Genomic DNA, 52,624 nt, shown 5'->3' on the forward strand with positions numbered 1-52,624 from the left:
AGCCAGCCTGCCGCGAGCTTCATTTGTCCGTTCGGTTGCGCGTAGGCGACCACATCCGGATGCTGTTCTTTGATCTGCGCGACGACGGCCGCCGACACCAGGGGATTCTTGAAGAAGCTGCCGGCATTGCCGAGCACTGCCGGGTCCGGCAGTTTTTCACTGCGGATGCTGCAAATCGCGCGACTGACATCGGTCGGCGTCGGCTGCTCGATGCCCTGCTCGGTCAGGCGCTGGCGCACCGGGCCGTATTCCAGATGCAGATGAGCGACGCGGTCGAGTGCAAAGCGCACGCGCAAAATCAGCCAACGCCCCGGCTGCTGCTTGAACAGGCTATCGCGGTAGGCGAAGTTACATTCTTCGAGACTGAAATCGCGCAGATCGCCGGTCTGACGGTCCAGCGCGGTGAGGCCGGCGAACACATCCTTGATCTCAATGCCGTAAGCGCCAATGTTCTGCATCGGCGCAGCGCCGACCGTGCCGGGAATCAGGCTGAGGTTTTCCAGTCCGGAAAAACCCTGCGCCAGGGTGTATTGCACAAAGGGGTGCCACGGCTCGCCGGCCTCAGCTTCGATCACCACGCGGCTGCCGTCATCGCTGATCACACGAATCCCTCGCGTCGCCATGCGCAAGACCAGCGCCGGGATATCCGCAGTCAGCAGCAAGTTGCTGCCCCCGCCGATCACCAGCAACGGCACGTCGTGCGCGGTGGCATACGCCAGCGCTTCACGAACATCGGCATCGCTATGGGCTTCGGCGAACAGTTGCGCGCGCACATCCACGCCAAAACTGTTGAACGGTTTCAGGGAAACCTGCGGTTGCACCTGCAAACTCATAACCGGCCCTTCACTTCGATAAGCAGTTGGTCGCAAGCCGCTTCGATCAGATCCAGCACCTGCTCGAAACCCTGATCGCCGTCGTAATACGGATCCGGCACTTCATCAACCACCCCGGCATAACGACGCAGGAACAAATCCAGCTCGGCTTTGCCGGTGGACGGCTGCAACGCCTTGAGGTTGCGCAGGTTACTGTTGTCCATCGCCAGAATCAGATCATAACTGGCGAAATCGGCACGGCTGACCTGCTGCGCGCGTTGCGCCGACAGGTCATAGCCGCGCATTTTGGCCGCGGCCTGGCTGCGTTTGTCCGGCGGGTTGCCGACGTGCCAGTCACCGGTGCCGGCGGAAGCCACTTCGACCTGATCCGCCAGCCCCGCTTCACGCAGTTTGTGCCGCAATACGCCTTCGGCCGTGGGCGAACGGCAAATGTTGCCCAGGCACACAAACAGAACGCGCATCAGGCCCCCAGCAGGCGACGAACGCGCTCAAGGTCTTCGGCAGTGTCGACGCCGGTTGGCGGCGCGATCAGCGCATCGGCGACATGAATGCGTACGCCGTGCCACAGGGCACGCAGTTGTTCGAGCGATTCAGTGTTTTCCAGCCAGCACGGGCCCCAGCTCACAAAATCGTGAAGGAAACCGGCGCGGTAGGCATAAATGCCGATGTGACGACGGTACGGCACGCCTTCAGGCAATTGCTCGCGGCTCTTGGCAAAGGCATCGCGCGCCCACGGCAAGGTCGCACGGCTGAAGGTCAGCGCCAAACCGTTAAGGTCGCTGACGACCTTGACCACGTTCGGGTTGAACAGGGTTTCCACGTCCTCAATCGGCTCGGCCAGCGTGGCCATGCGCGCTTCGGTGTGGGCGGCCAGATTGGCGGCAACCTGATCGATCACGCTCGGTGGGATCAGTGGCTCGTCGCCCTGTACGTTGACCACAATCGCGTCGGGCTCAAGGCCCAGTTTCGCCGCGACTTCGGCCAGACGGTCGGTGCCGGAGTTATGATCTTCACGGGTCAGCACGACTTCGGCGCCAAAGGCCTGGCAGGCCTCGACGATGCGCGCATCGTCAGTGGCAACCACCACACGAGTGGCGCTGCTTTTGCTCGCCTGTTCCCAGACGTGCTGGATCATCGGCTTGCCGGCGATATCCAGCAGCGGTTTGCCCGGCAAACGGGTCGAGGCGAAACGCGACGGGATGACAACGGTGAAGGCAGTGGTCATTTATCCAGACGCTCGTCGGTGGTCAGGGTGCGGGCTTCGCTTTCGAGCATCACCGGGATGCCGTCGCGGATCGGGTACGCCAGACCGGCGCCCTTGCTGATCAGTTCGGTCTTGTCGGCGCTGAGCTTGAGCGGGCCTTTGCAGATCGGGCACGCGAGGATGTCGAGCAATTTGGTGTCCATGAACATTCCCTGAGTAAAGAGTTAAGGCAAAAGCCGATCGGGTAACAGGCGCATCAGCTGTGTGTCGAACCAGGTCACGAAGGCCGGCGACGGCACGGCATCGACCGCCAGATACCACCAGTCGGCAGCAGCGAAGGCACGGCACTTCACCGCGTCCTTTTCGGTCATCACCAATGGCAATGACGGTGTGAAATTCAAGGCCTGCACGCTGTATTCAGCGTGGTCGGCAAACCCATGGGGAACTGCGCGCCAGTCTAGCGCTTCGAGGGTATTGAAGAAACGTTGCGGATTGCCGATCCCGGCGACGGCGTGGACGCTCTGACCCGGCGGAAAATGCCCGAGCGATTTGCGCTCGCCACTGCGCAGATTGACCAGCGCGGTAGGTTGCAGACGAAAAGCGAAACCGTCGTCGCGATCTTCGGTGGCACCGTTGAACAGCACGCCGTCGACGCTTTGCAGGCGTTCGATCGGCTCGCGCAAAGGCCCGGCGGGCAGGCAACGCTTGTTGCCGAAGCCGCGAGCGGCGTCGATCAACACCAGCTCCAGATCCCGCGCCAGACGATAATGCTGCATGCCGTCATCGGAGAGGATCAGATCCAGCGGTTCGCTGGCGAGCAAGGCTTTGACGGCGGCACTGCGATCGGGGTCGATCATCAGCGGCACGCCGGTGCGCTGGACGATCAGCAGCGGTTCGTCGCCGGCGATATCGGCGGTTTGATCGGCTTCAACACGCCACGGCAGCTGTGGTGGTTTGGCACCGTAGCCACGGCTGACCACGCCGACACGCAAACCGCTGCGTCGGCAATGTTCGATCAACCAGAGAATCATCGGCGTCTTGCCGGTGCCTCCCACAGTGATATTGCCAACCACGATCAACGGCACCGGCGACTGATAAATCTCGCCTTCACCGTCGAGAAAGCGCTGGCGTTTACCCACCACCACGCGACGATAGAGCATTTCCAGCGGCCGCAGCAGCGTCAGGGCCGGGTGCCCCTGATACCACGCGGCGAGCAAACGATCGGACAGGCTCATCAGGATTTGGGCGCCGCCTCGACCGTGGTCATGCGCAGATGGCTGAAACCGAGCTTGCCGGCCGCGTCCATGGCGGTGATCACGGATTGATGCTGCGTCTTGCCGTCAGCACTGATCGACAACGGCATGTTGGTGTCACCGTTGGATTCTTTCTGCATGGCTTCCATCAGGGTCGCCAGGTCATTCTTCGGCAGAATCTTGTTGTTCACCGAAAACACGCCTTCAGCGCTGATAGCCACGTCAATCTGCTTGAGTTGCTGGTCTTCGGCCGGTGAGCCGCTGACCGCTTCCGGCAAATCGACACGCAACTGGGTTTCGCGGGTAAACGTGGTGGTCACGACGAAAAACAGCAGCAGAATAAACACCACGTCGATCAGCGACGCGAGGTTGATATCGATGGTTTCCCGAGGCTTGCGACGGAATTTCACGCGCGGCCCTCGGCCAGATCGACGTCACGGTCGCCCTGCACCACTTCAACCAGTTTGATCGCTTCCTGTTCCATGCCCACCACCAGCTCATCGATGCGGCGTTGCAGGAACCGGTGGAAGAACACCGCCGGAATACCGACCATCAGGCCTGCCGCAGTGGTGATCAACGCTTTGGAAATACCACCGGCCAATACCGAGGCGTTGGTGGTCATGCCTGAGCCAGTGAAGGCGCTGAAAATGTCGATCATGCCTAACACGGTGCCCAGCAGACCGAGCAACGGCGACATGGCGGCAATCGTGCCCAGCGCGTTAACGTAGCGCTCGAGTTCATGAATGACCCGGGCGGCGGCCTCTTCGATGCACTCTTTCATGATCTCGCGACCATGCTTGGAGTTGGCCAGACCGGCGGCGAGGATTTCCCCCAGCGGCGAATTGGCGCGCAATTCCTTGAGTTTTTCTTTATTGAGCTGCTTGTCCTTGATCCAGACCCAGACCTGACCCAACAGATGCTCGGGGGTGACGCGACTGGCGCGCAGGGTCCACAGGCGCTCGGCGACGATCGCCATGGCCGCGATGGAGCTCAGAATGATCGGCAACATCATCCAGCCGCCGGATTTGACCAATTCCCACACAGTGACAGTCCCCTCGAAAAAGTGCGCCACTTTACCATACCGATCCGCGATTAAGACCCGCCGCTCCGACGACCGTGATGTGGCATCCATGCTGGCACCGATCAACGGGCGAGTGCCGGCGGATCGCGCCAGAAACGCCGCTGTTGACGCATCGTCCACGGCGGTTTGAAGCGGCCCAGTTGCAGATGAATGGCGCCCTGCTCGGCGCTGTCGTAAATGCGCAGGCCCTGTTTCCGATAACGCGCGAGCACGGTTGGGTGGGGATGGCCAAATGAATTGCCATGACCTCGCGAAATCAGCACGGACTCTGGCTTCAAGACGTTAAGCAGCGCCATTGACGATGAACTGCGGCTGCCATGATGAGGCGCTTGCAGCCATTGCGTCGGCACGGCCAGTGGACTGTCGAGGAGGACGCGTTCGGCGTGGGTGTCGATGTCGCCGGTCAGCAGCAGGCGCTCGCCATTAGCCTCGATCTGCAACACGCAGGAACGCTGATTGCTGTCGTGAGCGTCCGCCCACTGCCAGAGTTGAAAACGCACGCCGTCCCATTGCCATTGCTGCCCACTAGCGCAGGCTTCGGCGCCCAATTGAGCGGGCAGTCCCGCCGGGTCGCCGCTTATCACTTGATCGACGGTCAAACCACGAGTGATCGCCAAAGCGCCGCCAGCGTGATCGGCGTCCGCATGGCTGAGCAGCATCAAATCGAGTTTTTCCACATTGAGTTTGCGCAACGCGGGCAGCACCACCCGCTCGCCGAGATCGAAATCGCCAAAACGCGGCCCGGCGTCATACAGCAGCGCGTAATGACGGGTGCGGATCAGAATGGCCAGGCCTTGACCAACATCGAGTTGCCAGATATCGGCCCCCCCTTCATCCAGGCGCTCGCGTGGCGGCACAACCAATAGCAACAGCAATGGCCAGCCCAGCGCACGCATCGGCACGCCGCGCGGCAACAGCAACAACACGGCACCGAGGCTGCCGAGCAACCAGACCCAGCCCGGCACGGCGGCGGCTGTCCATGCCGGCCACTGCCCGGCAATCACCGCCAAAGCGCGAAACAGCGCCTCGATCAAACCGCCGGCCAGCCACAAAAGACCTTCCCCGACATGCGGCACCGGCAACATCAGCGTGCCGAGCAGTGCCGGCGGCAACACCACGAGGCTGACCCAAGGCACCGCCAACAGATTTGCCAATGGCCCGCTCAGGCTGATCGGCAGATTCAGTGCCAGCAACACCGGGCACAGACCGATGGCTATCAACCATTGCGCCCGCGTCCAGGTTTGCCACCAACGCCACCCGCCCAAGCGGCCACCAAAGGTAAAAATCAACACTGCTACGGCCGTAAAGGACAACCAGAAGCCGGGGCGCAGGCTGGCCAAGGGATCGAGCAAGAGCACTGCATTGAATGCCAGCAGCAACGGCCACCACGCACCGAGATGGCGAAAGCGCAGGCGCCACAACAGTACCAGCCCGACCATCACGCAGGCGCGCTGTACCGGCACGTCGAAACCGGCAAGGAGGCCATAACCGAGCGCAGCCGCGAATGCCAGGCCGCAGGCCCACGGCAGCCAGGGCCAGCGCAGCGGCCACAGGCCAAAGCGGGCCAAGCCGGCGACCAGCATGTACATCACCGCCGCCAGCAAGCCAATGTGCTGACCGGAAATCACCAGCAAGTGCACGGTGCCGGTATCCTGCAAAATCTGCCAGTCCTCACGACTGAGTCCCGAGCCATCGCCCAGCACCAGCGCCGCCAATGCCCCGCCCCGCCCCTGTGCGTCCACCTCGAGCAAACGCTGCCGAATACTGTCGCGCCAGGCCCAACGTGCCTCGCTCAGGCGTTGGCCGTCCTTGATCGTGCCGGTCGCACCGATGCGTTGCGCCAGTAGCCACGCCTCGTAATCGAAAGCGTCCGGATTGAGCAAACCACCCGCAAGCTTGAGCTTGACCGCCAGACGCCAGCGCTCGCCGCTGTTGACCGGCGGCCCGCCGTACCAGGCCAGGCGCATCAGCGGTGGCAGTTTTTCGTGACGGGAGAGTGCATCAGCCAATTCGAAACGCACCACGCCGTCGCTGTTCTGCGGCAACCCGACCACCCGCCCTTCAACCCACCGGGTTTCGCCATCCAGCCCGGCCGGCAAGCGATCATTCAACGCCCACTGCGCACCGACACTGGCCCACGTGAAGCCAAACAGCAGAAACGCCAACGGATAGCTGCGAAACGGCAGCAACATCAAAGCCACGACCGGCAATAACAGCAGCAACCAGACCGGCGGTAATGCCGACATAAAAACCGGGGCCAGCAGACCGACTGCCAGCGCCATCATCCCTGTGCGCATAAGCCCGTCCTTGAGAGTTCCACACTTAGGCATAGCGGGTGTCGGGCACGGGCGTCGTCAACAATTGTCACAAAGTCTGAATGGGCGCTTCGTAGAATCCAGACATACTTGCCGCCTTAACCGACCGAGAAGCCTTATGCCCCGGCGCTTATTCAAACGTTACATGCCCGACCCGACGAGCATCAGGGAACACAAATCCTTACGCTTTCTCGGCAAGTTGCTGCATGACCCGAACCTCTGGCACCTCAATCGTCACTCGGTCGCACGGGCGATGGCGGTCGGCCTGTTCGCCGCATTCCTGCCGATTCCGGCGCAGATGCTGGTGGCCGCCGCCCTCGCCGTCATGGTGCGGGGGAACATGCCGATTGCTGTCAGCCTGGTGTGGCTGACCAATCCGATCACCATGCCGGCGGTGTTCTTCTGCACTTATCAGGCTGGGGCGTTTTTGATGGACGTGCCCGCCCGGCATCTTCCGGATGAACTGACCTGGGAGTGGATCAGCGGCGAGTTGTCGACATTGTGGCAGCCGTTCTTGCTCGGCTCGGTGGTGGTAGGGCTGGTGCTTGGCGCCCTCGCCTACTGTCTGGTGATGATGTATTGGCGCTGGTGGGTCGCGCGGCAATGGGCGCGGCGCAAGAAAAGCCGCATGCGCTGAATGCAAAACGGCCTCCGCAGTGGGAGGCCGTTTTGTTTTGTGGCGTTTGCATTCGCGAGCAGGCTCGCTCCTACATTGGAATGCGTTCCCCTGTAGGAGTGAGCCTGCTCGCGATGGCCACGACTCGGTCTGGAATCAGGTCCGCATCCCGCGCCCACTCACCAGCAACCGTGCGCAACCGAGATACAGCACCACCGTCGCCACCAGCATAAAGGTGATCGCGATACCGATCTTGATATCCGACACACCGAGAATGCCGTAACGGAAGGCATTGACCATGTGCAGCACCGGGTTGGCCAGCGACACGGTTTGCCAGAATGGCGGCAGCAGCGTGATGGAATAGAACACCCCACCCAGGTACGTCAGAGGCGTCAGCACAAAAGTCGGGATGATCGAAATATCATCGAAGTTGCGCGCAAACACCGCGTTGATGAAGCCTAGCAGCGAAAAGATCGTCGCCGTCAGCACCACCACCAGAATGGTCACACCGAGGTGATGCACCTGCAAATGGGTGAAGAACAGCGACAGAATCGTCACGATCACGCCGACCATCAGACCCCGCAACACACCGCCAATGGTGAAGCCGATCAGAATCGTGTGCGGCGACACCGGCGATACCATCAATTCCTCAATGGAACGCTGGAACTTGCTGCCGAAGAAACTCGACACCACGTTGCCGTAGGAGTTGGTGATCACCGACATCATGATCAGTCCCGGCACGATGTACTCCATGTAGGTGAAGCCACCCATGTCGCCGATCTGGCGACCGATCAGATTGCCGAAAATCACGAAGTACAGAACCATGGTGATCGCCGGCGGCAGCAGCGTTTGCGGCCAGATCCGCGTGAAGCGTTTGACCTCTCGATAAACAATGGTCTGCAGGGCGACGAGGTTGGGACGGAATTCGGAACTCATACCGCCACCTTCGACAGATTTTTCTCCACCAGGGACACGAACAGCTCCTCGAGGCGATTGGTTTTGTTACGCAGGCTCAGCACTTCGATGTTCTGCTGCGCCAACTGGGTGAACAACGCCGTGATGCCCATGGACTTGTCGACCTGGACTTCCAGGGTGTGAGCGTCGATCAACCGGGCTGGATAGCCGAGCAATTGCGGCGCGGTGTGCAAGTCGTTTTTCAGGTCGAGCAGGAAGGTTTCCACGTGCAACTGGCCCAGCAATTGTTTCATGCTGGTGTTCTCGACGATGGTGCCGTGGTCGATGATGCCGATGTTGCGGCACAACTGCTCAGCCTCTTCCAGATAGTGCGTGGTGAGGATGATGGTGATGCCTTTCTGGTTCAGCTCGGTGAGGAACGTCCACATCGAACGGCGCAACTCGATATCGACGCCTGCGGTCGGTTCATCGAGGATCAGCAGACGCGGTTCGTGCACCAGTGCGCGGGCAATCATCAAGCGCCGCTTCATGCCGCCGGACAGCGAACGCGACGGCACATCGCGCTTGTCCCACAAGCCCAGTTGGGTCAGGTACTGCTCGGCGCGTTCCTTGGCGATCTTCGCTGGAATGCCGTAGTAACCGGCCTGGGTCACGACGATGTCGAAGGTCTTTTCGAACTGGTTGAAGTTGAATTCCTGGGGCACTACGCCGATCGAGCGCTTGAGCTGCGCAGGATTCTTGTCCAGGTCATGGCCGAAGATATTCACCGTGCCGCTGGTCTTGTTGACCAGGGTCGAGAGAATGCCGATGGTCGTGGATTTGCCGGCACCGTTGGGGCCGAGCAAGGCGAAAAAGTCACCTTCGGCGACGTCCAGATCGATACCACTCAAGGCCTGGAACCCGTTGCCGTAGGTTTTGGTTAGCTGCCGGATGGACAGAGCGGAACTCATATCTGATTTACGCACCATTGAAGGGAAAAAGGAGACGGCGGCGAAGAGTCGAACCGCAGCGCAAGTGCGCAATGGTGCTTGCCGCCGCCGTACAAGTACAGTCAAGTGTGTCGATAGTAGGTATTAAGTCAACGCGGTCATGACGGCTTTCCGGTAGGCCGGACGCTGCTTCAGACGCTCGTACCAGGCTTGCAGATGCGGTTGCGGGGCGCGTTCGATGGGCATCTCGAACCAGGCATAAATGAAACTGCCGAGCGGGATGTCACCCATGCCGATGTCTTTTCCGGAAAGGTAAGGCTGACTGGCCAAGGCTCTGTCTGCCATGCTCAGCAACTCGCTGCATTCCTTGATCGCGGCATTGATCGCCGCCCAGTCCTGCTTGTCCGCAGGCGTGCGCAACACGCCCCAGAACACCGTGCGGAAAGGCCCGGCGAAACTCGAGGTGGTCCAGTCCATCCACTTGTCAGCGACGGCGCGGGTTTGCGGATTCGCCGAATACCAGTGGCTGTCGGGCGCATGTCTGGCCAGCAGATAGCGGACGATGGCGTTGGATTCCCACAACACAAAACCGTCGTCTTCGATCACCGGCACCCGGCCGTTCGGGTTCATCGCCCGGTACTCGGGCGTGTCGACCACGCCGAATGCGCCACCGGCATCAATCGCCTCGTAAGCCAGACCGAGTTCCTCGGCAGCCCACAACGGCTTCCTGACATTCGATGAGTTTTTCCGTCCCCAGATCTTCAGCATGACCGCCTCTTTTCAAATGCGTGGGCAGGCAGCATACGCCGGATCAGGTGCGGCTCAAATCACTCTGCATGTCGCCCAGCAGTTGCGGCTGCTGATCAGTGAACAGATGCGGATAACACTTTTGCAGATGCTCGAAGAAGAACGTTTCCGGGACATCGGCGAATTGCCCATGATCGACCAGATACTCCATCAGTTGCGCGCCGTCGCGGTTGAACGGGTGAAAAACGCTGTCGTTGATGCCATCGAATTCCAACGGAGCGACGTTGAACAACTCACACAGTTGCTGATTGAACGCCGGTGTTGCCTTGACCCAGCGATCATTGAGAAACAGCTCGGTGTAACCGTGCATGGCGAACATGTCGCTCTTCAGCAGTTCAAGCAGGCGCGGGGTCGACAGGTGATTGCGCACATCGGCCAGACCGATACGCGCCGGGATCCCGCAATGCCGTGCGCAGCCCGCCAGCAGCGTGGCTTTCGGTACGCAATAACTCTCCCCCGTCGCCAACGCATAGCTGCCGCGCAAGGTCTGCGGATCACGGCTGAAGGTGTAGGGGTTGTAACGCACCGCCTCACGCACGGCGTAATAAAGACTGATCGCCTGCTCGAGCGGATTGCGGCTGGCACCCCGATGTTGTTCGGCGAACTCCACCACCGCCGGGTGGTCACTATCGATGAAGCGGCCGGGACTCAGATACTCGTGCATGACGGCAATCTCCTGGGTGAGCCCCGAGTCTAGCGACAGCTTCAGCACAGAGATAACGACGTTTCGGCCAAACTTGGACGCAAAGACGCGGGATCGGCGAACGATTTCCCACACGTGTTGCCCACCGAACCTACGAAAACCATCCGGGGTTTCCCACGATTTCAATCACCTTGCTCTGACCACCCGCTTTTACAGATGCCGTCTAAGCTCTGGAGGGTCGATTTGCCTTGGTTCACGGAGGACTGAATATGCTGTTGTTGTGGATACTGGTTTTGATCGTTGGCGTGGCGTATCTCGCCCACCGACGTATTTCCCCTCTGCCGGCCTTGGGCATTGTTGCCGTCTACTTGCTGGCGATGGGTATTTTCAGTCACGCACCGGGCTGGCTGCTGCTGGTGTTCTGGGTCGTGCTGGCGGTGGTCGCCGCGCCTTTATTGCTGCCTGACCTGCGCCGCAAACATTTCACCGCGCCGCTGTTCAACTGGTTCCAGAAAACCCTGCCGCCGATGTCGCAGACCGAACGCGACGCGATCGACGCCGGCACCGTGTGGTGGGATGGCGAATTGTTCAGCGGTCGTCCGGACTGGGACAAACTGCTGTCGTATCCGAAAGTGCAGTTGACCGAAGAAGAACAGGCGTTCATCGACGGCCCGACCGAAGAGCTGTGCGCGATGGTCACTGACTGGCAGATCGGCCAGTCGATGGACCTGCCGGCCGAAGCTTGGACGCACATCAAGGAACATGGCTTTTTTGCCCTGATCATTCCGAAAGAATTTGGCGGTAAAGGCTTCTCGGCCTACGCCCACTCGCAAGTGGCAATGAAACTGGCGACCCGCAGCGGTGACCTCGCCTCCACCGTCATGGTGCCGAACTCACTCGGCCCGGCCGAACTGCTGCTGCATTACGGCACCGACGAACAACGCAATCACTACCTGCCGCGTCTGGCCCGGGGCGATGACATTCCGTGCTTTGCCCTCACCGGCCCGCTCGCGGGTTCCGATGCCGGGGCGATGCCCGACACCGGGATCATCTGCAAAGGTCAGTGGGAAGGTCAGGAAGTCATCGGCCTGCGCCTGAACTGGGAAAAACGCTACATCACCCTAGGCCCGGTCGCTACCCTCCTCGGCCTGGCTTTCAAGGCCTACGACCCGGAACATCTGCTGGGCGACAAGGAAGACCTTGGCATCAGCCTCGCGCTGATTCCGACCGACACCGCAGGCGTGGAAATCGGTCGTCGTCACCTGCCACTAGGCGCGGCGTTCATGAACGGCCCGAACTCGGGCAAAGATGTGTTTATCCCTCTGGATTTCCTCATCGGCGGTCAGGAGATGCTCGGCAAGGGCTGGATGATGCTGATGAACTGCCTGTCGGTCGGCCGTTCGATCTCGTTGCCGGCGGTCGGCACTGGTGCGGCCAAATTCACCAGCCTGGTCACCGGTCAGTACGCGCAGATTCGCGAGCAGTTCAATGTACCGCTGTCGGCTTTCGAAGGTATTCAGGAAGCCATGGCGCGCATCGGCGGCAACGCCTGGATGATGGACGCGGCGCGGATGCTCACTGCCAACGCAGTGGATCTGGGCGAGAAACCCTCGGTGCTGTCGGCGATCCTCAAGTATCACCTCACCGAGCGCGGCCGCGAATGCATCAGCCACGCCATGGATGTGCATGGTGGCAAGGCGATCATCATGGGCCCGAACAACTACCTCGGGCGTAGCTGGAACGGCGCGCCGATCTTCATCACCGTGGAAGGTGCAAACATCCTGTCGCGCAACCTGATGATCTTTGGTCAGGGCGCGATTCGTTGCCATCCATTCGTGCTGAAGGAGATGGCCCTTGCCGGTCGTGAGGACAAGGACCAGGCGCTGAAAGAGTTCGATGGCCTGCTGCTCAAACACATCGGTTTCGCCGTAAGCAACGCGGCCAGCACGCTGGTGCTGAACCTCGGTTTCGGTCACTTCGAACACGCGCCGGGCGACAAGATCAGCCAAGGCTACTTCCGCGCACTCAACCGCCAGGCCGCGGCGTTCGCCATGCTCGCCGACTTCAGCATGATGCTGCTGGGCGGCGAACTGAAACGTCGCGAGCGTCTGTCGGCACGTTTGGGTGATGTGTTGAGCAACCTGTATCTGGCCTCGGCCGCGCTCAAGCGTTATCACGATCTGGATTCGCCGGCGTACATGGAGCCGCTGTTCAGATGGGCGATGGAAGAAAGCCTCGGCCAATCGGAACGGGCGCTGGATGAATTGCTGCGCAACTTCCCGAACAAGGTATTCGGTTGCCTGCTGCGAGCCATCGTGTTCCCGTTCGGTCGTCGTCACAAAGGCCCGTCGGACAAACTCGGCGCCGAAGTGGCTGGCGTGATTGGTCGCGCCAAGGGCGATCCGGCGCTGGAAGAACTGCTTGCCGGTTGTTATCGCCCGCAGTCGGCAGACGATGCCGTCGGCGCGCTGCAACACGCCAGCGATCTGCTGAATGCCGCGCAGCCGTTGCACAAAAAACTGCACACCTCGCTGAAAAGCGGTCAGGTCAAACCGGTCGCAGGTGAGCACGCCATCGATGCGGCGCTGGAGGCCGGGGTGTTGCAACCGGGAGAAGCACAGAGCCTGCGCGATGCCGAAGCCGCACGACGCAAGGTGATCGACGTGGATGACTTCGACAAAGAGGAACTGAAACTGGCAGAGGGCAAAGTCCGCTGATCCTGACAACCATGTCCAAGAGGGCGCAGGAGCTTTATACTCCCGCGCCCGTTTTGCTCTTGAGGACTTATCTCGTGTCCAACGTCGTTGCCGATCATCTTGTATTACTCGACCACCTGCGCAGCATCCTGGTCGCCGTAGGTGAGGCCGAACAGGTTCCCGAAGAAAGCCATGCCCTGTTCCTGGAGCGCTTCGACGAACTGCTCGCATCGCTGCCGATCGATCCGATCGAAAGCCAATACCTGGGCCAGGACATCCTGACTCAAGTGATTAGCCGTTATCCGCAAATCGCCCACCTGATCCCGCGCGATCTGCTGTGGTTCTTCGCCGGTGACTGCCTGCACTACCTTTCCGATGAAGAGATCGACCTGTATCAGGCCCTGGAAGAGCGCCGTTACGAAGCTGAACAGAACGACGAACCGTTCGACTGGAATCAGGAAAAACAGCTGCTGGCGATGTCCGCTCAGGACAGCAAGCACTGATTTTCGCGCCGTTATGAAAACGCCCGCATGGTTGTCCATGCGGGCATTTTTTTGCATTGGCGTTAGAGCAGACCTTCGCTTTCCGGTAATTCATACGCCATGGCTGCGTTACTCGCACCACCTGACTTGCCCGGCTTGCTCAAGGTCGGCTCTTTCTGCAGACACTCCACCAGATAGTCGATAAACACGCGCAACTTGGGTGGCAGATAGCGCGTCGGCGAATGCAGCAACCACAGTCCGCCATGGTAGGACGCCAGAAAGGTCCAGTCCGGCAGCACCTGCACAATCAACTTCTGCTCAAGTGCGTAACGGGCAGTGAAATACGGCAGGCTGCCAATGCCGATGTGCTGCAACACCGCACCCAATCGCACACCGGTGTGATTGGCGGCATAGCGACCGCGCACACCCACCGTTACCGCTTTGCTGCCTTTCTTGAATTTCCAGCGTGCATCGCTGGGGGTTTCACCCAGATAAATACAGCTGTGATTGAGCAAATCATGAGGGTGAGTCGGGGTGCCGTGCTCGGCCAGGTACTGCGGCGTGGCACAGAGCAAATGATCGATGGTCAGCAATTGCCGCCCGACCAACCCGGCCGGTGGTCGATCCGTAATACGAATGGCCAGATCGACATGGTCGTCGATCAAATCGACCTGGCGATCTTCCAGTAGCAACTCGACATCAACCTTGGGATAACGCCGCAGAAACTCGGGCATGTGCGGATGAATCACAAACCGCCCGACTGCTTTTGGCACGCTGACCCGCACCAGCCCTTCCGCTTCATGGGTGAACTGGCCACTGATTTCCATCACTGACTTGGCCGCGCTTACCATCTCCTGACAACGCTTGAATACCTCTTCGCCGCCATCACTCAAACGCAGCTTGCGCGTAGTGCGCTGCAACAGTCGCGTGGCCAAGGCTTTTTCCAGCCGCGAAATACTGCGACTGACCGCCGACGGCGATGAACCCAGTTGCCGAGCCGCTTCAGAAAAGCTGCCGGTCTCCACGACCTTGACGAAGATTGCCATCTCACCGAGCAGCGGGAGCGGAAGATTTATGCTCACAGCGCACAAGTCCTTTGATGTTTTAACGGATTATCACGTTATTACACGATTCATATAATAAAAATAGAAATTTAAATAAGGGCATGGAATATGACGCTTCGCCTCTTTTTCCATAGTGATGACCTCAAGGCTAATGTAGAAGTCCTCGACTGCACGCCCCACGAGAACGAATTTGCGGTGGTGCTGCGCGCCACCCTGTTCCATCCGCAAGGGGGTGGCCAGCCCTGCGATACCGGCTGGATCGATGAGAGCCAGGTATTACGCGTCGTACAGGAACCGGACCGGATCGTTCATTACGTCGACCGCCCCGTAAAGCTTGGCATGACCTGTATCCATGTCGATGGAGAACGCCGCAGCTTCAACACCCGTATGCATTCGGCCGGCCATCTGATCGGACATTTCGTTCAGGCCATGGGCTGGATGCCGATCAAGGCACACCACTGGCCGGATGAAGGTCGAGTGCAATTCAAACCCGGCGATGCTGCGCAGGAAGTCGACACCGAGACCGTTCAAACCGGGATCGACCACTGGATCGAGCACGACCTGCCCCGCCTGACCTCGCTACGCGAAGGTGCGCGGGAAATCGGTTTTGGTGAACTGCCCGCCTATGGCTGCGGCGGCACCCATGTACGTAGCCTGAAGGATCTGGGCACAGTCACGATCGCGTCCCTTTCGCAGAAGAAAGGCACGTTGTCCGTCCACTACAGCGTGGATTGAGCATTTCGGGCGCTGCCTCACGCAGCGTCCGACGCCGGGGGAACCGCATTCGCCGGTTCCGTTGACTATCGATAGATGGACCTAAAAACAATGATGCTAGACGTCGAGCGTCTCGATGAGACGTGCATAAAAAAACTGGCCAACGAAGAAGTCCTCGCCATCCGCGTCAAAGGTTTTCTGCCTGAGCCGCTGGCCATTCAGATTGGCAACAAAATTCTTGCTCCAGGTTTTGAGGGTTACATCAACGCACCGAGCATCGGCCGCATCGGCATGGCTTTTTATGAGGCGGAAAACCAGCCGTTACTGATCGAAGACTACTTCGAACGCGCCACCAGCAACATCGCGGAACTGCGCAATCGCTGCGCCCCCTATTCCTCACCGATCGATACCTTGCGCTGCATGCTCGACGAATCCTGGCCGGCCGGCGCACACCTGGAAAATCTCTACGGCCGGAAAATGTATGTCGGCCTATCGCGAGTAGTGAAACCCGGCGTGTGCTTCCTGGCCCATCACGACATCTTCGCCAAGGACGCCCCGGACAGTTTCCAGGCCCGCAGCCTGGAGGCGCAGTTCGCCTGCAACGTCTATCTGAACATGCCGACCGAGGGCGGTGCGCTGCAGATGTGGGACGACGACATCACCCCGGATCAGTTCGACGAGATGCGTGGCGACAGTTACGGCATCGAACCGGCGCTGCTCGGCCCACCCGCGCTGGAAGTCCGACCGCAACCCGGCGATTTCATCATGTTCAATTCGCGTCGCATGCACTCGGTGACCCCGGGCGTGGCAGATCCGCGCTTGAGCCTTTCCTTTTTTGTCGGCTATCGCGGCAATGCTTCACCCCTGACCTACTGGAGCTGAGATGTATTCGAATTATCTGGGCGAGTTTCTGGCGCTGGCCACTATTCACTTCCTGGCTGTGGTTGCTCCCGGCCCGGACTTCGCGGTGACTATTCGCCAAAGCGTACGCTTCGGCCGACTGGTGGGGATCTGCACGGCGCTGGGTATTGGCGCGGGGATTTCCGTACACGTGCTGTACACGCTACTGGGCGTGGGGGCATTGATGCACACGACCCCTTGGTTGTTGACCGTCGCCAAAGTGATCGGCGGCGCTTACATCCTGTATTTGGGTATCAGTCTGCTGCGCAGTAAACCCAAATCGGCCCTTGAAGGTGAGAAAAACAGTGAGGAGGCGGTGGTTGCACAAACCTTGTTCAAAGCCTTCAGCACCGGTTTTCTGACCAACGCAACCAACCCCAAGGCCACGCTATTTTTCCTGGCCATCTTCACCACAATCATCAGCGCTGAAACACCTCTGCAAATCCAGGCGTTCTATGGTTTGTGGATGTGTTTTGTAAACGCGCTGTGGTTCGTGATCGTGGCGCTGTTTTTCTCGAGCAGCAAAGTACGCCTGCTGTTCATGCGCATGGGACATTGGTTCGAACGCACCATGGGCGTAGTGCTGATTCTGTTTGCCGGCCGCCTGATGCTGTCCTGGTAGACAGACGCAAAACGCAAAAAGGCCCGCCGAATCGCTTCGACGGGCCTTTTTCTGCATGACCTGATGGCACAACCACACATCACGCGCATACAAAAACGCCGCTCTATTGAGCGGCGTTTTTGTGAATATGGAGCGGGAAACGAGACTCGAACTCGCGACCCCGACCTTGGCAAGGTCGTGCTCTACCAACTGAGCTATTCCCGCAATGGCGTCCCCTAGGGGACTCGAACCCCTGTTACCGCCGTGAAAGGGCGGTGTCCTAGGCCACTAGACGAAGGGGACACAGGCTACAACTTTCACTAATAAAAACGCCGCTCACGGAGCGGCGTTTCTAGAATTTGGAGCGGGAAACGAGACTCGAACTCGCGACCCCGACCTTGGCAAGGTCGTGCTCTACCAACTGAGCTATTCCCGCAAATGGCGTCCCCTAGGGGACTCGAACCCCTGTTACCGCCGTGAAAGGGCGGTGTCCTAGGCCACTAGACGAAGGGGACACGCTACCCGGAACACATGGTGTGTGTTTCGGTGTCCAGATCCGTATCCGAAGACTTGGCTCTGGTTTCACTCAGCACCGCCCGAAAGCACTGCTGTTTAAAATTGGAGCGGGAAACGAGACTCGAACTCGCGACCCCGACCTTGGCAAGGTCGTGCTCTACCAACTGAGCTATTCCCGCATTGGCGTCCCCTAGGGGACTCGAACCCCTGTTACCGCCGTGAAAGGGCGGTGTCCTAGGCCACTAGACGAAGGGGACACACTACAACATTCACTCCCTGCCGCGCTTCGCTGTGTGCTTTACGCTGCAAGTGGCGCGCATTCTATGGATGGATTGAGAGGTCGTCAACCCCTTGATATAAATTTATTTAAATCAATGACTTCGACCTGCTTTACGGCAGCAACCGGGCTTTTCCGTCGCCCGACGATTGACGCCTATATTCCGCCACTCGCCAAGACGTTATAGTCCACCGCACAGTGATGGCAATCTGCACCCGCAGCGCCAGCATTCATATAAGCAGCGTGCGGCCGATACAGATTGAACCTGCCGATCCAACCAGTCGAGCGGCGCTAGGCGGTTAATTGCCCAGCCACTACACTCGCATGCGAACCCTATAAAGAGGTCTTACCGGTGACACCACTCATGATCACCCTGCTAGTCATAGCCGGGATCGCAATTCTGATCGCCATTGGCTACATGAACCATGTGGTGGAAAACAACAAACTGGAGAAGGCCCGTACCAAGGTCGAACTCAACGACCGCCTGCGCCGCTGCGGCGAACTGACCGAGACCTTCCCGGGCCAGTTCATGACCCCGGCACTCAAGCTGCTGCTCACCCGTCTGGAACTGAACGTCTGTCAACGTCTGTTGAACCTGGAAAAAACCAGCGCCACCACCAAAGCGCGCATCACCGAACTGAGCGCCCTGGTCGCGCAAGGTGAATCGATCCCGGTCAACAACCCACCGGCGCCGATCCTGACCGAAGCCAAAGCCAAAGACGTACGCTTCCTGCTCGAAGCCCTTCACGGCCAGATCACCCGCGCCGCCCACGACGGCTTCCTGCCACCGAACGAAGCCAAGCACTGGATCCGCGAAGTCCGCCACATTCTGGTGCTGCTGCACATCGAATTCTTCAACAACCTCGGCCAACAGTCCCTGCAACAAAACCAGCCCGGCCAGGCCCGCCTCGCCTTCGAACGCGGCGTGCAATACCTGCGCAAACAGCAAGATCCGCAGGTGTATGCAGAACAACTGCAATACCTGGAAAAACTGCTGGCCCGCGCCAACGCCCAGGTCATGGACAAGATTGCACCGGTTGAAGGCGAAGAGAACCAACTGACCGCCGGCCTCAAAGATGCCGAGGCAGATGCCGACTGGAAGAAGAAAGTGATTTACGACTGATTGCAGAGGTTGAGAGAGAAGCCACCGAGAGGTGGCTTTTTTGTGGGCTCGCGGGAGTGAACACGATAGACACCCGGTGGATGTGAGGCCGCTTTCGCGAGCAAGCTCGCTCCCACATGGTTTGAGTACATCCGGCAGAGATGGGTTGGCTGCCAGACCACGATCGCGAGCAGGCTCACTCCTACAATGGGATTGAGCACATCTGACAGAGATGGGTCGGCTGTCAGGCCGCTTTCGCGAGCAGGCTCGCTCCCACATGGTTTGAGTACATTCGGCAGAGATGGGTCGGCTGTCAGGCCGCCTTCGCGAGCAAGCTCACTCCCACAGAAAAGCAAAAGCAACGCCCACCTCGCAACCGCATCAGCTCCTCACCACTCAACAGGATGAGCGTTAGCTCGGCTGCAGCTCTTGATCTTGATCCACGGGCGACGTCGGAAGGCTGAGTGGAGGGATTGATCCGGGGGTGGGAGCGTAGCGACCGTTTGGCGCAGCCAAACACAGCGAGAGGAGGTGCAGCGAAGCAAACCGTAGGCGATGCCCCCGGAGCGATCCCGGAGCGAAGGAACCCCGAGCCCCAGCGAGCGGGCCGTACGTAGGAGCAAGCGTTTTTGGTTACTTTTGAGGCGTTTGTCAAAAGTGACCCGCCGTAAGGGCGGAACCGCCAGCCGCAACACCCGAAGCAACGGATATACCCCCTAACCACCCACAACATGGTCGGCCCAAAGGCCGCCAAGCCCAAAGCGTCAAAGCCGAAAATGCCCAACCATCCCACGCAACTCACTCCCCAACTGCGCCAGTTCAACACTCGAAGCCGCATTCCCGCGCATCGCGATCGACGACTGATCCGCACTCGCACGAATATTCGTCACACTGCGATTGATCTCCTCCGCCACCGAACTCTGCTCCTCGGCCGCCGCCGCAATCTGCTGATTCATCTGCTGAATCAACGACACCGCCACCGCAATACTCCCCAGCGCACTCTCGGTCTGCAACGCATCACTCACCGCCAGCTTCACCAACTCCCCGCTGCTCTGAATCTGCTGCACCGACGAATGCGCCGCCGAGCGCAATGCACTCACCAGCCGTTCAATTTCCTCAGTCGATTGCTGCGTGCGCCGAGCCAGTGCGCGCACCTCATCGGCCACCACCGCAAAGCCCCTGCCCTGCTCCCCGGCCCGGGCCGCCTCGATCGCGGCATTCAGCGCCAGTAGATTGGTCTGCTCAGCGACGCTTTTGATCACCCCCAGCACCGTCCCGATATTCTGGATTTCCGCACTGAGGCTTTCGATGCTGGAACTGGCCGACGTCGCCGAATCAGCCAATTGCTCAATGCGCGCCATGCTCTGGCGCACCACCTGCTGACCACTCTCGACCTTGTCATCCGCCGTCTGCGCAGCCAACGCCGCCTCTTCGGCATTGCGCGCAACGTCATGCACGGTGGCGGTCATCTGGTTCATTGCCGTGGCGACCTGCTCGGTTTCTTCCTTCTGGCTGCTGACCTCAAGGTTGGTCTGCTCGGTGACCGCCGACAGCGATTGCGCCGAACTGGCCAGTTGCTCGATACCTGCCTGCAACCCGCTGACAATCGCACTCAGTCCTGCACCCATCTGCTGCATCGCCAACATCAACTGGCCGATCTCGTCACGCCGGGTCACCTCCACGGTCGCACTCAAGTCACCGGCGGCAATCTGCTGGGCGACTTGAATCACACTGCGCAGTGGCGCGACGATAAGACGAGTAATCAACCACGCGGCCAGCAATCCGACCAACAACGCCAGCGCCGATGAACCAACGATCAGCAGCGAGTTTTTCTTCAGTTCCGCCTGCATCGCGCCGTCTTCAGCGACATAAGCCTGATTCACCCGCTCGACCACTTGGTCGGCACGCTGGTGCAATTGCTCGTAGACGGTTTTTTCCTGCGCGAGCAATCCGGTGTACTCGGCCAGTTTGTCGTTGAAACCGGCGATATGCCCGGACACTTCATTGAGCACGGTCAGGTAACCCTCGTCCTTGACCGTGGTTTTCAGTTCTTCGGCTTGCGCCTGAGCCTGCGCGGCCTGTTCGATATTGCCCTTGCCGGCACTGTCGGCATCGCCCTTGCGGCTTTGATCGAGGCGAATCCGCGCTTCGTTCATCGCTTGCAGCATCAACCGCGACACCTGACTGACCTGGTTGGCCTGCTCAATGAACTGCGCTCCGTCCTTGCCCTCGGTGTCCTTCAAGGTATACGCACCGTCGTCGGCAAGTCCGGCCTGCAACACATCGAGGTTATTGGCCACACTGGACACCGACCAACTGGCCATTTCCAGTGCGAGGTCCTTGGCCTGGGTCAACGAAACAAACTCATCGAACGCTTTGCGATAAGCGCCGAGCGACTGCTGCACATCATTCATGACCGGCACATTGGCCGCCGACTGTGCCTTGAGCTGATCAGCCAGAGCAACCAGTTCGTCGACGCCCTTACGCAAGGCATCGGCGGTTTTCGGATCGCCGCGCAAGGCATATTCCTGCTCGAGCAGGCGCACCTTGAGCAAGCCACTGTTGAGCGAGGACATCTGTTTCAGCCCGTCGAAACGCTGACTGATGGTTTGCAGGGACCAGACGCCAATGGCTGCCACCAGCGCGGTCAGCAGCAAAACCAGTACAAACCCGATACCCAGTTTTTTTGCCATACCGAGGTTGGCAAAACGTGCTTGCATGGCCGAAATCATTGCGCGTAGTCCCCTGCCATTGTCAGTAGAGCGAAGAGTCGCAACGGCCATCCACCCGCACAAGTCTCTGGTGTCGGAATAATGGCAAAAAGCTACGCCCGCGTCGTTTTCAGAACGCTTGAGGTCGATCCGAACCGGTGTTGCGAAAAAACTGCCGAGCGCGTGGATCGCAGGCGTATGCGACGTTGATGCGCAACCAGTCGCCCGATTCGCCACAGGGACTGAACGCATCAGGCGCTGACAGCAACACGCCGCAGTACTGCGCCTGCCGGCGTACCCGAACATGATCGGTCATGCGCGAGCGCGCCCAGATGAACAACCCACCCGCAGGCTTGCCGAAAACCTCCCAATCGGCGTCCTCCAGCGCCTGCAGCGCGGCGGCACGATCGGCATTCAAGCGTTGGCGCTGGCGCTGCACCAGTTTGCGGTAAGCGCCGCTGACCATCAGACTGGCCAGCACCGCCTCGGTAAACCTCGACGCCCCCAAGCCGCTGATCATTTTGACCTGAGCCAGTCGCCTGACCATTTCGGTTTCGGCGAAGACGAACCCGACCCGCAACGAACTGCTCAGCGTCTTGGAAAAACTGCCCACATAGATGACCCGCCCCTCATCATCCAGCGCCGCCAGTCGCGTACCGTTGCCCGTATGCAAATCCGCGTAGACATCGTCTTCGATCACGCGCAAATCATAGGCCTTGCTCAGTTGCAGGATGCGTTGGGCCACGCTCGCCGACAGGCAACTTCCGGTGGGATTGTGATGATGGCTGTTGATGAACAATGCGCCAGGCCGAAACTGTTGCAGCAAAGCCTCCAGCGCTTCGATATCCGGCCCGTTCGGGGTACGACGCACCTCGAGCATCCGCACGCCATGCAGGCGCAGGAGATCGAACAGCGGCGCATACCCTGGCGTCTCGACCACGACGCAGTCTCCGGCCTTGAACAAGCTGCGCACGATCAGATCCAGCGCGTGGCTGGCGCCGCAGGTACTCAGCAACTGCGAACTGCGAGCCTCGATACCGAACAGCTTCAGACGTTTGACGATCTGCTCGCGCAACACCGGAAGCCCCAAAGGCGTGCTGTAGTTGAACAGGCTGGCCATATCGGTGCGCGCCACCTCGCGCAGCGCATAGCAGAGGTCGTCAGGCTCGCGCCAGCTTTGCGGCAGACCACCGGCCCCCAGCTTCAACCCCCCGGCTGCCTCGCACACTGCATCACACCAGGCATAGCGGCCCTCGAATGGCGCCAATTCATCATCGGCGCCCAGTGTCGACCGCGAGGCGGCGACAATGAACCCGGTGCCTTGGCGGGCGCTCAGAACGCCCTGCGATACCAGCCGTTCACACGCCTCGACAACACACGACTGACTGAGCAGATTATCCCGGGCGATTTGCCGCACGGAGGGCAAACGGGTGGCCGGCTCTACGCCACTTTGCAGGATCCACTCGGTCAGTCCGTCAACAATCTGCTGCACGACCGGCACCATTGCCTGTCGATCAATTCTCAATTCCATGAGCAAGCAAACTCCTGTCCGTTTTGCTGGCGGCAGTAAATCACAGCCGCGCCGGACAGGCTGTGCGACAACGCCGCCAAAAGCGACCGTTCTAACCATTTGATACACATTGTTTAAGGGGCTTCACGGAACTGAGCGTGATCCATAAAAAAGCCCGCAACGAATGCGGGCAGTTTTTATTGCGCGTTGTTCAGAATGCGGTGACGCCGCCATCGACTGCCAGCGAGTGGCCGGTGGTGAAAGCGGCACCGTCGCTGCACAGATACAACACGGCACTGGCAATTTCCTCGACTTTACCGATGCGCCCGACCGGGTGCATGGCATTGGCGAATTCGCCCTTCTTCGGATCGGCCTCATAGGCGCGACGGAACATGTCGGTATCGATCACCGCCGGACACACAGCGTTGACGCGGATTTTCTTCTTGGCGTATTCGATGGCTGCCGATTTGGTCAAACCGATCACCGCATGCTTCGACGCCGCATAGATGCTCATCTTCGGTGCCGCGCCCAGCCCCGCGACTGAGGCGGTATTGACGATCGCCCCGCCGCCCTGAGCCAGCAATAGCGGCAGTTGATACTTCATGCACAGCCAGACGCCCTTGACGTTGACGCCCATGATCGCGTCGAACTCATCCATCGAGCCGTCGGCCAGTTTGCCTTTTTCGATTTCGATGCCGGCATTGTTGAAGGCATAGTCGAGACGGCCGTAGGTGTTGATCACCTCATCCATCAGATTTTTCACTTCGCTTTCGACGGTCACGTTGCAGCGCACGAAGGTCGCTTCGCCGCCGGCTGTACGAATAAGCGCTACCGTACCCTCGCCCCCTGCCGCATCCAGATCGGCCACCACCACTTTCAAACCTTCGGCGGCGAATGCCTGGGCGGTCGCCCGGCCGATGCCGTTGGCCGCGCCGGTGACTACGGCAACTTGACCGGAAAACGTCATGCTCATTGTTATGTCCTCAAAGGGATAGCTGCAGGTGATTTGCAGCATAGTCATTGAGGTATGCCGAGCGTCAGCACTATCCAATGGCTGTTTAGGTGCCCATGCATCGCAGTGATAAAACCGTCCCGGTGATCATCACTGCACTGGATCGGCGTGCATTCGCCGCATCAGCCAACCTTGCGCCAATGCAGCCAAGCGTCTATCAACAAGACTTCATTCCGTTCGAGTGCCTGCCATGACCAACCAGACCAATCGCCAGTTCCTGCTCGCCAAACGCCCGGTGGGTGCGGCCAACCGCGAGACCTTCACCTATCAGGAAGTACCGGTGGGCGAACCGGCAGCGAACCAGATTCTGGTCAAGAACGAATACCTGTCCCTCGACCCGGCCATGCGTGGCTGGATGAACGAAGGCAAGTCCTACATCCCGCCAGTGGGTATCGGTGAAGTCATGCGCGCGCTGGGCGTGGGAAAAGTCATCGCCTCGAACAACCCGGGCTTTGCGGTCGGGGACTACGTCAACGGCGCCATTGGCGTGCAGGATTACTTCCTCGGCGAGCCCAGAGGTTTCTACAAAGTCGACCCGAAACTGGCGCCGCTGCCGGTGTATTTGTCTGCGCTGGGCATGACCGGCATGACTGCGTATTTTGCCCTGCTGGATGTCGGTGCGCCGAAGGCCGGCGACACCGTGGTGTTGTCCGGCGCTGCGGGTGCAGTGGGCAGCATTGCCGGACAGATTGCCAAGATCAAAGGCTGCCGCGTGGTCGGCATTGCCGGCGGCGCCGACAAGTGCAAGTTCCTCATTGATGAACTGGGCTTCGACGGCGCCATCGACTACAAGTCCGAAGATGTCGTGGCCGGGCTTAAACGCGAATGCCCGAAAGGCGTCGACGTGTATTTCGACAACGTCGGCGGCGACATCCTCGATGCGGTATTGAGCCGCTTGAACATGAAGGCGCGGGTGGTGATCTGCGGCGCGATCAGCCAGTACAACAACAAGGAAGCGGTCAAAGGTCCGGCCAACTATCTGTCGCTGCTGGTCAATCGCGCGCGGATGGAAGGTTTTGTGGTGATGGATTACGCGGCGCAGTACGCCAGCGCCGCACAGGAAATGGCCGGGTGGATGGCCAAGGGGCAGCTCAAGAGCAAGGAAGATATCGTTGAAGGTCTGGAGACCTTTCCGGAGACGCTGATGAAATTGTTCAGCGGTGAGAACTTTGGCAAGTTGGTGCTGAAGGTTTAAGCCCACCACAAAACAAATGTAGGAGTGAGCCTGCTCGCGATAGCGGTGTGTCAGTCAACATTAACGTTGTTTGACATACCGCTATCGCGAGCAGGCTCACTCCTACAGGTTTTTGCAGTGTTTGCTTAGGCGATTTCAGCTACAACCGACGCCAGCGCCTGTGCCGGATCCGCCGCCTGGCTGATCGGACGGCCAATCACCAGATAATCGGAACCGGCATCCAGCGCCTGACGCGGGGTCAGAATGCGGCGCTGATCGTCCTGCGCGCTGCCGGCCGGACGAATCCCCGGAGTCACCAGTTGCAGCGACGGATGCGCTGTTTTCAGTGCCGAGGCTTCCAACGCCGAGCACACCAGACCGTCCATGCCAGCCTTCTCGGCCAGCGCAGCCAGTCGCAGCACTTGTTCCTGCGGTTCGATATCCAGACCGATACCGGCCAGGTCTTCACGCTCCATGCTGGTCAGCACGGTCACGCCGATCAGCAACGGCTGCGGACCGCTGCGCTTGTCCAGCTCTTCACGGCAAGCGGCCATCATGCGCATACCACCGGAGCAATGCACGTTGACCATCCACACGCCCATCTCGGCGGCGGCTTTCACGGCCATCGCGGTGGTGTTGGGAATGTCGTGAAATTTCAAATCGAGGAATACTTCAAAACCCTTGTCACGCAGGGTACCGACAATTTCTGCGGCGCAACTGGTGAACAGTTCCTTGCCCACTTTGACCCGGCACAGTTTCGGGTCCAACTGATCGGCCAGCTTCAGTGCGGCGTCACGGGTGGGGAAATCCAGGGCGACGATGATAGGAGTCTGGCAGGCGGACATGAATGGGCTCTCAGGCAGGTCGAAATCGGCGCGCATTGTAGCGGAACCGGCGGCGGCGCGGCACCCGATGATCGGTAAATCGTCGCGCCGACCGTGATCAGCATAGCGCTCGCTGCTATTGTGTCGACTCCGATACACAACCGACATGCCAGCAACAAGCACCCGCGCTAGCCTCGCCAGCCGCAATACGTCCTTACATCAGCACTTCCCGCCTCACGGCCGGACGCCTATGCTGAAACCACAACCTCGCAGCCCATCTTTTGTGGTTGGCGGCCTACTGGCAGATGAACAGCCTCATGCACAACACCCAAATGACCGCGACGGATGAGCCTAAAGACGACAAGCGCTGGAGCATTCGCGCGCTGATCGTCGACGATGACGTGCCGATCCGCGAGCTGATGATCGATTACCTCGCCCGTTTCAATATCCACGCCAGCGGCGTGACCGACGGTGCGGCGATGCGTCAGGCGCTGCTCGCCGAGCATTTTGACGTTGTCGTGCTGGACCTGATGCTGCCCGGCGAAGACGGCTTGTCGCTGTGCCGCTGGCTGCGCGCCGAATCGGACATCCCGATCCTGATGCTCACCGCACGGTGCGAACCGACTGACCGCATCATCGGCCTGGAACTCGGCGCTGATGACTACATGGCCAAACCGTTCGAACCGCGCGAACTGGTCGCGCGCATTCAGACCATCCTGCGCCGGGTGCGCGATGACCGTACCGAGCAACGGGCCAACATTCGTTTCGACAACTGGCGCCTGAACAGCGTCCTGCGTCAGTTGATCGCTGACGATGGCTTGGTGGTGCCGCTGTCCAACGCCGAATTCCGCCTGCTATGGGTTTTCATCGAGCGTCCGCGCCGGGTGCTCAGCCGCGAGCAATTGCTCGACGCGGCCCGGGGTCGTTCGATCGAAGCGTTCGACCGCAGCATTGATTTGCTGGTATCGCGCCTGCGGCAGAAACTCGGTGACGACCCGAAAGCGCCACAGTTGATCAAAACCGTGCGCGGTGAGGGTTACCTGTTCGACGCGCGGGACATCGGCTGATGCGGGCGCGCTTCGACACGCTGTTCGGCCGCCTGTTTGGCGTGCTGTTCGTGGCGATCGTCCTCGCGCACCTGCTGGCGTTCACCTGGTTCCGTCTCTACGGCCCGCCCCCGCCTCCGCCGCCGCCGGAATTCTCCCAAGGCGCCAACGGCCAACCAATGGCGCAAGACCCACGCTATCCGCCACGGCCACCGCGTCCGTGGTTCGGTGGCCCGGTGGTGCCGCTGACCTTTCAATTCATCACACTGATGATCGCGGCATGGTACGGCGCCAAACTGCTCAGTCGCCCGATCCAGCGCCTGAGCGACGCCGCCGAACGCCTCAGCGAAGACCTCGACAGCCCGCCACTTGATGAGTCTGGTCCGCGCGAAGCACGGCAAGCCGCGCACACCTTCAACCTGATGCAACGGCGCATTCGCGAACAGGTGCAACAGCGCGCGCGGATGCTCGGTGCCGTGTCCCATGATTTGCGCACACCGTTGTCACGCCTGAAACTGCGCCTGGAAAATATCAGCGACGAAAAGCTGCAAGGCCAGATGCGTCAGGACCTGGACGACATGATCGGCATGCTCGACGCCACCCTCACCTACCTGCACGAACAACGCACCAGCGAAGCGTTGCAATTGATGGATGTGCAGGCGCTGGTCGAGTCACTGTGCGAAAACGCTCAGGACCAGGGCGCCGACGTGCACGTCAGCGGCCATTGCGCACCGTTGCCGGTGCAGCCGATGGCGCTGCGTTCGTGCATCAACAACCTCATGGACAATGCTCTGCGTTATGCCGGGCAGGCACGCATCGAGTTGCACGATCAGCGCGAGCAACTGCTGATCCGCGTGATCGACCACGGCCCGGGGATTGCCGAGGACATGCGTGAAGCGGTGTTTGAACCGTTCTATCGCCTGGAAGGCTCGCGCAATCGCAACTCTGGCGGTGTGGGGTTGGGGATGACCATTGCCCGCGAGGCAGCGCAGCGTTTGGGTGGCCAGCTCAATCTTGAAGAAACCCCCGGCGGTGGCCTTACCGCCATCATTCGCCTGCCGCGCCCCTGAGAAACACACATCCCCTTGTAGGAGTGAGCCTGCTCGCGATAGCGGTTTATCTGTGAGAGTTGCATTGACTGACACACCGCTATCGCGAGCACGCTCACTCCTACAGGGGGTGGAGGTGAAATTTCAGTCTGTGTACCCACCGGTACAAATCCCACATACCCCCGACAACTTGCGCCCTGACGCTGCATAAGCCGGTACACCCGCCGGTTTTCCAATCCAGGGAGTGAGTCCGATGATCGGTAGCGTCAGCAATTACACGAGCTATACCAGCACCAGCAGCACCTCCACGCAAAACGCCCGCAGCCAGCAACTGCAAAAAGAACTGTTCGCCAAACTCGACAGCAACGACGACGGCGCGGTGGATCAGGACGAACTGAAAAGCGCCCTGTCGCAGAAGTCCGACGACGGACTGTTGGTCAACCTGAGCAAACAGTTCGGCGATCTGGACAGCGACGCCAGCGGCAGCCTCAGTGCCGAAGAAATGACCGCCATGGCGCCCCCTCCGCCACCGCCCCACGATCAAGCACCAGACACCGACCTCGCCGACGCTCTGATCAGCGCCCTCGACAGCGATGGCGACGGCGCCATCAGCAGCGACGAACTGAGCAGCGGCCTGACCAGCGCCGGCAATACCGCCGACAGCAACGAACTCTTTTCCGCCCTCGACAAGAACAAGGACGGCACCGTCAGCCAGGACGAACTCACCGCCAGCCTGACCCCACCGCCGCCTCCGCCACCAGCAATCAACAGCGACGAACTGTTCAGCCAGCTCGACGCCGATGGCGACGGCAGCGTGACCGCGACAGAACTGAGCAGTGCACTACAGACCAGCGACAGCGCGACTTCAACCACTGACACCAGTGCCGCGCTGCTAAAGGTTCTCGATAGCGACAGCAGTGGTGGCGTGAGCAGCGATGAGCTGAAAGCGGCGCTACAGGCTGCGAGAGAACGACCGGAGGAAGAGCAGACCGCTTCGACCCAGAGCACCACTGAAGCCCTGAACCGCATGATTGCCAATCTGAGCAAACAGTACTCGCTGGAGAAAACGGCGTCGGTGGGCAAGTATTTGAATGTGGCGACTTGAGTCGACGCCATTATTTGCCGCCGACAATCAAAAGCCCCTCACCCTAACCCTAACCCTCTCCCAGAGGGAGAGGGGACTGACCGAGGTGTTTGGACGAGTTACGCCGACGTGAAATACCGAGTCGAACTCAGATTCTGAAAAAGATCAAAAGCCCCTCACCCTAGCCCTTTCCCAGAGGGAGCGGGGACTGATCGAGGTGTTTGGACGAGTTACACCGACGTGAAATACCGAGTCGAACTCAGATTCTGAAACAGATCAAATGCCCCTCACCCTAGCCCTCTCCCAGAGGGAGAGGGGACTGACCGAGGTGTTTGGACGAGTTACGCCGACGTGAAATACCGAGTCGAACTCAGATTCTGAAAAAGATCAAAAGCCCCTCACCCTAGCCCTTTCCCAGAGGGAGCGGGGACTGATCGAGGTGTTTGGGAGAGGTACGCCGACGTGCAGACACCGCGTTGAACGCAAATCCAACGCCGAACACCTCACGCTCTTCACCACTCAATAGGCCGAGTGTCAGCTCGCCTGCTTTTGATCTTGATCCACCAGCGACGTCGGAAGGCTGAGTGGAGGGATTGATCCGGGCGTGGGAGCGCAGCGACCGTTTGGCGCAGCCAAACACAGCGAGAGGAGGTGCAGCGAAGCAAACCGTAGACGCTGCGCCCGGATCGATCCCGCAGCGAAGGAACCCCGAGCCCCAGCGAGCGGGCCGCACGTAGGAGCAAGCCTTTTTGGTTACTTTTTCGGCGTCTGGAAAAAGTGACCCGCCGTAAGGGCGGAACCCTAAGCCGCCGTTACCGCAGCAACGGATATACCCACAAAAATCAGCGTCGCTCCTCAACCCGCCCCTGACTCTTGCTCCAATCTGTCAACAAACTATAAGCCACCGCCAACAACGTAGGCCCGATAAACAACCCGATAAACCCAAACGCAATCAACCCGCCAAACACCCCAAGCAACACAATCACCAACGGCAAATTCCCCCCGCGACTGATCAGATACGGCTTGAGCACGTTGTCCACGCCACTGATGATGAACGTCCCCCAGATCCCGAGAAACACCGCCATCCCATACTCACCCTTCCACGCCAGCCAGGCCGTGGCCGGCACCCACACCAACGGCGGCCCCATCGGAATCAGACTCAACAGGAAGGTGACAATCCCGAGCACCAGCGCCCCCGGCACCCCGGCAATCAAAAACCCGATCAACGCCAGAACCGCCTGCGCCGCTGCCGTCCCGATCACCCCGTTGACCACGCGCTGCACAGTCCCGGCGACCAGCTCGATGTAATAGCCCGCGCGATCACCGATCAAGCGCTCCAGCAAACTGTGCACAAACGCCGCCAGCCGTGGCCCGTCACGATAGAAAAAGAACACAAAGACAATGCTCAACGTCAGCTCGAGAATCCCGCCGCCAATCTGCGCACTGCGCGCCAGCAGCCAGTTACCGACCTGCCCGAGATACGGTTTGACCGAGACCATCAGCGCCGCACCTTGCTGATCGATGCTGTCCCACAGTCCCACCAGCCGTTCACCAACAAACGGCACAGCCCCCAGCCAGGCCGGCGCTTCCGGCAGACCGTCGACCTGCACATCCTTGATAAACGCCGTGGCATCGCGCACATGATCCGCCAGGTTAAACCCCAGCCACACCAGCGGCGCCGCCACCAACAGCATCCAGCCCAGTGTCAGAATCGCCGCAGCCAGCGATTCCCGGCCATTGAGCCAGCGGGTCAACAGGCGCATCAGCGGCCAACTGGCAAACGCCAGCACCGCGCCCCAGAAAAGTGCCGACCAGAACGGCGCCATCACCCACAGGCTGGCCCCAAACAACACCAGCAGCAGGATCTGCACCAGCAGGCGATCGTTATTGAGCATGTAAGGTCTCGAAAAAGTCAGTCAGGCAAAGAGTAGGCGAACACGCGATTCGTGCTCGCCTGAAACAGCTTAACGCAACAGATCGATGCGCAGGCCAGAGCCTTCGACACTGCCGGTCTCCATGCGCGCCGCGCGCACGCCCTGATTGATCAGCGCCTCGCGCCAGGCTTCGGCCTTGGGCCCGGACACCGTGACCCGCAACGTCGTGTCGAGGTTCAGGCCACGGGAAATCAGCCGCAGCCAGGTATCATCCGGCTCATTCACGCGATCAGGGAAATCCAGCTCTCCGGTGCTTTTGAGCTGACGCAACAGCGTCGCCGAGGTCGGCAGCAGCTCACCCAACGGTGCCACTGCTTCGAACTGTTCGACATGCAGATAGGCTTTGCGATTGCCGCGAGTAATGCTGTAAAGCGCTACCAGCGTGTTGTCACGCGGTGCGGCCAGCCTCAACAGCAGATAGGCCTGTTGCTCGTCAGCGCCATACAGTTTGGCGTTACCGAACACTTCGTTGGCCCACAGACTGCTTTCGCCGCAATCACGCGCCTGACACCAGAACAGCAATTCAGCGTCCTGCTTTTGCAAGGCTTCGCGGGCGGCGGTGAAGGCTTCGGTGGCGGAATGTTCGGGTGGCAACTCGTAGGTCACCGAAGTGGTTTGGCCACGTGCGGTGACCTGGCCATCGAAACGCAGCTGGCCACTGATCTTGCGGATCGAACCCAGCGGATAGATCCGCTCAAGCTCCACGGGCGGGCGATAGTCGACGATTTGCGCGTCGGCCAGACGCGGCACGATCTGCAAGTCCTGACTGCCCGGCACATCGGCGGCGAACGAAACGGTACTGAAACAGCACAGTGCCAACAGACTGAGTGACCGCATAGTCAGCCTCATCGGATCGGCATGACTGGGTAATTCGAGGTCGCAGCGGTGTAGAAATCCATCGTGGTTGTCTCCCATTTCAACCCGACCAGCCTCGACAGTTGCCCGCAGCAAGTCAAGGAATGGCGAAGAACCGATTGAAACAGTCTGCGACAAGGTCGGCCCCGGCCTCATCGTTCAGGTGCAAATGGTGCCCGCCCGCCAACTGTTCCCGGCTAAAGGGTAGACTCTCCAGCAGTTCGGGATGTTTGGCCAGCATGCCGTCAGCCGCGACCACCAGATGCGCGGGGCAACTGACTCGAAGCGCGAAAGCCATTGCTTGTTCCTGAGTCAGGCGCAGCGGCGATGGCAAGGTCAGGCGATTGTCGGTGCGCCAGGTGTAGCCGCCGGGCACCGGCATCAGCCCGCGTTGAGCCAGCAATTCAGCGGCCTCACGGCTGACTGCGACCAGACCTTTCATGCGCGCCTCGATAGCACGGTCGAGGCTGTTGTAAACCGGTTTGCGCTTCTCGCGCAGATCCAGTTGCGCTTGCAGAGCCATGCCCATGCGCTCGGCGGCGTTTTCGCCTTTGTCTGTAGGAGGAATGACGCCGTCGATCAGCGCCAGATGGCTAATGCGTTCCGGCAACGACCCCGCCAGCACCATCGAGACAATGGCGCCCATCGAATGCCCGAGCAGGCCGAAACGCTTCCAGCCCAATTGCTCGGCGACTTGCAGTACGTCATGGGCGTAGTCCCACAGTGCATACCCGGCGCCGTTTGGCCGATGCCCGGAATGCCCGTGCCCGGCCATGTCCAATGCGATAATGCGCAAGCCTTTGAGCTTCGGCGCCAGACGGGCAAAGCTGTTGGCGTTGTCGAGCCAGCCATGCAGTGCGATCACTGGCAGACCGTCCTCGGGGCCGAACAAATGCGCGGCCAGCTCGATATGCGGCAGGCTCAGGCGCACTTCTTCGAAGGTCGGGCTCATGCGCAATCCTTGTCCTGACGGTTTTCCCAGCGGGTGAACAAATTCTTCAACAACCGCGCTGTATCCTGCGGACGCTCAAGCGGAAACATGTGGCCACCGGGCATGCTCAGTGCCTCACCCTGGGCCAGACGCGAAACGAAACGGGTGTGATGGCGCATGACCACGCGACTCTTGTGCCCGCGCACTACCGCCAGCGGCACCTGCAATTGCCGGGTACGGCCAGGGCTGGTGTGCGGCACGCCGCGATAGATGCTGATTTCGGTGGCGGGGTCGAAACGCAGGCGCAATTTGTCGCCAACCTGATGCAAACCGTGTTGCAGGTAGGCATCAAAGCATTCCGGATCGAAACCGCGAAATAGTGTTTTACCGGCAAAGTAGCTGCGCGCACTGTCGAGATCGGCGAATTCTTCACGCCGGCCAAGGGTGCGGCCGGCCGGGGTCAGCTTGTCGATAAAACCAAAACGCTTGGCCGCACGGATCACCCACTGATCGGTGCGGGTCAGCACGGGCGAATCAAGCATCACCACGCCGCGATACAGCTCCGGGCAACGCAGCGCCGCGTGCAAGTGCAACACCCCGCCAAAGGAGTGGCCAACGCCCCACACCGGTTGATCCTGCTGCTGCAAATGGTGGATCAACTCGTCGACGAGGTTGTACCAGTTGTCGTCCGCCGGAAAACGCGGGTCATGGGCGTGCTGCTCCAGATGCGCAACCCGGTACTCGGGCGCCAGCGCCGCGAACAACTTGCCATAGGTACCCGAAGGGAAGCCGTTGGCGTGGGCGAAAAAGATTGGTTGCGACATGCGGGCAAATCCATGAGCGGGAAACGTGGCGTTGATTGTCCGTAAGACCGCGCCTTACAGCAATGACCGTAACTGCCAGGAATGATGACAGTCCGGTCAGCGTGATGGTGTGTCAGGGAGATCGCTTCCCCCTCACCCCAGCCCTCTCCCCCAAGGGGGCGAGGGGGAAAGGAGCAGATCTGCATGAATTTCAAAACCTGAGTTCGACTCGATAACTCAGGTCGGCGCAACTCGAACATCCAGCCCGGTCAGTCCCCTCTCCCTCGGGGAGAGGGTTAGGGTGAGGGTGGCTGCTCACCCAACGGCACAACCGCCATGGTCAACCGCGATACACAACTGGCCTTGCCTTCATCGCTGGTCAAACGGATATCCCACACATGAGTGGTGCGACCAATATGAATCGGCTTGGCCACCGCCGTCACCCGCCCGCTGCGCAAGCCGCGCAAATGGTTGGCGTTGATTTCAAGCCCTACGCAATAAAACTTGCTGGCATCGATGCACAGGTAACTGGCCATCGAGCCGACGGTTTCCGCCAGCACCACCGACGCGCCGCCGTGCAGCAAACCGTAGGGCTGATGGGTGCGATGGTCGATGACCATGCTCGCGGTCAGCGATTCTTCGTCGAACGCTTCGAAGCGGATGTCCAACACTTCGCCGATGGTGTTCTTCTGGATTGCGTTCAACTGCTCGATGTTCGGAGTGGTACGCCACAAGCTCATCGCAGACTTCCTTTGTTGTTTTAGTCGTCGCTCAATCCTGCCACAGCACCGCCTCGCTGCGCTCGCTCCATTCTTCGAAACGCGCGCCATAGGTGTCTTCGATGACGTTGCGCTTGATCTTCAGGGTCGGCGTAAGGAAGCCGTTTTCCACCGCCCAACTGTCCTTGACCACCACCAACCGGCGCAGGCGCTCATGCTTGTCGAGCGCGGCGTTGACCTCCTCCAGGAGTTTTTCCAGGCTCGAATGCAGACTCGCCCGGCCCTCCTCCTGATTGACCGTCGACAGCACACACAACCCCAGCGGTGCACTCAAACCGTCCCCCACCACGCACACCTGTTCAATCCGTGAATGCACCGCCAGACGATTTTCGATCGGCGCCGGGGCGACGTATTTGCCTTTGCTGGTCTTGAAGATTTCCTTGAGTCGACCGGTCAGGCGCAGGCGCCCTTCAGCATCCTGCTCGCCCTTGTCGCCGGTGCGCAGAAAACCGTCCTCGGTCAGGGTCTCGGCGGTTTTCTGCGGTTCCTTGAAGTAACCGAGCATGTTCGCCTGACTGCGTACCTGCACCTCGCCCGACTCATCGATACGCACTTCGACATCGGGGCACGGTTTGCCGATCCAGCCCTGCTTGTATTGCCCCGGCAGGCAGATATGCGAGTAGCCGCAGCTCTCGGTCATGCCGTAGACCTCCAATACATCGAGGCCGAGTTTCTGATACCAGGCGAGCAAGGTCTGCGGCACCGGCGCTGCACCGGACAGCGCCACGCGCAAAGCATCCAGCCCCAAGCCTGCCAATACTTTGTACCCGACCCGCTTGCCAATGAATGGCAGACCGAGGAGAAAATCCAGACGCTGCGCCGGGATCTTGTTGTACACGCCCATCTGAAATTTCGTCCAGATGCGCGGCACGCCGAACATTGCGGTCGGCCGCGCTCGCTGCAAGTCAGTGATAAAGGTTTCCAGGCTCTCGGCGAAGAATACGGTCTGCCCGGTGTAGATCGACGCCAGTTCAACGAACATACGCTCGGCGACATGGCACAGCGGCAGGTACGACAGCAGACGATCGTTCTCGTTGAGGCCGAACAGTTGCGTGCCACGGGTCGTGGCGAAACCGAGATTGGCAAAACTGTGCATCACGCCTTTGGGCAGGCCGGTGGTGCCGGAGGTGTAGATGATCGTTGCCAGTTGTTCGGCGGCTGGACGCGGATCGTCCTGAATCGGTGAGCTGCGCTGCAGGTCGGCCCAACTGAAATCAAAATCCCCGGGCGGATGCAGTGGCAGGCTGATGGTCGGCAGCTCCGCCGGCACGCCTTTGGACATGTTCGGCCAGTCGTCGAGTTTGCCAATGAAAGCCAGAACGCTTTCCGAGTGATTGAGCACTTGGGCGACGGAGTCGGCGGTGAGGTTGGGATACAGCGGAACGGAAACGTGCCCGGCCATCCAGATCGCCAGGTCGGCGATGATCCAGTGCGCGCAGTTTTTCGAGATCAGGGCGATGTGGCTGCCTTGCGGTAACTCGCGGGCGCGCAACCAGTGCGCGGCGCAGCGAGCCTGATGGCCGACGTCGGCCCAGCTCAGCGTCTCGACCTGCCCGCCGCCAATGGGCTGCACGAGGAAGCGCTGGCGCGGGTGCCGGGCTTCACGTTCGTAAAACACGTCCAGCGGCAAACGGAATGCGGCAGACATGCGACTCGCTCCTGTTTTTCGGGTCTGGAGCAAGCGTAGTCAACCAAGCAAGTGCTTGGTTGGAAAATTCACACAAATAATTTCAGGGTGTACGCGGTACCTGTAGGAGTGAGCCTGCTCGCGATAGCGGGTTGTCAGTCGACATAAATAGCGACTGATATACCGCTATCGCGAGCAGGCTCACTCCTACAGGGTCGGTGTTTACAACTTCAGGGATGTTTGAGGCTGTTAAGGGTCATCGAGCCAATCAGCAACTCAGGGCTTTCCAGCTCGGCCAAGCCAGCAGTACTGACCTTCTCCGGCGGATACCCGGCGCCATGCTGCAGATAGCTAAGCAGATTGCCCACCAACGGATTGTGGCTGACCAAGAGCACATTGCTCACCGACACCAGTTGGTCGGTGACTTTGTCCGGATCAACCTCCGGCGTCAGCCACTCGACCGTGCGAATTTCCGGCTCGAACCCCAGCGCCTCGCGAACAATCTGCGCGGTTTGCTGCGCACGCAGATAAGGGCTGGCGTAGATTGCCGTCAGCGGCTGGCCGATCAACCGGGCGGCGCTGCTCAAGGCCTCTTTGCGACCGTGCTCGGTCAGTTCCCGTTCGGAGTCGGGGCACGAGCCATAAGGCACGGCTTCACCGTGACGCAATACCCAGAGTTTCATAGCTTGGGTTCCTCATCTCGAACCGGATGTGGCGCCGGTGCGACGGCGTGCGGCGCTTCACCTTCCGGGGTACGCGGCATTGGCCAGTCGGCGAACGGCCAGGGTTTCTGGTCGCTGTGGAAGCTGCCGAAGCGGCCGATCTGCGCCAGAAACTGGCTCAGGCTGTCGCCAAAATTCATCAGGCTGGCGCTCGGGGCGCCATAGATCAAACGATAGATCAATTGCACCAGCACCACCGCGCCGAGGATGAACTGCGCCACTTGCCAGACCAGCACATAGACGATCATCCACAACACGCGCAGGAGGATGGATTCGTACTTGGCTTCTGTTTTTGGATCGTTCATGGCTTGCTACTCCCGGCTCACTCAGTTGAAACCACTGGTGGAAATAAAATCGACGTCGGTTTTCGGCTCGGCTCGCATCAGTAGACCGATCACCTGCTCCAGCGTGCGTCCTTCAAAGAGGATCGCATGCAGCCCGGCGACCAGCGGCATATAGACGCCGACTTCCTGGGACTTGGCCTTGAGCACCTTCAAGGTGTTGACCCCTTCGGCGACTTCACCGAGGCGCGACACCGCTTCGTCGAGGCTCAAGCCCTGACCCAGCGCAAAACCGACTTGATAGTTGCGACTCTTCGGCGACGAGCAGGTCACGATCAGATCGCCGACACCGGCCAGACCGAGGAAGGTCATGGGATTAGCGCCCTGATTCACCGCAAAGCGGGTCATCTCGGCGAGGGCGCGGGTGATCAACATGCTCTTGGTGTTCTCGCCCATTTCCAGCGCCACCGCCATGCCGGCGATGATTGCGTAAACGTTTTTCAACGCCCCGCCCAACTCGACACCGAAACGGTCGGCGCTGGCGTAAACGCGGAAAGTGCGACCGTGAAGCGCAGCTTGCACGGCTTTACAGAGTTCTTCGTCTTCGCTAGCGACCACGGTGGCGGTCAGCGCGTGCTCGGCGATCTCGCGCGCCAGATTTGGCCCGGACAACACGCCGATGCGCGCCTGCGGGGCGATCTCTTCGAGAATCTGGCTCATCAGCTTGAAAGTCTGTGCTTCGATGCCCTTGGTCAGGCTGACCAGCATCTTGCCGCTCAGGCGCTCGGCGTGGGCGGCGAGCACCGTGCGCAATGCGCTGGACGGCAGTGCGACGAAGCACAAATCACAGGCGTCGAGGGTTTCCTGCAGGTCGGTGACGGCGGTCACACCCGGCAGAATCTTGATGCCTTTGAGGTAACGCGGGTTTTCGCGATTGACCCGGATGGCCTCGGCCTGCTCGGGGTCACGCATCCACTGCCGGACTTGATGGCCGTTCTCGGCCAGTAGATTGGCCACGGCGGTACCAAAACTTCCGCCTCCCAGGACCGCAATCGGGCGCTGTTCAGTCATATGCAATCCGTTAATCCATACCAGTGGCGATGGCGGCATTATACGGGGCGGCCAACGCGCGGCCAGCCCCAGCAACAATTACCGACACTTGTAGGAAGAAGACCAATAAAACCTAGGAAAATGCCTGCAACGTGACTGGAAAAGTCGCTGCCCTCGGTTAACATGCGCGCCAATTCTTCGCTATCAAGGTTGTGTCGTGTCTTTTGGCTCTGCGTCCCCGCGTTCGTCCATCTTACTGGCGCTGCTGTTCAGCCCGGTATTAATGGCGGACGACCTGTTCATGGACAACGAAGCACTGCCGCAGGTGCTGACGGCCACGCGCCTGAAGCAAACCCCGGCGGAAGTGCCAGGGAGCATGACCGTACTCGACAGCGAACTGATCAACGCCAGCGGTGCCCGCGACATCAGCGAACTGCTGCGCCTGGTGCCGGGGATGATGGTCGGCAACATCAGCGGCAATCAGGCGGCAGTCAATTACCACGGCACCAACGCCAGCGAAGCGCGGCGCATGCAAGTGCTGATCGACGGCCGTTCGGTGTACCGCGCCGGATTGTCCACGGTGGACTGGAGCGATATTCCGGTGGCCATGGAAGACATCGAACGCATCGAGGTTTTTCGCGGCCCGAACACCGTCAGTTATGGCGCCAACGCGCTGATGGCGGTGGTCAACATCATCACCCGCCACCCGGCGGACAGCCACGGCACGCGGTTGAAGTACACCCGTGGCCAGCGCGGCATCAATGATTTCTATGCCAGCCAGGGCACCGGCTGGAATGGCGGTGATTTGCGCCTGTCGTTATCCGGCCAGGAAGACGATGGCTTCGACAGCGATCGCAGCGGCGCCGATTACCGCGACAGCCGTCGCTTGAATCGCTTCAGTCTCGCGGTCAGCCACACCCTCAGCGATAACCAGAGCCTCGACTGGCAGGTCAACGCCAAGGATGGGACCAACCAGCGACCGTACACCTACCGCCCGGTGTTCTCCGGGATTACCGCCGCCGGAAACAATTCCGACGTGGTAGCCAAGGATTACGCCGGTTCGGTGCGCTGGAACCTCGACATCAATCCCGAACACAGCCTTTATATACAAGGTTCGGCGCAACACTGGGATCGCCAGCAAACCTGGCGCGCCTGCGATGCCGAGGTGTCATTCAGCCCCGAACTGACGCAACTGTGGCAACTCAACCCGAATTACACCGAACGCCTGGCGCGCAACATCACGCAGTTCACCGGCCCTGGCGCGGCGCCCGGCACGCCGCAGGAAATGGCCTTGGCCAATCAGGTGCTCGATCAGTGGCGCAACGGCGCCAGCCGAACCCTGTGCGGCGACATCGACCAGAGTGCCCGCGAATCGCGCTACGACCTCGAACTGCAGGACACCCTCAGCCTGTCCGACAGCCTGCGTCTGGTCAGCGGTATGAACTATCGTTACGACCGCGCCGACTCCGAGACCTTCTTCAATGGCACGCTGGACGACACCACGTGGCGCGCGTTCGGCCAACTGGAATGGCGTGCCACTGAACACTGGCTGTTGCAGGGCGGTGCGATGTTTGAAAACACGCAACTGATCGGCAGTTCGCTGACCCCGCGATTTGCCGTCAATTACCTGATCAACCCGCGTCACGGCTTGCGCGCGGTGTACTCGGAGGCGATCCGCTCGCCGGACATGTTCGAGAACAATGTCAACTGGAGCTATCAGGTCAGCAACCTGCACCCTTCCGCATACGGCCAGTCTTCGGCGCGCTACTTCGTCAAGACCCGCGGCCCGGGCGACCTCGACCAGGAACACATGCGCTCGCGCGAGCTGGGCTACAACGGCTATTTCGCCGAGCTCGGTCTGGCCCTCGACGTGAAGCTGTTCTACGACGAAATCACCGGGATGATCAGCGAGCCGCTGCGCAACAACCAATACATTGCGAGCAACGCCAACAGCTCACGCTTTCGTGGCACCGAAACCCAGCTCGACTGGCGCGTGAGCCTCGCCGACCGCTTGCGTTTCACCTACGCGTTCGTCGATGCCGAAGCGAGCAATCCGCTGGATCAGCAATTCACCTCGCGTAACAGCGGTTCGGCCGGCTGGCTGCGCGATTGGGGCCATGGCTGGAACAGCGCCCTCTTCTATTACGGCGACAACGCGCTCAATGGCTACCGTTTCGAACGGGTCGATACGCGTATCGCCAAACGCATTGCGCTGGGTAAAGCCCAGCTGCAACTGGCCGGCGTGCTGCAACAGCGTCTCGACCACGAGCCGACCACCTTCGTCGACAATAATTACGACGAGCGCCGAGTGATGTACTTCAGTGCCGAGCTGGAGTTCTAGGATGCGCTACGGGCCGTCACGGAAGCTGCCAACCTTTGGCCACTGGCTGGCCGGGGTGTGTCTATTTCTGACCGCATGGCTGCATGGCGTGGCGGTGCAGGCCGCCGATATTCTGTTGACCGGCGCCGAGGAAAGCCCCGGCGTGCAAGCGTTCGTCCAAGCGCTGAGCGAATTGCGCCCGACCGACAACGTGCGCTTCCAGCCACTGGCCAGTCTGCCGGCACCGGGCAAACTGCCCGCCAGTCTGCGGTTGATTCTGCTTGATCTACCGAGCCTCGACTGGCGTCTGCAAGAAACCCAGGGCCCGGCAACGCTGGTACTGCGCATCAGTCGTCTGCAGGCTCGCCAGCGCCTCGGCAACGCGCAACCAGCGCACCTGAGTCTGCTCTGGAGTGACCCGCCGCTGAGCCGCCAGTTACAGTTGATCCGGCGCATCCTGCCCCAAGCCCGAAGGATCGGCGTGCTGTTCGATGAGCACAGCGAATTCCTCCTCAAGGAGCTGAATCTCGCCGCCGCGCCGCTGAATCTGCAAATCGTCAGCGAGCGCTGGGAGAACACCCACGACAGCCGCCCTTTGCAAACCGTGCTGAAAAACAGCGACGTACTGCTGGGGCTCGACGATCCCGATCTGTACAACCCGAAAACCGCAAAAAACCTGCTGCTCAGCAGCTACTCACGGCAAGTCGCGCTGGTCGGCCCCAACGTTGCGTTCGTCCGCGCCGGCAGCCTGGCCAGCACGTACAGCGATCAGAACGACTGGCTGGCAATCCTCGATCAATTGCTCGATCAACCGCCGGCCAATTGGCCGCGGACGCTCTATCCCGCACGTTTTAAAGTCTCAAGTAATGCGCAGGTCGCTCGTTCACTCGGTATCGAACCGCTGAACGACGCATCTGTTGCCAGCGCACTGGCTGAAGGAGAACGCCGCCCATGAGTTTCCGTCGCCGTTGGGACATCAACACCCGCACCCAGCTGATCAGCCTCGGCCCGGCGCTGTTGCTGACCTTGCTGTTGATCAGCTTCTTCACCTTCGTGCGCATTCAGGATTTGCGTCAGGAGCTGAACCACACCGGCCAATTGATCGCCAACCAACTGGCGCCCGCCACCGAATACGGGGTGATTTCCGGCAATAACGAAGTGCTGGAAAGCCTGCTCAAAGCCACACTGGCCACGCCCAACGTGCGTTTTCTTGAAGTCCAGGACAGCGCCAACCGGATTCTGGTGTACGTCGAACAACCGGCGGCAGCCCACAGTCGTCCGCATCAGGTCGAAGTGTTTCAGGCACCGGTACGCCTGCAACGCATCGCCCTGCACAATGATTTCTTCCAGGACGGCAAGGTCAGCAATAGCGGAGCCGGCGAAGATTATCTGGGCCGGGTGATCGTCGGTCTGTCCAACGACGCGTTCAGCCAGCGCCAGCAGGAGATTCTGCTCAAGGCCGGGATTCTCGCGCTGTTCGCCCTGCTCTTCACCTTTGTCTTGGCACGACGCCTGGCCGGCAGTCTGTCGCAGCCGATTCGCGATATCGGCGATGCGGTCAAAGCGATTCAGGACGGCGACTACAAAACCCCGCTACCGATTGTTGATGACACCGAACTGGGCGCGCTGTCGCAGCACATCAACAACCTCGCCCAGGCGCTGGAACAGGCCAGCCGCGAGCAGCATCAAGCCATGGCGCAACTGATCCAGACCCGCGAAGAGGCGGAAAAGGCCAACAACGCCAAATCCGACTTTCTGGCGATGATGAGCCATGAACTGCGCACGCCCATGAATGGCGTGCTGGGCATGCTGCAATTGCTGGAAACCACCGAGATGACCGAGGAGCAGGTCGAGTACGCCGCCCTCGCCTCGGAGTCCACCGAGCACTTGCTGAAAGTCATCAACGATATTCTCGACTTCTCGCGCATCGAACGTTCGGAGCTGGAACTGGAGCACATCCCGTTCAACCTCGCCGAACTGATCGGCGCCTGCGCCCAGTCGTTCCAGCACAGCGCGGTGCAGCGAGGGCTGGCGCTGAATCTGCGCATCCCGGACGACATGCGCGGTTTGCAGGTGCAAGGCGATCCGACGCGGATCCGGCAGATTCTGGTCAATCTGGTCGGCAACGCGCTGAAGTTCACCGAACAGGGTCGGGTCAGCATCGAGGCGCAGTGGCAGTCGCTGGATCACGAACTGCTGTGGTTCACCTGTTCTGTGCGTGACAGCGGCATCGGTATTTCTTCTGAAAGTCTGGAGCTGATGTTCAACGCCTTCCAGCAGGCCGACAGTTCGATTTCACGGCGCTACGGCGGCACCGGCCTCGGTCTGCCGATTGCTCGTACATTGGCCGAGCGCATGGGCGGCACCTTGCGCGCGCAGAGCGAGGAAGGACGTGGTTCGGTGTTCACCCTGGAAATTCCGCTGGCCCTCTATAAGCAGGCGCTGCCGCCATTGGCCGCGCCGCGTGCACTGAACGGCAAAGAGCATGGTGAAGGGCGCAATGTCTTGCTGGTCGAAGACAATCCAGTGAACCAGACAGTTATCGAAGCGATGCTGCGCAGTCTGGGCTTTACTGTCAGTGTCGCCACCGATGGCGCACAAGCGGTACGCAGTGCCGAGGGCAGCGACTTTGAAGTGATTCTGATGGATTGCCGGTTGCCGGTCATCGATGGCTATGAGGCCACCCGGCAGATCCGTCGCCTGCCCGGACGCAGCGACGTGCCGATCATCGCGCTGACCGCCAACGCCTTGCAGGGTGACCGCGAAACCTGTCTGTCGGCGGGTATGAACGATTATCTGGCGAAGCCGTTCAAACGTAATGATCTGCAGCAGATTCTGCAGCGCTGGGTGTCGTAGTGTGGGCCTTTCGACCATCTGCGACTGGCGTGAAAAGCGAAAGTGCGGCAGTCTTAGGCACCCGAACGAGCCTCAAAAGGGGCTTGAATAAAAATTTCAGTGCACAAGTGTACATTCATGTCCTTGGTGCTGTGACTTTCACCACAACGCAATAGTCTATGAGTAGGCTGCCGGTTCGAGGCATGAACGCTTCGAACGGTCGGGAAGATTTGCCCCACCTGCCGCATGGGATTATTGAGGAGCTCGCATGACCAAACAAAACGCCTTTACTCGGGAAGATCTGCTGCGCTGCAGTCGCGGTGAGCTGTTCGGCCCAGGTAACGCGCAACTGCCCGCCCCGAACATGCTGATGGTCGATCGCATCACCCTGATCAGCGAAGAAGGTGGCAAGTACGGCAAAGGTGAATTGGTCGCCGAACTGGATATCAACCCTGACCTGTGGTTCTTCGCGTGCCACTTCGAAGGTGATCCGGTGATGCCGGGCTGCCTCGGTCTGGATGCCATGTGGCAACTGGTCGGTTTCTTCCTGGGCTGGCAAGGCCTGCCGGGCCGCGGCCGTGCGCTGGGTTCGGGCGAAGTGAAATTCTTCGGTCAGGTGCTGCCGACCGCCAAGAAAGTCACCTACAACATTCATATCAAACGCGTCCTCAAGGGCAAGCTGAACCTGGCCATTGCCGATGGTTCGGTGACTGTCGACGGTCGCGAAATCTACACCGCCGAAGGCCTTCGCGTCGGCGTGTTCACCTCCACTGACAACTTCTAAGGGTTATTCGCATGCGCCGCGTCGTTATCACTGGTCTGGGCATTGTTTCGTGCCTGGGCAATGACAAAGAGACCGTCTCCGCTAACCTGCGTGCAAGCCGCCCTGGCATCCGGTTCAACCCGGAATATGCCGAAATGGGTCTGCGTAGCCAGGTTTCCGGCTCCATCGACCTCAACCTTGAAGAGCTGATCGATCGCAAGATCTATCGCTTCGTCGGCCACGCAGCGGCTTACGCCTACCTGGCCATGAAAGACGCCATTGCTGACTCCGGCCTGACCGAAGAGCAAGTGTCCAACCCGCGTACCGGCCTGGTGGCTGGTTCCGGTGGTGCTTCCACACTGAACCAGATGGAAGCGCTGGACATCCTGCGCGAGAAAGGCGTGAAGCGCGTTGGCCCGTACCGCGTAACGCGGACCATGAGCAGCACCGTTTCCGCTTGCCTGGCCACGCCGTTCAAGATCAAGGGCCTGAACTACTCCATCGCTTCTGCCTGCGCTACCAGTGCTCACTGCATCGGTACCGCCATGGAACAGATCCAGATGGGCAAGCAGGACATCGTTTTCGCCGGTGGCGGTGAAGAAGAGCACTGGAGCCAATCGTTCCTGTTCGACGCGATGGGCGCGCTGTCCAGCAAGCGTAACGACACCCCGGAACAGGCTTCCCGTGCCTACGACGCCGACCGTGACGGTTTCGTCATCGCTGGCGGTGGCGGCATGGTCGTGGTTGAAGAGCTGGAACACGCTCTGGCCCGTGGTGCCAAGATCTACGCGGAAATCGTTGGCTACGGTGCGACCTCCGACGGCTACGACATGGTTGCCCCGAGTGGCGAAGGCGCGATCCGCTGCATGCAGATGGCGATGTCCACCGTTGATACTCCGATCGACTACCTGAACACCCACGGCACCTCGACTCCGGTCGGCGACGTTGCGGAAATGAAAGGTGTGCGTGAAGTGTTCGGCGACAAGGCACCGGCGATCAGCTCGACCAAGAGCCTGTCCGGTCACTCCCTGGGCGCTGCCGGCGTTCACGAAGCGATCTACTGCATGCTGATGATGGAAGGCAACTTCATTGCCGGTTCCGCCAACATCGACGAGCTGGACCCTGAAGTGGCCGATCTGCCGGTGCTGACCAAGACCCGCGAGAACGCCACCATCAACACCGTGATGAGCAACAGCTTCGGCTTCGGCGGCACCAACGCCACGCTGGTACTGAAGCGCTGGGAAGGCAAGTAATTCCCCGCTGCTGAGCCACACATGAAAACGCCCCGACTGGTTCGGGGCGTTTTTTTTCGCCTGCAGAAAACTCATGGCCGACAAAAATCCCCTGTGTAGGAGCTGCCGAAGGCTGCGATCTTTTGACTTTGATTTTTAAAAGACAAGATCAAAAGATCGCAGCCTTCGGCAGCTCCTACACAAAGGTTCGCATGGGTCTGGAGATGAAACTTCTGTCATGAAACTTACCGCCCTGCGACCGAATGTCGCGGATTACGCGGGCTGCAGAACTGTTGCAAAAAACGCAATAACACCTTGCACAAATCAGCCGTTTACTTAGCAGGCTAACAAATTCTATAACAGAGTCCTGCACACGCCTTGCTGCAGATAACTTGAGATTTGGAGCTAGCAGATGACTGTAAAAGTAACTGAACGCGACGATTCACACATGTCCCACGAAGGCGTAGCCGCCGGTATCCGCATCTGGGATGTGCATCAACAAGACTTGCTGGTCGGCATGTTCCACAACGAGATCGATGCCCACAACTACAAGGCCGAACTGGAAGTACAAGAACAGCAGCGGGATCTGAAATCCGCCTGATTCACCACAGCATTGAAAACGACAAACCCCGCCATGAGCGGGGTTTGTCGTTGTTACAGCTTTATCGATTTACCACATCAGGTCATCAGGGATCTGATATGCCGCGTACGGATCGTCCTCGGTGCTGACCTCTTCGGTCTGCACGTTGAGCTGGACGATGCGCTGCGGGTCGCGCTCCTGGATCTTCAGGGCCGCTTCACGCGGGATCACTTCGTAGCCGCCGCCATGGTGGACGATCGCCAGCGAACCGCTGCTGAGCTTGTTGCGCATCAGCGTGTTGACCGAGATGCGCTTGACCTTCTTGTCGTCGACGAAGTTGTAGTAGTCCTCGGTGGTCAGCTTCGGCAGACGCGAGACTTCAATCAGTTGCTTGACCTGCGCCGCACGCGCCTTGGCCTCGGCTTTCTCTTTCTGCTGACGGTTCAGTTCCTGGTCGCGTTTGACCTTTTCGGCCATGGCTTCCTGAGCTGCACGTTGCTGCGAGTCATCCAGCTCGATCTGGCCTTTGTGGGCCAGACGCTGCTGCTTCTGCTTGTCCTTGCTGACCTGCTTGGCCTGCTTTTGGTTGACCAGGCCTGCTTTGAGCAACTGGTCGCGAAGGGAAATACTCATGGGACTTACTCACTTGGGCAGTTGCTCAGCCGCAGCCGGGCACATTCTTTTCCTGACGTTTGGCTTCACCCCACAGGGCGTCCAACTCTTCGAGGGTGCAATCTTCTATGGGACGGTGGGTGTCGCGCAATGCCTGTTCGATAAATCGGAAACGTCTTTCGAACTTGCCGTTGGCGCCACGCAGCGCAGTTTCCGGGTCGACCTTCAGATGCCGGGCCAGATTGACCACGGAAAACAGCAGATCGCCGATCTCGTCAGCCACGGCGACGGGATCGTTTTCCGACATGGCTTCGAGGACTTCATCGAGTTCTTCGCGCACCTTGTCGAGCACCGGCAAGGCATCCGGCCAGTCGAAACCGACTTGCCCTGCGCGTTTCTGCAACTTTGCCGAACGCGACAAGGCCGGCAGCGTTGCCGGCACATCGTCGAGCAGTGACAGCTGCTCGGGCGCGGCGGATTTCTCGGCGCGCTCTTCGGCCTTGATCTCTTCCCAGCGCAGCTTGACCTGTTCTTCGCTCAAGCGCGGCACATCCAGCGGCGCGTAGAGATCACCGGTGGGGAACACGTGGGGATGACGACGGATCAGTTTGCGGGTGATGCTGTCGATCACGCCGGCGAATTCGAAGCGCCCTTCTTCCTTGGCCAACTGGCTGTAATACACCACCTGGAACAGCAGATCGCCCAACTCGCCCTGTAGATGATCGAAGTCGCCACGTTCGATGGCGTCGGCCACTTCGTAAGCTTCTTCGAGGGTGTGCGGAACGATGGTCGCGTAGGTTTGCTTGATGTCCCACGGGCAACCGTACTGCGGATCGCGCAGACGGCTCATGAGGTGGAGCAGGTCTTCAAGGCTGTACATCATATTTCTGTCTCACCACAAAACCCTGTAGGAGTGAGCCTGCTCGCGATCGCGGTGTATCAGTCACCATTGATGCTGACTGACACTCCCTCATCGCGAGCAGGCTCACTCCTACATTGGTCATCTTCACGGGGTGCGGTTACGCCGCGTTTCGATGATGTTCGGCAACTGCGAAATCCGCCCGAGCAACCGGCCCAGTGCATCCAGCCCCGGGATCTCGATGGTCAGCGACATCAACGCGGTGTTGTCCTCTTTGTTCGAGCGGGTGTTGACCGCCAGCACGTTGATGCGCTCGTTGAGCAGCACCTGCGAGACGTCGCGCAGCAAACCGGAACGGTCGTAGGCGCGGATGACGATGTCCACCGGATAGGTGAGCACCGGCACCGGGCCCCAGCTGACCTGGATGATCCGCTCTGGCTCGCGCCCGCCCAGTTGCAGCACCGAGGCACAGTCCTGACGGTGAATGCTTACGCCACGACCCTGAGTGATATAGCCAACGATCGCATCGCCCGGCAGCGGCTGGCAGCAGCCGGCCATCTGCGTCATCAGGTTGCCGACGCCCTGGATCTGAATATCGCCGCGCTTGCCCGGTTTGTAGCCGGTGGCTTTGCGCGGAATCAGCTCCAGTTGCTCGTTGCCACGTTCCGGCTCGACCAGTTGCTGCGCGAGGTTGACCAGTTGCGCCAGACGCAGGTCGCCAGCACCGAGGGCGGCGAACATGTCTTCGGCGGTTTTCATGTTGGCCTTGTCGGCCAGCTTGTCGAAATCCACCGCGGGCAGGCCGAGGCGCGTCAGTTCGCGTTCGATCAGGGTTTTACCGGCGGCAACGTTCTGGTCGCGCGCCTGCAATTTGAACCAGTGGACGATCTTCGCCCGCGCTCGCGAGGTGGTGACGTAACCGAGGTTGGAGTTCAGCCAGTCGCGGCTCGGTGTACCGTGCTTGCTGGTAATGATCTCGACCTGCTCACCGGTCTGCAGGCTGTAGTTGAGCGGCACGATGCGCCCGTTGATCTTCGCGCCACGGCAGTTGTGACCGATTTCGGTGTGCACGCGGTAAGCGAAGTCCAGCGGCGTCGCGCCTTTCGGCAAGTCGATGGCGTGACCGTCGGGAGTGAAGATGTAGACCCGATCCGGCTCGATATCGACGCGCAGCTGTTCCGCCAGACCACCGATGTCGCCCAGTTCTTCATGCCACTCGAGGACCTGACGCAGCCAGGAAATTTTCTCTTCGTAGTGGTTCGAACCGGATTTGACGTCAGTGCCCTTGTAGCGCCAGTGCGCGCAGACGCCGAGTTCGGCTTCTTCGTGCATCGAGTGCGTACGGATCTGCACCTCAAGCACTTTACCCTCAGGGCCGATCACCGCGGTGTGCAGCGAGCGGTAGCCGTTCTCTTTCGGGTTGGCGATGTAGTCGTCGAATTCTTTCGGGATGTGCCGCCACAAGGTGTGCACGATGCCCAGCGCGGTGTAGCAGTCGCGCATTTCCGGCACCAGCACGCGTACGGCGCGCACGTCGTAGATCTGGCTGAATTCCAGACCCTTGCGCTGCATTTTGCGCCAGATCGAATAGATGTGTTTGGCCCGGCCGCTGATGTCGGCGTCGACGCCGGTGGCCTGCAATTCGTCCTTGAGCTGGGTCATCACGTCGGCGATGAAACGCTCGCGATCAAGCCGTCGCTCGTGGAGCAACTTGGCAATCTGCTTGTATTGATCTGGCTCGAGATAACGGAAGGACAGATCCTCCAGCTCCCATTTGATATGACCGATGCCGAGACGGTGCGCGAGCGGCGCATAGATGTCGAACACTTCCCGAGCGACGCGGTTGCGTTTTTCGTCATCGGCGGTTTTCACCGCACGGATCGCGCAGGTACGTTCAGCCAGTTTGATCAGCGCGACGCGAACGTCGTCGACCATCGCCACGAGCATCTTGCGCAGGTTCTCCACCTGCCCTTGCGTGCCCATGACCATCGACTGACGCGGACTGAGACTGGCGCTGATGGCCGCCATGCGCTGCACGCCGTCGATCAGCTTGGCCACCACCGGGCCAAAGCGCTGGCCGATCGCCGCGAGTTCGATCTGGCCTTCGCGCACGCCGCGATACAGGACCGCCGCGACCAGCGAATCCTGATCGAGCTTGAGGTCGGCGAGAATCTCGGCGATTTCCAGGCCCGTACTGAAACTGCCGGAGCCTTCGGCCCACAGATTCTTCTTGGCATTGGACTGTTGTTCGGCCTCGCGAGCGAACTCGCAGGCTTCTTTCAAGGCTTCGCGATCCAGTGCCAGATCGACACTGACCGCGTGATCGAGCCAAGCCTCGAGATTGATACTGCCGTCAGTGTTGATCGGCTGGTGTGCTCTCACCTGTACCATCTTGCTTTACCTTCCCTACGACGCAGATTCAATGCGTCAAATCGCTGATCCTTGTTGCCCGTCTGCGCTCGCGGGGCTGATGCGAGCGCTGCGCGGACAGATCAGACGGATTCAGACGAGCCATCCTGGCTCGCTTCAAATAACGCCATGGCCTCGACATGTGCCGTCTGAGGAAACATATCGAGAATCCCGGCACGTTTTAACCGGTAGCCCTGCTTGATCAATTCGACCGTGTCGCGCGCCAGAGTTGCAGGGTTGCACGACACATACACCAACCGTTTGGCACCCAGGGTCGCCAGCTTGCGAACCACCTCGAAAGCACCGTCACGCGGTGGGTCCAAGAGTACCGCAGAAAAGCCGTTTCCGATCCACTGGGCATCGGTCAAAGGCTGGGATAAATCGGCTTGAAAAAACTTTGTGTTATGCAAATTGTTACTGGCCGCGTTGGCTTCAGCACGATCGACCATGGTCTGCACGCCTTCAACTGCCACCACTTCGCGCACGGCTTTGGCCAGCGGCAAGGCGAAGTTGCCCAGGCCGCAGAACAGATCGAGCACGCGCTCGTCGCGACCCGGCTTCAGCCAGTCCAGCGCCTGTGCAACCATCGCTTCGTTGACACCGGCATTGACCTGAATGAAGTCACCCGGCCGATACGCCAGATCCAGATCCCACTGCTCCAGGCGATAACCCAGCGACTGGGTCGCATCGACCGGTTGCGGCTCACCTTCGCCATGCAACCACAATTGCGCTTCATGGAACTGGCAGAAGTCCTTGAGGATGGTCAGATCCGCTTCGGACAACGGCGCCATGTGCCGCAGCAACACCGCCAGAGACGAGCCGCTGAACAATTCGACATGGCCCAGCGCCTGCGGTTTGCTCAAACGACGAAGCATCTCCGGCAAACGGGTCATGATCGGTTGCAAGGGCTGTACCAGCACCGGGCATTCGCTGATCGCGACGATGTCCTGACTGCCAGCGGCACGAAAACCGACTTCGAGTTTCTTCGCCTTCATGTCCCAGCGCACGGCGATGCGGGCGCGACGGCGATAGCCGAATTCGGGGCCGGTCAGCGGTGCTGCCCACTGTTCAGGTTCGACACCGGCCACACGCGACAATTGCTCGGCGAGCATGCGCTGTTTCAGGGCAAGCTGTTCGCTGTGGGGCAAATGCTGCACGCTGCAACCGCCGCAACGGCCGGCGTGTTGACACGGTGCCGGGCGACGTAATTCGCTGGCCTTGAACACGCGCTCGGTGCGCGCCTCGACCACTTTGCCATGGGCGCCGAGCACCCGCGCTTCGACCTCTTCACCGGCAAGGGCGCCGAGGACGAACCAGGTTTTGCCTTCGAAAAACGCGATACCGCGACCGTCATTGGCCAGGCGCTCGATGCTCAAGCGCTGCTTTTTACCGGTCGGAATTTGCGCAGCCTTGCTGCCGCCCGTGGGCTGGAAGCGCAGGCCTCTCTCGTGCTTGGCCATCAGTTGGGCGCGTCGAAAATGCCGGTCGACAGATAACGGTCGCCACGGTCACAGATGATCGCGACGATCACCGCGTTTTCAACTTCTTTGGACAGGCGCAGCATCGCTGCCACCGCACCGCCCGAGGACACGCCGCAGAAGATACCTTCTTCGCGGGCCAGACGCCGGGTGACGTCCTCGGCTTCGCTTTGCGCCATGTCGACGATGCGATCAACGCGATCGGCCTGATAAATCTTCGGCAGGTATTCCTGCGGCCAGCGGCGGATACCCGGAATGGCCGAGCCTTCCATCGGCTGGAGACCGACGATCTGCACGCTGTCGCTCTGTTCTTTCAAGTAGCGCGAAACGCCCATGATGGTGCCGGTGGTGCCCATCGAACTGACGAAATGGGTGATGGAGCCCTGGGTCTGACGCCAGATTTCCGGGCCGGTGGTGGTGTAGTGCGCTTCAGGATTGTCGCCGTTGGCGAACTGATCGAGCACCTTGCCACGGCCCTCGGCTTCCATACGCTGGGCGAGATCGCGGGCGCCTTCCATGCCCTCTTCCTGGCTGACCAGAATCAGCTCGGCACCGTACGCGGTCATCGCCGCTTTACGCTCGGCGCTGGAGTTGTCCGGCATGATCAGGATCATCTTGTAACCCTTGATCGCAGCGGCCATGGCCAGCGCGATCCCGGTGTTGCCCGAGGTCGCTTCGATCAGCGTATCGCCGGCGTGGATCTGCCCGCGCAACTCGGCACGAGTGATCATCGACAGCGCCGGACGATCCTTGACCGAACCCGCCGGGTTGTTCCCTTCGAGCTTGAGCAATAGGGTGTTGCTGGTGGCACCGGGCAGGCGCTGCAAACGCACCAGCGGAGTGTTGCCGACGCAATCGGCGATGGTTGGGTACTGCAGGGTCATGGCGTATTCGCAATCCAGACGTGCGGGGGCGCCTATCATACCGGCAAACCCGCGCAGGCCATATCACGCAAAGTGCGGTGCTTATGGTTTATGGGAATAAGGGATTGAAAGTCGCACCAGTGGTGCGACTTTTGCGGTGGGTCATCTTAATTGGCGGTGATGCGTGTGGCCTCTTCGCGAGCAGGCTCGCTTGTATGGTAGGACTTGAAGGGAGGAGGAGGGACAAGGCTCGATTCTGACTGTTGACGCAGTACAGACCGTGGGAGATTTCGCCCCTCCTCCTTTCACCCAAGCGCCGATAAAGAATGCATC

49 protein-coding genes, 6 tRNA genes and 1 pseudogene (1 of these 56 cut by a window edge) are annotated in these 52,624 nt (G+C 60.0%); 18 read left to right on the plus strand and 38 right to left on the minus strand.

Translation table 11 applies throughout. From position 1 onward, the window contains the following. The 8 genes from murB to CKW17_RS16105 all read right to left on the minus strand — a co-directional run. Positions 1-833, minus strand: the 5' portion of a protein-coding gene (gene murB, locus CKW17_RS16070; RefSeq protein WP_095120591.1) for a UDP-N-acetylmuramate dehydrogenase. The gene continues 187 nt to the left of window position 1, outside the view; the window shows 833 of its 1,020 coding nt (coding positions 1-833); the start codon lies at positions 831-833; the stop codon falls past the left edge of the window. Continuing rightward, positions 830-1,294, minus strand: coding sequence for a low molecular weight protein-tyrosine-phosphatase (locus CKW17_RS16075; RefSeq protein WP_095120592.1), 465 nt, complete (start codon positions 1,292-1,294; stop codon positions 830-832). Before CKW17_RS16075 ends, murB begins: the two co-directional genes overlap by 4 nt. Next, positions 1,294-2,058, minus strand: a complete 765-nt coding sequence (gene kdsB, locus CKW17_RS16080; protein WP_095120593.1) for a 3-deoxy-manno-octulosonate cytidylyltransferase — start codon at positions 2,056-2,058, stop codon at positions 1,294-1,296. The genes CKW17_RS16075 and kdsB overlap by 1 nt, the downstream gene beginning before the upstream one ends. After that, the gene (locus CKW17_RS16085; RefSeq protein WP_003174668.1) at positions 2,055-2,240 is read right to left on the minus strand and encodes a Trm112 family protein; all 186 of its coding nucleotides are present in this window, start codon (positions 2,238-2,240) and stop codon (positions 2,055-2,057) included. Before CKW17_RS16085 ends, kdsB begins: the two co-directional genes overlap by 4 nt. A 21-nt stretch (positions 2,241-2,261) precedes the next feature. Further along, positions 2,262-3,272 (minus strand): tetraacyldisaccharide 4'-kinase, encoded by a 1,011-nt coding sequence (lpxK, locus tag CKW17_RS16090; RefSeq protein WP_095120594.1) that lies wholly within the window; start codon positions 3,270-3,272, stop codon positions 2,262-2,264. After that, a complete protein-coding gene (locus CKW17_RS16095; RefSeq protein WP_007908223.1) occupies positions 3,272-3,700 on the minus strand; it encodes a biopolymer transporter ExbD in 429 nt (142 codons plus the stop codon). The genes lpxK and CKW17_RS16095 overlap by 1 nt, the downstream gene beginning before the upstream one ends. Beyond that, positions 3,697-4,332 (minus strand): MotA/TolQ/ExbB proton channel family protein, encoded by a 636-nt coding sequence (locus tag CKW17_RS16100; RefSeq protein WP_007908216.1) that lies wholly within the window; start codon positions 4,330-4,332, stop codon positions 3,697-3,699. The genes CKW17_RS16095 and CKW17_RS16100 overlap by 4 nt, the downstream gene beginning before the upstream one ends. 101 nt (positions 4,333-4,433) lie before the next feature. After that, positions 4,434-6,668 (minus strand): DNA internalization-related competence protein ComEC/Rec2, encoded by a 2,235-nt coding sequence (locus CKW17_RS16105; protein WP_095120595.1) that lies wholly within the window; start codon positions 6,666-6,668, stop codon positions 4,434-4,436. Positions 6,669-6,804: 136 nt separating this feature from the next. On the opposite strand from CKW17_RS16105, the gene CKW17_RS16110 reads away from it, so the two are divergent. After that, positions 6,805-7,323: a DUF2062 domain-containing protein gene (locus tag CKW17_RS16110; RefSeq protein WP_007908202.1), complete on the plus strand. Its 519-nt coding sequence runs from the start codon at positions 6,805-6,807 to the stop codon at positions 7,321-7,323. 135 nt (positions 7,324-7,458) lie between these two features. Here the strand turns inward: CKW17_RS16110 and CKW17_RS16115 are convergent, their stop codons facing one another. From CKW17_RS16115 to CKW17_RS16130, 4 genes are all read right to left on the minus strand, one after another. Then, on the minus strand, positions 7,459-8,238 hold the full coding sequence (locus tag CKW17_RS16115; RefSeq protein ID WP_008087860.1) for an ABC transporter permease: 780 nt from the start codon (positions 8,236-8,238) through the stop codon (positions 7,459-7,461). Continuing rightward, complete coding sequence (locus CKW17_RS16120) at positions 8,235-9,167, minus strand: ABC transporter ATP-binding protein (protein WP_077574089.1); 933 nt, start codon at positions 9,165-9,167, stop codon at positions 8,235-8,237. Before CKW17_RS16120 ends, CKW17_RS16115 begins: the two co-directional genes overlap by 4 nt. 123 nt (positions 9,168-9,290) lie before the next feature. Further along, on the minus strand, positions 9,291-9,914 hold the full coding sequence (locus CKW17_RS16125; protein WP_095120596.1) for a glutathione S-transferase family protein: 624 nt from the start codon (positions 9,912-9,914) through the stop codon (positions 9,291-9,293). 43 nt (positions 9,915-9,957) lie between these two features. After that, positions 9,958-10,617 carry a transglutaminase family protein gene (locus tag CKW17_RS16130; protein ID WP_095120597.1) on the minus strand — a complete coding sequence of 220 codons (660 nt, stop codon included), beginning with the start codon at positions 10,615-10,617 and terminating at the stop codon, positions 9,958-9,960. A 248-nt stretch (positions 10,618-10,865) separates the two neighbouring features. Between CKW17_RS16130 and CKW17_RS16135 the strand changes: the two genes are divergently transcribed. Together CKW17_RS16135 and CKW17_RS16140 are read left to right on the plus strand one after the other, a co-directional pair. After that, the gene (locus CKW17_RS16135) at positions 10,866-13,313 is read left to right on the plus strand and encodes an acyl-CoA dehydrogenase (RefSeq protein ID WP_095120598.1); all 2,448 of its coding nucleotides are present in this window, start codon (positions 10,866-10,868) and stop codon (positions 13,311-13,313) included. Between the two features lie 74 nt (positions 13,314-13,387). Then, on the plus strand, positions 13,388-13,795 hold the full coding sequence (locus tag CKW17_RS16140; RefSeq protein ID WP_039760212.1) for a PA2817 family protein: 408 nt from the start codon (positions 13,388-13,390) through the stop codon (positions 13,793-13,795). 62 nt (positions 13,796-13,857) lie between these two features. On the opposite strand, the gene CKW17_RS16145 is transcribed toward CKW17_RS16140, so the two are convergent. Then, positions 13,858-14,856, minus strand: a complete 999-nt coding sequence (locus tag CKW17_RS16145; protein ID WP_077574093.1) for a LysR family transcriptional regulator — start codon at positions 14,854-14,856, stop codon at positions 13,858-13,860. Between the two features lie 90 nt (positions 14,857-14,946). Between CKW17_RS16145 and CKW17_RS16150 the strand changes: the two genes are divergently transcribed. The 3 genes from CKW17_RS16150 to CKW17_RS16160 all read left to right on the plus strand — a co-directional run bounded on the left by CKW17_RS16150 (position 14,947) and on the right by CKW17_RS16160 (position 17,074). Then, a complete protein-coding gene (locus CKW17_RS16150) occupies positions 14,947-15,573 on the plus strand; it encodes a hypothetical protein (RefSeq protein ID WP_095120599.1) in 627 nt (208 codons plus the stop codon). A gap of 90 nt (positions 15,574-15,663) precedes the next feature. Continuing rightward, a complete protein-coding gene (locus CKW17_RS16155; protein WP_095120600.1) occupies positions 15,664-16,434 on the plus strand; it encodes a 2OG-Fe(II) oxygenase in 771 nt (256 codons plus the stop codon). 1 nt (position 16,435) lies between these two features. After that, positions 16,436-17,074, plus strand: a complete 639-nt coding sequence (locus CKW17_RS16160) for a LysE family translocator (RefSeq protein ID WP_095120601.1) — start codon at positions 16,436-16,438, stop codon at positions 17,072-17,074. 128 nt (positions 17,075-17,202) lie between these two features. Here the strand turns inward: CKW17_RS16160 and CKW17_RS16165 are convergent. From CKW17_RS16165 to CKW17_RS16190, 6 genes are all read right to left on the minus strand, one after another. Then, positions 17,203-17,278, minus strand: a tRNA-Gly gene (locus tag CKW17_RS16165). 2 nt (positions 17,279-17,280) lie between these two features. Beyond that, positions 17,281-17,356, minus strand: a tRNA-Glu gene (locus CKW17_RS16170). 57 nt (positions 17,357-17,413) lie between these two features. After that, positions 17,414-17,489, minus strand: a tRNA-Gly gene (locus CKW17_RS16175). 3 nt (positions 17,490-17,492) lie between these two features. Beyond that, positions 17,493-17,568, minus strand: a tRNA-Glu gene (locus CKW17_RS16180). 104 nt (positions 17,569-17,672) lie between these two features. After that, positions 17,673-17,748, minus strand: a tRNA-Gly gene (locus CKW17_RS16185). Positions 17,749-17,750: 2 nt separating this feature from the next. Then, positions 17,751-17,826 (minus strand) — tRNA-Glu (locus CKW17_RS16190). A gap of 384 nt (positions 17,827-18,210) precedes the next feature. On the opposite strand from CKW17_RS16190, the gene CKW17_RS16195 reads away from it, so the two are divergent. Continuing rightward, positions 18,211-18,969 carry a hypothetical protein gene (locus CKW17_RS16195; protein WP_038364524.1) on the plus strand — a complete coding sequence of 253 codons (759 nt, stop codon included), beginning with the start codon at positions 18,211-18,213 and terminating at the stop codon, positions 18,967-18,969. A gap of 743 nt (positions 18,970-19,712) precedes the next feature. Here the strand turns inward: CKW17_RS16195 and CKW17_RS30765 are convergent. The 4 genes and pseudogenes from CKW17_RS30765 to CKW17_RS16210 form a co-directional block, all read right to left on the minus strand. After that, entirely contained in the window at positions 19,713-20,594 is an 882-nt protein-coding gene (locus CKW17_RS30765; protein ID WP_371850958.1) for a methyl-accepting chemotaxis protein, read from the minus strand. Then, positions 20,574-21,731, minus strand: a pseudogene (locus CKW17_RS30770) (HAMP domain-containing protein); the annotation flags it as partial. The pseudogene CKW17_RS30770 and the gene CKW17_RS30765, both read right to left, overlap by 21 nt. Positions 21,732-21,789: 58 nt before the next feature. After that, positions 21,790-23,190: a PLP-dependent aminotransferase family protein gene (locus CKW17_RS16205; RefSeq protein WP_095120603.1), complete on the minus strand. Its 1,401-nt coding sequence runs from the start codon at positions 23,188-23,190 to the stop codon at positions 21,790-21,792. Positions 23,191-23,380: 190 nt separating this feature from the next. Further along, positions 23,381-24,142 carry an SDR family oxidoreductase gene (locus CKW17_RS16210; protein ID WP_016983635.1) on the minus strand — a complete coding sequence of 254 codons (762 nt, stop codon included), beginning with the start codon at positions 24,140-24,142 and terminating at the stop codon, positions 23,381-23,383. Positions 24,143-24,237: 95 nt separating this feature from the next. Between CKW17_RS16210 and CKW17_RS30390 the strand changes: the two genes are divergently transcribed. Together CKW17_RS30390 and CKW17_RS16215 are read left to right on the plus strand one after the other, a co-directional pair. Further along, a complete protein-coding gene (locus CKW17_RS30390; RefSeq protein ID WP_176470080.1) occupies positions 24,238-24,375 on the plus strand; it encodes a hypothetical protein in 138 nt (45 codons plus the stop codon). After that, positions 24,372-25,376: an NADP-dependent oxidoreductase gene (locus tag CKW17_RS16215; protein WP_095120604.1), complete on the plus strand. Its 1,005-nt coding sequence runs from the start codon at positions 24,372-24,374 to the stop codon at positions 25,374-25,376. The genes CKW17_RS30390 and CKW17_RS16215 overlap by 4 nt, the downstream gene beginning before the upstream one ends. A 125-nt stretch (positions 25,377-25,501) precedes the next feature. On the opposite strand, the gene pyrF is transcribed toward CKW17_RS16215, so the two are convergent. Next, positions 25,502-26,200, minus strand: coding sequence for an orotidine-5'-phosphate decarboxylase (pyrF, locus tag CKW17_RS16220; RefSeq protein WP_175559628.1), 699 nt, complete (start codon positions 26,198-26,200; stop codon positions 25,502-25,504). Between the two features lie 284 nt (positions 26,201-26,484). Between pyrF and CKW17_RS16225 the strand changes: the two genes are divergently transcribed. From CKW17_RS16225 to xopAW, 3 genes are all read left to right on the plus strand, one after another. Next, positions 26,485-27,246 (plus strand): response regulator, encoded by a 762-nt coding sequence (locus tag CKW17_RS16225; RefSeq protein WP_007917450.1) that lies wholly within the window; start codon positions 26,485-26,487, stop codon positions 27,244-27,246. Continuing rightward, positions 27,246-28,295: a HAMP domain-containing sensor histidine kinase gene (locus tag CKW17_RS16230; RefSeq protein WP_095120605.1), complete on the plus strand. Its 1,050-nt coding sequence runs from the start codon at positions 27,246-27,248 to the stop codon at positions 28,293-28,295. Before CKW17_RS16225 ends, CKW17_RS16230 begins: the two co-directional genes overlap by 1 nt. Positions 28,296-28,527: 232 nt before the next feature. Next, the gene (gene xopAW, locus CKW17_RS16235; protein WP_095120606.1) at positions 28,528-29,379 is read left to right on the plus strand and encodes an EF-hand domain-containing protein; all 852 of its coding nucleotides are present in this window, start codon (positions 28,528-28,530) and stop codon (positions 29,377-29,379) included. Between the two features lie 821 nt (positions 29,380-30,200). Here xopAW and CKW17_RS16240 read toward each other — a convergent pair. The 9 genes from CKW17_RS16240 to CKW17_RS16280 all read right to left on the minus strand — a co-directional run bounded on the left by CKW17_RS16240 (position 30,201) and on the right by CKW17_RS16280 (position 38,361). Continuing rightward, positions 30,201-31,253 (minus strand): AI-2E family transporter, encoded by a 1,053-nt coding sequence (locus CKW17_RS16240; protein WP_038367546.1) that lies wholly within the window; start codon positions 31,251-31,253, stop codon positions 30,201-30,203. A gap of 69 nt (positions 31,254-31,322) precedes the next feature. Then, positions 31,323-32,129: a DUF4892 domain-containing protein gene (locus tag CKW17_RS16245; RefSeq protein ID WP_095120607.1), complete on the minus strand. Its 807-nt coding sequence runs from the start codon at positions 32,127-32,129 to the stop codon at positions 31,323-31,325. A 115-nt stretch (positions 32,130-32,244) separates the two neighbouring features. Continuing rightward, positions 32,245-33,099 (minus strand): alpha/beta hydrolase, encoded by an 855-nt coding sequence (locus tag CKW17_RS16250; protein ID WP_095120608.1) that lies wholly within the window; start codon positions 33,097-33,099, stop codon positions 32,245-32,247. After that, positions 33,096-33,902 carry an alpha/beta fold hydrolase gene (locus CKW17_RS16255; protein ID WP_038367530.1) on the minus strand — a complete coding sequence of 269 codons (807 nt, stop codon included), beginning with the start codon at positions 33,900-33,902 and terminating at the stop codon, positions 33,096-33,098. Before CKW17_RS16255 ends, CKW17_RS16250 begins: the two co-directional genes overlap by 4 nt. 275 nt (positions 33,903-34,177) lie before the next feature. Continuing rightward, on the minus strand, positions 34,178-34,621 hold the full coding sequence (locus CKW17_RS16260; RefSeq protein ID WP_095051070.1) for a hotdog fold thioesterase: 444 nt from the start codon (positions 34,619-34,621) through the stop codon (positions 34,178-34,180). A gap of 31 nt (positions 34,622-34,652) precedes the next feature. Then, positions 34,653-36,308 carry an AMP-binding protein gene (locus CKW17_RS16265; protein WP_095120609.1) on the minus strand — a complete coding sequence of 552 codons (1,656 nt, stop codon included), beginning with the start codon at positions 36,306-36,308 and terminating at the stop codon, positions 34,653-34,655. Positions 36,309-36,517: 209 nt separating this feature from the next. Continuing rightward, positions 36,518-36,970, minus strand: coding sequence for a phosphohistidine phosphatase SixA (sixA, locus tag CKW17_RS16270; protein ID WP_007917466.1), 453 nt, complete (start codon positions 36,968-36,970; stop codon positions 36,518-36,520). Beyond that, entirely contained in the window at positions 36,967-37,314 is a 348-nt protein-coding gene (locus CKW17_RS16275; protein ID WP_095120610.1) for a DUF4389 domain-containing protein, read from the minus strand. The genes sixA and CKW17_RS16275 overlap by 4 nt, the downstream gene beginning before the upstream one ends. A gap of 21 nt (positions 37,315-37,335) precedes the next feature. Further along, positions 37,336-38,361 carry an NAD(P)H-dependent glycerol-3-phosphate dehydrogenase gene (locus CKW17_RS16280; protein ID WP_090285290.1) on the minus strand — a complete coding sequence of 342 codons (1,026 nt, stop codon included), beginning with the start codon at positions 38,359-38,361 and terminating at the stop codon, positions 37,336-37,338. 196 nt (positions 38,362-38,557) lie between these two features. Between CKW17_RS16280 and CKW17_RS16285 the strand changes: the two genes are divergently transcribed. The 6 genes from CKW17_RS16285 to CKW17_RS16310 all read left to right on the plus strand — a co-directional run bounded on the left by CKW17_RS16285 (position 38,558) and on the right by CKW17_RS16310 (position 46,091). Further along, a complete protein-coding gene (locus CKW17_RS16285; protein ID WP_095120611.1) occupies positions 38,558-40,681 on the plus strand; it encodes a TonB-dependent siderophore receptor in 2,124 nt (707 codons plus the stop codon). A gap of 1 nt (position 40,682) precedes the next feature. Further along, positions 40,683-41,615: an ABC transporter substrate-binding protein gene (locus CKW17_RS16290; RefSeq protein WP_095120612.1), complete on the plus strand. Its 933-nt coding sequence runs from the start codon at positions 40,683-40,685 to the stop codon at positions 41,613-41,615. Continuing rightward, positions 41,612-43,516 (plus strand): response regulator, encoded by a 1,905-nt coding sequence (locus tag CKW17_RS16295; RefSeq protein WP_095120613.1) that lies wholly within the window; start codon positions 41,612-41,614, stop codon positions 43,514-43,516. The genes CKW17_RS16290 and CKW17_RS16295 overlap by 4 nt, the downstream gene beginning before the upstream one ends. A gap of 247 nt (positions 43,517-43,763) precedes the next feature. Beyond that, positions 43,764-44,279 carry a 3-hydroxyacyl-[acyl-carrier-protein] dehydratase FabA gene (fabA, locus tag CKW17_RS16300; RefSeq protein WP_003227150.1) on the plus strand — a complete coding sequence of 172 codons (516 nt, stop codon included), beginning with the start codon at positions 43,764-43,766 and terminating at the stop codon, positions 44,277-44,279. Positions 44,280-44,290: 11 nt separating this feature from the next. Then, complete coding sequence (gene fabB / locus CKW17_RS16305) at positions 44,291-45,511, plus strand: beta-ketoacyl-ACP synthase I (protein WP_034155815.1); 1,221 nt, start codon at positions 44,291-44,293, stop codon at positions 45,509-45,511. Between the two features lie 391 nt (positions 45,512-45,902). Continuing rightward, a complete protein-coding gene (locus CKW17_RS16310; protein WP_007917473.1) occupies positions 45,903-46,091 on the plus strand; it encodes a hypothetical protein in 189 nt (62 codons plus the stop codon). 69 nt (positions 46,092-46,160) lie between these two features. Here CKW17_RS16310 and CKW17_RS16315 read toward each other — a convergent pair whose 3' ends face one another. The 5 genes from CKW17_RS16315 to cysM all read right to left on the minus strand — a co-directional run bounded on the left by CKW17_RS16315 (position 46,161) and on the right by cysM (position 52,312). After that, positions 46,161-46,703 carry a DUF2058 domain-containing protein gene (locus tag CKW17_RS16315; RefSeq protein ID WP_007917474.1) on the minus strand — a complete coding sequence of 181 codons (543 nt, stop codon included), beginning with the start codon at positions 46,701-46,703 and terminating at the stop codon, positions 46,161-46,163. 25 nt (positions 46,704-46,728) lie between these two features. Next, positions 46,729-47,562: a nucleoside triphosphate pyrophosphohydrolase gene (mazG, locus tag CKW17_RS16320; RefSeq protein WP_095120614.1), complete on the minus strand. Its 834-nt coding sequence runs from the start codon at positions 47,560-47,562 to the stop codon at positions 46,729-46,731. Positions 47,563-47,688: 126 nt separating this feature from the next. Next, positions 47,689-49,932, minus strand: coding sequence for a GTP diphosphokinase (gene relA / locus CKW17_RS16325; RefSeq protein ID WP_016987453.1), 2,244 nt, complete (start codon positions 49,930-49,932; stop codon positions 47,689-47,691). Positions 49,933-50,033: 101 nt separating this feature from the next. Further along, positions 50,034-51,410, minus strand: coding sequence for a 23S rRNA (uracil(1939)-C(5))-methyltransferase RlmD (gene rlmD / locus CKW17_RS16330; RefSeq protein WP_095120615.1), 1,377 nt, complete (start codon positions 51,408-51,410; stop codon positions 50,034-50,036). Further along, positions 51,410-52,312 (minus strand): cysteine synthase CysM, encoded by a 903-nt coding sequence (gene cysM / locus CKW17_RS16335; protein ID WP_163004698.1) that lies wholly within the window; start codon positions 52,310-52,312, stop codon positions 51,410-51,412. The genes rlmD and cysM overlap by 1 nt, the downstream gene beginning before the upstream one ends. Between the last annotated feature and the right edge of the window lie 312 nt (positions 52,313-52,624).

It is taken from the genome of Pseudomonas sp. Irchel s3f10 (genome assembly GCF_900187515.1).
Classification (GTDB): domain Bacteria; phylum Pseudomonadota; class Gammaproteobacteria; order Pseudomonadales; family Pseudomonadaceae; genus Aquipseudomonas; species Aquipseudomonas tensinigenes.

Coding starts and splice junctions, on each gene's coding strand:
- CKW17_RS16075 (WP_095120592.1), bottom strand. CDS start 1,294: ATGCGCGTTCTGTTTGTGTGCCTGGGCAACATTTGCCGTTCGCCCACG.
- sixA (WP_007917466.1), bottom strand. CDS start 36,970: ATGAAACTCTGGGTATTGCGTCACGGTGAAGCCGTGCCTTATGGCTCG.
- CKW17_RS16230 (WP_095120605.1), top strand. CDS start 27,246: ATGCGGGCGCGCTTCGACACGCTGTTCGGCCGCCTGTTTGGCGTGCTG.
- CKW17_RS16310 (WP_007917473.1), top strand. CDS start 45,903: ATGACTGTAAAAGTAACTGAACGCGACGATTCACACATGTCCCACGAA.
- relA (WP_016987453.1), bottom strand. CDS start 49,932: ATGGTACAGGTGAGAGCACACCAGCCGATCAACACTGACGGCAGTATC.
- CKW17_RS16250 (WP_095120608.1), bottom strand. CDS start 33,099: ATGAGCCCGACCTTCGAAGAAGTGCGCCTGAGCCTGCCGCATATCGAG.
- fabA (WP_003227150.1), top strand. CDS start 43,764: ATGACCAAACAAAACGCCTTTACTCGGGAAGATCTGCTGCGCTGCAGT.
- fabB (WP_034155815.1), top strand. CDS start 44,291: ATGCGCCGCGTCGTTATCACTGGTCTGGGCATTGTTTCGTGCCTGGGC.
- CKW17_RS16160 (WP_095120601.1), top strand. CDS start 16,436: ATGTATTCGAATTATCTGGGCGAGTTTCTGGCGCTGGCCACTATTCAC.
- CKW17_RS30765 (WP_371850958.1), bottom strand. CDS start 20,594: ATGTTGGCGATGCAGCAGATGGGTGCAGGACTGAGTGCGATTGTCAGC.
- cysM (WP_163004698.1), bottom strand. CDS start 52,312: ATGACCCTGCAGTACCCAACCATCGCCGATTGCGTCGGCAACACTCCG.
- CKW17_RS16225 (WP_007917450.1), top strand. CDS start 26,485: ATGAACAGCCTCATGCACAACACCCAAATGACCGCGACGGATGAGCCT.
- pyrF (WP_175559628.1), bottom strand. CDS start 26,200: ATGTCCGCCTGCCAGACTCCTATCATCGTCGCCCTGGATTTCCCCACC.
- CKW17_RS16150 (WP_095120599.1), top strand. CDS start 14,947: ATGACGCTTCGCCTCTTTTTCCATAGTGATGACCTCAAGGCTAATGTA.
- CKW17_RS16255 (WP_038367530.1), bottom strand. CDS start 33,902: ATGTCGCAACCAATCTTTTTCGCCCACGCCAACGGCTTCCCTTCGGGT.
- CKW17_RS16105 (WP_095120595.1), bottom strand. CDS start 6,668: ATGCGCACAGGGATGATGGCGCTGGCAGTCGGTCTGCTGGCCCCGGTT.
- CKW17_RS16135 (WP_095120598.1), top strand. CDS start 10,866: ATGCTGTTGTTGTGGATACTGGTTTTGATCGTTGGCGTGGCGTATCTC.
- rlmD (WP_095120615.1), bottom strand. CDS start 51,410: ATGGCCAAGCACGAGAGAGGCCTGCGCTTCCAGCCCACGGGCGGCAGC.
- CKW17_RS16280 (WP_090285290.1), bottom strand. CDS start 38,361: ATGACTGAACAGCGCCCGATTGCGGTCCTGGGAGGCGGAAGTTTTGGT.
- CKW17_RS16295 (WP_095120613.1), top strand. CDS start 41,612: ATGAGTTTCCGTCGCCGTTGGGACATCAACACCCGCACCCAGCTGATC.
- xopAW (WP_095120606.1), top strand. CDS start 28,528: ATGATCGGTAGCGTCAGCAATTACACGAGCTATACCAGCACCAGCAGC.
- mazG (WP_095120614.1), bottom strand. CDS start 47,562: ATGTACAGCCTTGAAGACCTGCTCCACCTCATGAGCCGTCTGCGCGAT.
- CKW17_RS16110 (WP_007908202.1), top strand. CDS start 6,805: ATGCCCCGGCGCTTATTCAAACGTTACATGCCCGACCCGACGAGCATC.
- lpxK (WP_095120594.1), bottom strand. CDS start 3,272: ATGAGCCTGTCCGATCGTTTGCTCGCCGCGTGGTATCAGGGGCACCCG.
- CKW17_RS16120 (WP_077574089.1), bottom strand. CDS start 9,167: ATGAGTTCCGCTCTGTCCATCCGGCAGCTAACCAAAACCTACGGCAAC.
- kdsB (WP_095120593.1), bottom strand. CDS start 2,058: ATGACCACTGCCTTCACCGTTGTCATCCCGTCGCGTTTCGCCTCGACC.
- CKW17_RS16275 (WP_095120610.1), bottom strand. CDS start 37,314: ATGAACGATCCAAAAACAGAAGCCAAGTACGAATCCATCCTCCTGCGC.
- CKW17_RS16240 (WP_038367546.1), bottom strand. CDS start 31,253: ATGCTCAATAACGATCGCCTGCTGGTGCAGATCCTGCTGCTGGTGTTG.
- CKW17_RS16290 (WP_095120612.1), top strand. CDS start 40,683: ATGCGCTACGGGCCGTCACGGAAGCTGCCAACCTTTGGCCACTGGCTG.
- CKW17_RS16130 (WP_095120597.1), bottom strand. CDS start 10,617: ATGCACGAGTATCTGAGTCCCGGCCGCTTCATCGATAGTGACCACCCG.
- CKW17_RS16215 (WP_095120604.1), top strand. CDS start 24,372: ATGACCAACCAGACCAATCGCCAGTTCCTGCTCGCCAAACGCCCGGTG.
- CKW17_RS16210 (WP_016983635.1), bottom strand. CDS start 24,142: ATGAGCATGACGTTTTCCGGTCAAGTTGCCGTAGTCACCGGCGCGGCC.
- CKW17_RS16195 (WP_038364524.1), top strand. CDS start 18,211: ATGATCACCCTGCTAGTCATAGCCGGGATCGCAATTCTGATCGCCATT.
- CKW17_RS16315 (WP_007917474.1), bottom strand. CDS start 46,703: ATGAGTATTTCCCTTCGCGACCAGTTGCTCAAAGCAGGCCTGGTCAAC.
- CKW17_RS16245 (WP_095120607.1), bottom strand. CDS start 32,129: ATGCGGTCACTCAGTCTGTTGGCACTGTGCTGTTTCAGTACCGTTTCG.
- CKW17_RS16085 (WP_003174668.1), bottom strand. CDS start 2,240: ATGGACACCAAATTGCTCGACATCCTCGCGTGCCCGATCTGCAAAGGC.
- CKW17_RS16205 (WP_095120603.1), bottom strand. CDS start 23,190: ATGGAATTGAGAATTGATCGACAGGCAATGGTGCCGGTCGTGCAGCAG.
- CKW17_RS16265 (WP_095120609.1), bottom strand. CDS start 36,308: ATGTCTGCCGCATTCCGTTTGCCGCTGGACGTGTTTTACGAACGTGAA.
- CKW17_RS16260 (WP_095051070.1), bottom strand. CDS start 34,621: ATGAGCTTGTGGCGTACCACTCCGAACATCGAGCAGTTGAACGCAATC.
- CKW17_RS16155 (WP_095120600.1), top strand. CDS start 15,664: ATGATGCTAGACGTCGAGCGTCTCGATGAGACGTGCATAAAAAAACTG.
- CKW17_RS16115 (WP_008087860.1), bottom strand. CDS start 8,238: ATGAGTTCCGAATTCCGTCCCAACCTCGTCGCCCTGCAGACCATTGTT.
- CKW17_RS16125 (WP_095120596.1), bottom strand. CDS start 9,914: ATGCTGAAGATCTGGGGACGGAAAAACTCATCGAATGTCAGGAAGCCG.
- CKW17_RS30390 (WP_176470080.1), top strand. CDS start 24,238: ATGCATCGCAGTGATAAAACCGTCCCGGTGATCATCACTGCACTGGAT.